The organism is Asticcacaulis aquihabitans (assembly GCF_032490435.1).
In the GTDB taxonomy this organism is placed as follows: Bacteria; Pseudomonadota; Alphaproteobacteria; order Caulobacterales; family Caulobacteraceae; genus Asticcacaulis.
The window spans coordinates 807,401-865,071 of the sequence record NZ_JAVGWM010000002.1 but is presented as its reverse complement, the minus strand read 5'-3'; the positions used below and the strand labels follow the sequence as shown (position 1 = coordinate 865,071).

At 57.4% G+C, this 57,671-nt stretch carries 47 protein-coding genes and 2 pseudogenes (2 of these 49 running past the window's edge); 23 read left to right on the top strand and 26 right to left on the bottom strand.

Annotated elements, in window-relative coordinates:
- On the bottom strand, positions 1–134 hold the 5' portion of the coding sequence (locus RCJ00_RS10360; RefSeq protein WP_316221795.1) for a hypothetical protein. It extends 61 nt beyond the left edge of the window; only the first 134 of its 195 coding nucleotides appear in the window; its start codon is at positions 132–134; its stop codon lies off the left edge, out of view.
- Between the two features lie 227 nt (positions 135–361).
- Between RCJ00_RS10360 and RCJ00_RS10355 the strand changes: the two genes are divergently transcribed.
- Positions 362–1,978 carry a family 43 glycosylhydrolase gene (locus RCJ00_RS10355; protein WP_316221794.1) on the top strand — a complete coding sequence of 539 codons (1,617 nt, stop codon included), beginning with the start codon at positions 362–364 and terminating at the stop codon, positions 1,976–1,978.
- 63 nt (positions 1,979–2,041) lie between these two features.
- Here the strand turns inward: RCJ00_RS10355 and RCJ00_RS10350 are convergent, their stop codons facing one another.
- From RCJ00_RS10350 to RCJ00_RS10335, 4 genes are all read right to left on the bottom strand, one after another.
- The gene (locus RCJ00_RS10350) at positions 2,042–2,287 is read right to left on the bottom strand and encodes a hypothetical protein (protein WP_316221793.1); all 246 of its coding nucleotides are present in this window, start codon (positions 2,285–2,287) and stop codon (positions 2,042–2,044) included.
- A gap of 86 nt (positions 2,288–2,373) precedes the next feature.
- Positions 2,374–2,778 carry a helix-turn-helix domain-containing protein gene (locus RCJ00_RS10345; RefSeq protein WP_316221792.1) on the bottom strand — a complete coding sequence of 135 codons (405 nt, stop codon included), beginning with the start codon at positions 2,776–2,778 and terminating at the stop codon, positions 2,374–2,376.
- Between the two features lie 343 nt (positions 2,779–3,121).
- Positions 3,122–3,952 carry a universal stress protein gene (locus RCJ00_RS10340; protein WP_316221791.1) on the bottom strand — a complete coding sequence of 277 codons (831 nt, stop codon included), beginning with the start codon at positions 3,950–3,952 and terminating at the stop codon, positions 3,122–3,124.
- Between the two features lie 198 nt (positions 3,953–4,150).
- The gene (locus RCJ00_RS10335) at positions 4,151–4,906 is read right to left on the bottom strand and encodes a Crp/Fnr family transcriptional regulator (RefSeq protein WP_316221790.1); all 756 of its coding nucleotides are present in this window, start codon (positions 4,904–4,906) and stop codon (positions 4,151–4,153) included.
- A gap of 249 nt (positions 4,907–5,155) precedes the next feature.
- Here RCJ00_RS10335 and RCJ00_RS10330 point away from each other — a divergent pair, with 249 nt between their 5' ends.
- Complete coding sequence (locus RCJ00_RS10330) at positions 5,156–5,335, top strand: hypothetical protein (RefSeq protein ID WP_316221789.1); 180 nt, start codon at positions 5,156–5,158, stop codon at positions 5,333–5,335.
- Positions 5,336–5,920: 585 nt separating this feature from the next.
- Here RCJ00_RS10330 and RCJ00_RS10325 read toward each other — a convergent pair.
- Positions 5,921–6,676, bottom strand: coding sequence for an SDR family oxidoreductase (locus RCJ00_RS10325; RefSeq protein ID WP_316221788.1), 756 nt, complete (start codon positions 6,674–6,676; stop codon positions 5,921–5,923).
- A 406-nt stretch (positions 6,677–7,082) separates the two neighbouring features.
- Here RCJ00_RS10325 and RCJ00_RS10320 point away from each other — a divergent pair, with 406 nt between their 5' ends.
- The gene (locus RCJ00_RS10320) at positions 7,083–8,630 is read left to right on the top strand and encodes a tetratricopeptide repeat protein (protein ID WP_316221787.1); all 1,548 of its coding nucleotides are present in this window, start codon (positions 7,083–7,085) and stop codon (positions 8,628–8,630) included.
- A 188-nt stretch (positions 8,631–8,818) separates the two neighbouring features.
- On the opposite strand, the gene RCJ00_RS10315 is transcribed toward RCJ00_RS10320, so the two are convergent.
- The 4 genes from RCJ00_RS10315 to RCJ00_RS10300 form a co-directional block, all read right to left on the bottom strand.
- Entirely contained in the window at positions 8,819–9,463 is a 645-nt protein-coding gene (locus tag RCJ00_RS10315; protein ID WP_316221786.1) for a hypothetical protein, read from the bottom strand.
- An 843-nt stretch (positions 9,464–10,306) separates the two neighbouring features.
- Positions 10,307–10,510 carry a helix-turn-helix domain-containing protein gene (locus tag RCJ00_RS10310; RefSeq protein WP_316221785.1) on the bottom strand — a complete coding sequence of 68 codons (204 nt, stop codon included), beginning with the start codon at positions 10,508–10,510 and terminating at the stop codon, positions 10,307–10,309.
- A 158-nt stretch (positions 10,511–10,668) separates the two neighbouring features.
- On the bottom strand, positions 10,669–10,935 hold the full coding sequence (locus RCJ00_RS10305; protein ID WP_316221784.1) for a hypothetical protein: 267 nt from the start codon (positions 10,933–10,935) through the stop codon (positions 10,669–10,671).
- Positions 10,936–10,952: 17 nt separating this feature from the next.
- Positions 10,953–11,903, bottom strand: a complete 951-nt coding sequence (locus RCJ00_RS10300) for an AraC family transcriptional regulator (RefSeq protein WP_316221783.1) — start codon at positions 11,901–11,903, stop codon at positions 10,953–10,955.
- 184 nt (positions 11,904–12,087) lie between these two features.
- Here RCJ00_RS10300 and RCJ00_RS10295 point away from each other — a divergent pair, with 184 nt between their 5' ends.
- On the top strand, positions 12,088–13,287 hold the full coding sequence (locus RCJ00_RS10295; protein ID WP_316221782.1) for a PLL family lectin: 1,200 nt from the start codon (positions 12,088–12,090) through the stop codon (positions 13,285–13,287).
- A 247-nt stretch (positions 13,288–13,534) separates the two neighbouring features.
- Here the strand turns inward: RCJ00_RS10295 and RCJ00_RS10290 are convergent, their stop codons facing one another.
- Positions 13,535–13,774, bottom strand: a complete 240-nt coding sequence (locus RCJ00_RS10290) for a hypothetical protein (protein WP_316221781.1) — start codon at positions 13,772–13,774, stop codon at positions 13,535–13,537.
- Positions 13,775–13,785: 11 nt separating this feature from the next.
- Positions 13,786–14,034, bottom strand: a complete 249-nt coding sequence (locus RCJ00_RS10285; RefSeq protein WP_316221780.1) for a hypothetical protein — start codon at positions 14,032–14,034, stop codon at positions 13,786–13,788.
- Positions 14,035–14,265: 231 nt separating this feature from the next.
- Between RCJ00_RS10285 and RCJ00_RS10280 the strand changes: the two genes are divergently transcribed.
- The 9 genes from RCJ00_RS10280 to RCJ00_RS10240 all read left to right on the top strand — a co-directional run bounded on the left by RCJ00_RS10280 (position 14,266) and on the right by RCJ00_RS10240 (position 25,815).
- The gene (locus RCJ00_RS10280; protein WP_316221779.1) at positions 14,266–14,853 is read left to right on the top strand and encodes an ANTAR domain-containing response regulator; all 588 of its coding nucleotides are present in this window, start codon (positions 14,266–14,268) and stop codon (positions 14,851–14,853) included.
- Entirely contained in the window at positions 14,854–15,996 is a 1,143-nt protein-coding gene (locus RCJ00_RS10275) for an ABC transporter substrate-binding protein (protein ID WP_316221777.1), read from the top strand.
- Between the two features lie 336 nt (positions 15,997–16,332).
- A complete protein-coding gene (locus RCJ00_RS10270; protein ID WP_316221776.1) occupies positions 16,333–17,547 on the top strand; it encodes a nitrate/nitrite transporter in 1,215 nt (404 codons plus the stop codon).
- A gap of 217 nt (positions 17,548–17,764) precedes the next feature.
- The gene (gene nirB / locus RCJ00_RS10265; RefSeq protein ID WP_316221775.1) at positions 17,765–20,242 is read left to right on the top strand and encodes a nitrite reductase large subunit NirB; all 2,478 of its coding nucleotides are present in this window, start codon (positions 17,765–17,767) and stop codon (positions 20,240–20,242) included.
- Positions 20,239–20,574: a nitrite reductase small subunit NirD gene (nirD, locus tag RCJ00_RS10260; RefSeq protein ID WP_316221774.1), complete on the top strand. Its 336-nt coding sequence runs from the start codon at positions 20,239–20,241 to the stop codon at positions 20,572–20,574. Before nirB ends, nirD begins: the two co-directional genes overlap by 4 nt.
- A gap of 16 nt (positions 20,575–20,590) precedes the next feature.
- The gene (locus RCJ00_RS10255; RefSeq protein ID WP_316221773.1) at positions 20,591–23,278 is read left to right on the top strand and encodes a nitrate reductase; all 2,688 of its coding nucleotides are present in this window, start codon (positions 20,591–20,593) and stop codon (positions 23,276–23,278) included.
- The gene (cobA, locus tag RCJ00_RS10250) at positions 23,268–24,044 is read left to right on the top strand and encodes a uroporphyrinogen-III C-methyltransferase (protein ID WP_316221771.1); all 777 of its coding nucleotides are present in this window, start codon (positions 23,268–23,270) and stop codon (positions 24,042–24,044) included. The genes RCJ00_RS10255 and cobA overlap by 11 nt, the downstream gene beginning before the upstream one ends.
- Positions 24,041–24,610, top strand: coding sequence for a molybdenum cofactor guanylyltransferase (gene mobA, locus RCJ00_RS10245; RefSeq protein ID WP_316221769.1), 570 nt, complete (start codon positions 24,041–24,043; stop codon positions 24,608–24,610). The genes cobA and mobA overlap by 4 nt, the downstream gene beginning before the upstream one ends.
- Positions 24,607–25,815: a molybdopterin molybdotransferase MoeA gene (locus RCJ00_RS10240; RefSeq protein WP_316221768.1), complete on the top strand. Its 1,209-nt coding sequence runs from the start codon at positions 24,607–24,609 to the stop codon at positions 25,813–25,815. Before mobA ends, RCJ00_RS10240 begins: the two co-directional genes overlap by 4 nt.
- Before the next feature lie 108 nt (positions 25,816–25,923).
- Here RCJ00_RS10240 and RCJ00_RS10235 read toward each other — a convergent pair whose 3' ends face one another.
- Positions 25,924–26,517, bottom strand: coding sequence for an N-acyl homoserine lactonase family protein (locus RCJ00_RS10235; protein ID WP_316221767.1), 594 nt, complete (start codon positions 26,515–26,517; stop codon positions 25,924–25,926).
- A 14-nt stretch (positions 26,518–26,531) separates the two neighbouring features.
- On the opposite strand from RCJ00_RS10235, the pseudogene RCJ00_RS10230 reads away from it, so the two are divergent.
- Both RCJ00_RS10230 and RCJ00_RS10225 read left to right on the top strand, forming a co-directional pair.
- Positions 26,532–26,689, top strand: a pseudogene (locus tag RCJ00_RS10230) (IS3 family transposase); the annotation flags it as partial.
- A gap of 145 nt (positions 26,690–26,834) precedes the next feature.
- On the top strand, positions 26,835–28,379 hold the full coding sequence (locus RCJ00_RS10225; RefSeq protein WP_411267532.1) for a carboxylesterase/lipase family protein: 1,545 nt from the start codon (positions 26,835–26,837) through the stop codon (positions 28,377–28,379).
- Between the two features lie 43 nt (positions 28,380–28,422).
- On the opposite strand, the gene RCJ00_RS10220 is transcribed toward RCJ00_RS10225, so the two are convergent.
- The 3 genes and pseudogenes from RCJ00_RS10220 to RCJ00_RS10210 form a co-directional block, all read right to left on the bottom strand.
- Entirely contained in the window at positions 28,423–29,028 is a 606-nt protein-coding gene (locus RCJ00_RS10220) for a serine hydrolase (RefSeq protein ID WP_316221898.1), read from the bottom strand.
- A gap of 1,258 nt (positions 29,029–30,286) precedes the next feature.
- Positions 30,287–30,478, bottom strand: a pseudogene (locus tag RCJ00_RS10215) (IS3 family transposase); the annotation flags it as partial.
- Positions 30,462–30,683 (bottom strand): hypothetical protein, encoded by a 222-nt coding sequence (locus RCJ00_RS10210; RefSeq protein ID WP_316221764.1) that lies wholly within the window; start codon positions 30,681–30,683, stop codon positions 30,462–30,464. The gene RCJ00_RS10210 and the pseudogene RCJ00_RS10215, both read right to left, overlap by 17 nt.
- A gap of 307 nt (positions 30,684–30,990) precedes the next feature.
- Between RCJ00_RS10210 and RCJ00_RS10205 the strand changes: the two genes are divergently transcribed.
- Positions 30,991–32,661, top strand: a complete 1,671-nt coding sequence (locus RCJ00_RS10205; RefSeq protein WP_316221763.1) for a methyl-accepting chemotaxis protein — start codon at positions 30,991–30,993, stop codon at positions 32,659–32,661.
- A gap of 36 nt (positions 32,662–32,697) precedes the next feature.
- Here RCJ00_RS10205 and RCJ00_RS10200 read toward each other — a convergent pair whose 3' ends face one another.
- The 10 genes from RCJ00_RS10200 to RCJ00_RS10155 all read right to left on the bottom strand — a co-directional run bounded on the left by RCJ00_RS10200 (position 32,698) and on the right by RCJ00_RS10155 (position 44,703).
- The gene (locus RCJ00_RS10200; RefSeq protein WP_316221762.1) at positions 32,698–33,087 is read right to left on the bottom strand and encodes a carbohydrate porin; all 390 of its coding nucleotides are present in this window, start codon (positions 33,085–33,087) and stop codon (positions 32,698–32,700) included.
- On the bottom strand, positions 33,062–33,559 hold the full coding sequence (locus RCJ00_RS10195; RefSeq protein WP_316221761.1) for a carbohydrate porin: 498 nt from the start codon (positions 33,557–33,559) through the stop codon (positions 33,062–33,064). The genes RCJ00_RS10200 and RCJ00_RS10195 overlap by 26 nt, the downstream gene beginning before the upstream one ends.
- 9 nt (positions 33,560–33,568) lie before the next feature.
- Positions 33,569–33,721, bottom strand: coding sequence for a hypothetical protein (locus RCJ00_RS10190; protein ID WP_316221760.1), 153 nt, complete (start codon positions 33,719–33,721; stop codon positions 33,569–33,571).
- Between the two features lie 35 nt (positions 33,722–33,756).
- Complete coding sequence (gene galA, locus RCJ00_RS10185) at positions 33,757–36,603, bottom strand: beta-galactosidase GalA (protein WP_316221758.1); 2,847 nt, start codon at positions 36,601–36,603, stop codon at positions 33,757–33,759.
- Positions 36,604–36,656: 53 nt separating this feature from the next.
- A complete protein-coding gene (locus tag RCJ00_RS10180) occupies positions 36,657–38,153 on the bottom strand; it encodes a CoA-acylating methylmalonate-semialdehyde dehydrogenase (RefSeq protein WP_316221757.1) in 1,497 nt (498 codons plus the stop codon).
- A 4-nt stretch (positions 38,154–38,157) separates the two neighbouring features.
- The gene (iolB, locus tag RCJ00_RS10175) at positions 38,158–38,955 is read right to left on the bottom strand and encodes a 5-deoxy-glucuronate isomerase (RefSeq protein ID WP_316221756.1); all 798 of its coding nucleotides are present in this window, start codon (positions 38,953–38,955) and stop codon (positions 38,158–38,160) included.
- Positions 38,952–39,872 (bottom strand): myo-inosose-2 dehydratase, encoded by a 921-nt coding sequence (gene iolE, locus RCJ00_RS10170; RefSeq protein ID WP_316221755.1) that lies wholly within the window; start codon positions 39,870–39,872, stop codon positions 38,952–38,954. The genes iolB and iolE overlap by 4 nt, the downstream gene beginning before the upstream one ends.
- Positions 39,869–41,695, bottom strand: a complete 1,827-nt coding sequence (iolD, locus tag RCJ00_RS10165) for a 3D-(3,5/4)-trihydroxycyclohexane-1,2-dione acylhydrolase (decyclizing) (RefSeq protein WP_316221897.1) — start codon at positions 41,693–41,695, stop codon at positions 39,869–39,871. The genes iolE and iolD overlap by 4 nt, the downstream gene beginning before the upstream one ends.
- A gap of 14 nt (positions 41,696–41,709) precedes the next feature.
- Positions 41,710–43,689: a bifunctional 5-dehydro-2-deoxygluconokinase/5-dehydro-2-deoxyphosphogluconate aldolase gene (locus RCJ00_RS10160; RefSeq protein ID WP_316221753.1), complete on the bottom strand. Its 1,980-nt coding sequence runs from the start codon at positions 43,687–43,689 to the stop codon at positions 41,710–41,712.
- Positions 43,690–43,857: 168 nt separating this feature from the next.
- Complete coding sequence (locus RCJ00_RS10155; RefSeq protein WP_316221752.1) at positions 43,858–44,703, bottom strand: MurR/RpiR family transcriptional regulator; 846 nt, start codon at positions 44,701–44,703, stop codon at positions 43,858–43,860.
- 190 nt (positions 44,704–44,893) lie between these two features.
- On the opposite strand from RCJ00_RS10155, the gene iolG reads away from it, so the two are divergent.
- The 7 genes from iolG to RCJ00_RS10120 all read left to right on the top strand — a co-directional run.
- On the top strand, positions 44,894–45,877 hold the full coding sequence (iolG, locus tag RCJ00_RS10150) for an inositol 2-dehydrogenase (protein WP_316221751.1): 984 nt from the start codon (positions 44,894–44,896) through the stop codon (positions 45,875–45,877).
- A 6-nt stretch (positions 45,878–45,883) separates the two neighbouring features.
- A complete protein-coding gene (locus tag RCJ00_RS10145; protein ID WP_316221750.1) occupies positions 45,884–47,263 on the top strand; it encodes an APC family permease in 1,380 nt (459 codons plus the stop codon).
- On the top strand, positions 47,260–48,183 hold the full coding sequence (locus tag RCJ00_RS10140) for a carbohydrate kinase family protein (protein WP_316221749.1): 924 nt from the start codon (positions 47,260–47,262) through the stop codon (positions 48,181–48,183). Before RCJ00_RS10145 ends, RCJ00_RS10140 begins: the two co-directional genes overlap by 4 nt.
- Positions 48,180–49,577 (top strand): family 4 glycosyl hydrolase, encoded by a 1,398-nt coding sequence (locus tag RCJ00_RS10135; RefSeq protein ID WP_316221748.1) that lies wholly within the window; start codon positions 48,180–48,182, stop codon positions 49,575–49,577. The genes RCJ00_RS10140 and RCJ00_RS10135 overlap by 4 nt, the downstream gene beginning before the upstream one ends.
- Before the next feature lie 429 nt (positions 49,578–50,006).
- Positions 50,007–53,096, top strand: a complete 3,090-nt coding sequence (locus RCJ00_RS10130) for a TonB-dependent receptor (RefSeq protein WP_316221747.1) — start codon at positions 50,007–50,009, stop codon at positions 53,094–53,096.
- A 189-nt stretch (positions 53,097–53,285) separates the two neighbouring features.
- Positions 53,286–55,604, top strand: coding sequence for a GH92 family glycosyl hydrolase (locus RCJ00_RS10125; protein WP_316221746.1), 2,319 nt, complete (start codon positions 53,286–53,288; stop codon positions 55,602–55,604).
- 432 nt (positions 55,605–56,036) lie between these two features.
- A protein-coding gene (locus RCJ00_RS10120) for a methyl-accepting chemotaxis protein (protein WP_316221745.1) crosses the window boundary here: on the top strand, positions 56,037–57,671 show its 5' portion. Its footprint extends 51 nt past the window's final position; only the first 1,635 of its 1,686 coding nucleotides appear in the window; the start codon lies at positions 56,037–56,039; its stop codon lies beyond the right edge, outside the window.

Below are 57,671 nucleotides of genomic sequence, written 5' to 3'. Positions count from 1 at the left end.
ATCAGGAGTATCGAATACATGGTCCCCAGTACTGGCCGGCCGCCACGGAAGTTGTGCACAATACCCGCTACGAGCGGTCCGCTGATTGGTCCGAGCAGAAAATAGGGGGCGAGACGCTTGATACGGGCCAGCACGGACGAACTCCTGAATACGCCTCCATGTAATCAGAATTCCGAACGACCGGCAACAATTATTAACAAAAGATTAAACATAATATGATGTTACGAATATGGTGAGCCGTGGTATCAAATCCAGCGTTCTAGTTTGACCGTTTCTTGGCCGTAGCGGCTTTGGTTACTCTGCGGGCGAATGAACCTGTACACGTGCGTCTTTTTGTTGAATCGCTTTGCCGGAAAAGAATATGAGTAACTCAAATCGTCGCGATGCCATTAAGTCCATGAGCTTGGGCGCCTTGCTATTGGGAGGACCGGCGAAGGCGTGGGCAGCACCGGACGCAGCGACAGAAGCGGCGCCCATAACATGGGCGAAAGGTGTTGAGGGCCAGCGCAGGGCGGACTTAGGCAATGGTACCTTCCTGAACCCGATCATGGCCGGCGACCACCCGGATCCATCCATCCTGAAGGACGGGGACGACTACTATATGACGTTTTCCACCTTCGACGCCTATCCTGGCCTGATCATTTGGCATTCGACCGATCTGGTAAACTGGCAGCCGATAGGCCCCGCGCTCACACAGAATATCGGATCGGTCTGGGCACCGGAACTGTGTAAGCACAAGGGGCGGTTCTTTCTCTATATTCCAACCAAGAAAACCAGCGCGGCGGGCAGCAAGACAACTTCATGGGTCATTTGGGCCGACGATATCAAGGGGCCGTGGTCGATGCCCATCGATCTCGACTTGCCAAACCACATCGATCCAGGCCACGCCGTCGGGGAAGACGGATCGCGCTGGCTGTTCCTGTCCGGTGGCGACAGGGTGCGCCTGTCCGAAGACGGATTGCGACGCGTCAGCGAACCCGAACATGTCTATGACCCTTGGCATTATCCCGAAGACTGGGATGTCGAAGGATTTTCACCTGAAGGGCCAAAGGTCACGCGCCACGGCAACTATTTTTATCTGATCCTGGCCGTCGGGGGTACCGCCGGACCACCGACCGGGCATATGGTTATCGCCGCCCGCTCACCGTCTATCAACGGCCCTTGGGAGCAACACCCCCGCAATCCCCTTGTCCGGACCACCTCCATCAAGGAAAAATGGTGGTCGCGCGGTCACGCCACCCTGGTCGAAGGGCCGGCGGGAGACTGGTGGGGTATCTATCACGGGTATGAAAACGGCTATTGGACGCTCGGCCGCCAAACCCTTCTGGCGCCGGTGACCTGGTCAAAAGATGGCTGGTTCGATTTTGGCGGCGGCGACCTCTCACTGCCGATCCGAAAGCCCAAGGCGGGCCCGCCACAGCCGCACGGCTTAGCCCTATCCGATGACTTCAAGACCGACAAATACGGCACACAGTGGAACTTCTTCAATCCGACGCCGACCGAATCAGGCCGTGTCCGACGCCAAGACGGCGTTATGCATCTGGCGGCGGCGGGGGAGGCGCCCAGCAGCGGCGCGCCGCTCGTCTTCGTGACCGGCGATCAGGCCTACGAAATTGAATGTGAGATCGACATTGATCCGGACGCGCGGGCGGGACTGCTTCTGTTCTACGACCAGCAGTTATATTGCGGCCTGGGCTTTGGTGAAAAAGCGTTTGTCACGCACCAGTACGGTATAGAGCGGGGCCGTCCCGCCAACCCGTATGGACGACGGATGCATATGCGGCTGAGAAACGATCACCATATTGTCAGTTTTCATACCTCCGCCGACGGTCAGGTCTGGAAGCGATTCGACCGAGGCATGGAAGTGTCCGGCTACCATCACAATGTGCGTGGCGGATTTCTGATGCTCAAACCGGGGCTATATGCGGCAGGTCAGGGCGAAGCGCGGTTTAAGAACTTCAAATACCGGGCACTCTGATGAGCGGGCGCACGCGACCCAACTGACCTGTACGGCGCCGGAACAGCCTAACGGCCCGGCCACCTACAGATGGATCGCCGCCGGGGCCGAATATTGCGTTGACAGGCCCAATGCGCGGGCTTCCTGCATGCTGAGCAGGTGCACGATATCAGGAACCGGTTCCGAGATGAAGAACGCGCGGCCGTCAATGTCATAACTATGGCCGCCGACATGAAACACGGCCGGATTGACGCGATCCTTGCGAACTTGCTGGGGCGCGTCGAGTTCGCGGAGCATAACCCACGCACTGTCATATAATCTTATACCCATGGCAGGTTTATACTCCCAAAGTCATCGCATCGTCTACCCGTTTAACCGCACAAGATGCCAAATGATAGCCCCGTCGCCATCAGACCCTAGTCTTCGCCCGCCAGGGATTTGATCAGTTCCACAATCTTGCGCCGGTGTCGCGGGGAGCGGATGCGAGGAAAGGCTTCGGCGAGTTCAATCCCTTCTTCCGTCGCCAAAAACCCTTGTCCTGCCGGCTCAAAGGCTGGACCTTGCCCGCCGCTGCCGGCATTTGTGTCAGAGTATCCGTCGAAAAACGATATAATGGGGACATGCAGGACATGCGCAATTTGATAAAGCTTGGATGCGCTGATCCGGTTTGTTCCGCGTTCGTATTTTTGAATTTGCTGGAACGTCAGATTGATTTGTTTAGCAAGATCGCCCTGACTCATACCGAGAAACTTGCGGCGGACACGGATATAGGTACCAACATGCACATCGACAGGGTTGGGCTGCTTATCGTCGAAAGCCATTTACTCACTTTACTCCAAATTTAACAGGCCTGTGTGCGCGTGAAGCGTGTTACAGGCCATAGCCAATACAGTCATAACGCGCATTCATGTTTCGCTTGTGGCAGTCGCTAAACCATATGTGACGGCCCTGAAATATGCGCGGAGTCCGACCGTTCATTGCCGGACACATGGGCATGACACCGCGGACGAATTACAATCGTAAGTATTACATCATAGGTTCAGTGCGACGATATCGCAGGCCTTGCCGCAGGTCAGGCGGCACGCCGGTCGGTGGTTAAAATTTTGTCTTCAGGTGGCTTTAAGACTAGATGGGGACAGGTGATCCGCGCCCCAGAATGTCCTGCTAATGCGATAGCAAAATGGGCATAGCGCTATGCTTGAGAATCTGGTTCGTCGCACCGCCCAGAAGCATTTGACCAATGTGACTGTGGCCATACGCTCCCATAACAATATATTCTGCCTGAAAGGCCAGGGCCTTGCGCAGTATCGTTTCCGGTACGCTTTCTGCATCGGATTCGATACGCGCGACGTGCGCGGGCAGGCTATGAAGGTCTAACCAGTGTGCGATATCGTCGAAACGGTTGAAATCCGACGACGCCTTTGGGTTGCGAATACATATGACCTGAATTTGCTTAGCGTTGCGAAGAAGCGGCAGGGCATTGTAGAGGGCACGAGTCGCCGGCAAACTGCCGTCCCAAGCGATCACTGCCCCTGCCTCGTAAGTTGGCGTAGCCACGACCCCGTCCTGCTCAGGAACAACCAAAACGGGACGGGCCGTATCGAAAAGTCCACAAAGTATGCCGCTCAGGTCGGCGTGCGCGTCGGCCCGTTCTCGGGCAATCACAATCAGATCGGCTAGGCGGCCTGCGGCGGGAATGCAATCTTTTGCCCGAGCCGTGACGGGGCAAAAGACTGCCTGGGCAATAGGGGCGGCTGTTCCGAGACAATCCCTTCGGCAAAAGGGGATTCCATGTGCTTTAGCGGCGGCCATGACTTCGTCTTGAGCCAAATTGCGCCGAGCGTCATTACCTTGAGCTATCGATTCCCCTACATCCATATCGCCTGAGATGGCCAGCCCGTAGAGCGCCAAGCTGTAAGGTTCCGAATAGATGTCAAGGGCGGCCGAGATATGCAGAAATCGGGCTTCGGCAGTAAACTGACGGGCCAATGTCATGACAGTATTTAGCGCGTTACGCTCAAACGGCGCCCCACCATAAATGCAAAGAATGGACCTGAATGACATCAGCCTGCCTCCTGACACAATGCAGAGCGTATCACGTAACGGCGGAATGCAATTTGATTGATATCAAAGCACATCATGCGGCCATCGCACCTCACAGCCTTCATACTGGCCTATATTAGGCACAGGAGATCACTTGCGCGAAACATCACGAAAACACTCGGCCTGAGAGAGGGCGGTATGCGTCGGACAATCACCGGCGATCGAGCAGGTATCGCAGACAAAATGGCTAACCTTGTTCAAGCTTGTGAAGGAGACACGGTTGCCAACCACCAAAATACCTGCGTCTTTCAACTTATGGAGCGTCCTGGAAAATGTGGCGAGTTCCATGCGCAGGCGCGAGGCGATAAGCGTTTTGGAATAGGGCAGATCGAACCCCTTCGGATCAAAGTCATACAGCACACAAAGACCCTGAAGATAACACGCAACCATTTGCGTGGCAGACATGGTTGACTGATGTTCAGCTTCCAGACGCGCTTCATTCAGACGCTCAGCCAATCCCTGAAGGAGGCGCGGCGCAAGGCGGTGAAAGTCGTCAAGATTTTCACGTAGCCACCGGATCGGCACTTCGAGGACCAAGGCGTCGTCAACAATCCGCGCACTGGACAAATGCGTATCCCGTGGCTCCAACACCTCTTCAGCATTCACGCAGTCCCCAGCAATAAGGATGTCGATCGTGGATTCGCGGCCATCCGGCGTTTCCCGAAAAAGTTGAATGGTGCCGCGGCACAAGACCTTGAAGCTGCGTACAGGCTCGCCATGCAGGAACAGATAGGTGCCCCTGTCGCATTTGCGCAGATGACTATGCGCCGCCAACAATTCTACCTGCTGCGGCGAAAGGTCGCCGAACAGCGGCAGCGTACGCATGGCGTTTAGGTGTGCGTTCATCAATTCCTCTGGCTTCAATGCATGCCTAACCGACCAGAATATGGTTTTGGCGCATCCGTTTCATAGATCGCATGCCGGTTTGCCGTCACCCTGCAGGCGGAAAAAGACACTAAACCTCCGTTCATTTCCACCGCCTCCAACAGGATGAATTAGCGACTGTGGCAACGATTTTCAATCCAGTTGATCCAGGTCAAACGGGCACGAACCAACAAAGTGTACATAGTGCAGGTAACCGAAATGGAGATTAACATGCTGACGCCGGAACCGCGACAGTTGATTTTCGAACGGGAAGTGGGCGGGGTTGAAGGTGAGTTGACGATCATCTGCCATCCTGCCGACAAAAAGACTCAGGCCGCGCCCAAGGGCGATATGGCGCCGCCTGAACTGTCTCCCGACCAGGCGTATATCTGTGACCACGCGACGGACTGACAAGATCCGCGTCAGCTCTAAAGAGAGACCTTTGTCATGACCGCAAACCTAGCCCAAACCGAAACTTGCTATCCTGACTCATCTACGGCCTTCACCGCGCCCGAGACGCGACAGGTGCAGCCCGTCCCCATCCACATTCGCATCGAAAGGGTACGCCTAGATCTCGTACTATCGCCATCCGGCGCGGGCTTCAAAGCAAATTCCGAGAGCAAGTGGATGTGGGCGACATCCACGGTCTTGGGCACTCCCCTCGGCTTTATAACGCTAAATCAGAGAGGGGCAGGGGCGGGCGGTGAAATATATTTTGGTCCGCAACTCGAATTCGCCTGCCGCCGGGACGACGCGCACGCGCGGTTTATCCCGGAAGCAATCATCGGTCTTATCGACTGGCTTCGTGTTCACGATATATGCATGGCGTTGTACGCGGAGCACTCAAGGGCGGATGAACAGCTGGCCACATGGCTCGTAAGCGCAGGTTTCCTGTACACAGGATGCCATAGCGCCGACGGCAAGCGTCAAATGATCTGCCTGATATGATCCGTAAGCTGACGGGGCCGGCGAAAACGGAGGGGCGGTATCCTGACTTTAGCCAACGGCGGAATACCCATTGTCGACATGGATGACCTGCCCGGTAATACCGGAAGCTGCCGGTGAAACCATAAAGGCGGCGACGTTGCCGATTTGCTCGAGCGTCACAGCCTGACGCAAGGGGATACGCATCACGTCCTCCTGCATCATCTCGTCGAAACGCTGGGGATGAGGGGCAATGCGACTTCTGACAGGGCCAGGAGACAGGGCATTGACTCGGATGTCATTTGTGCCGAGCTCCCACGCAAGATAGCGAACACTGGCCTCCAAGGCGGCCTTGGCAAGACCCATGAGATTATAATGGGGCATTACCTTTTCCGCGCCGTAGTAGCTCATGGTCAACATCGCCCCCCCGTTTGGCATGAGAAGGCGGGCCCGTTTCGCAAGTCGAATGAACGAATGACAGGAGACGTCCAGCGCACTTGCGAACCCGTCCATCGAGGAGTCAGTCAAATTGCCCAGCAAATCTTTTTCTGGCGCGAATGCAATAGAATGTATGAGAAAGTCGAGGCGGCCCCACTCTTTTTGGATGCGGTCAAATACGGCCTCCATTTGCCGGTCATCGATTACGTCAAGCGTCATGAGGTGCGATGCGCCTATTTGGGCAGCCAATCGTTCCGCCGCCACCCTCTGGTCGTCCTGACATGTTATGAAGAGGTCCGCGCCGGATCGATGAATGGCCTCGGCACAGCCCCAGGCAAGGGAGCCTTCGTTGGCAACCCCGACAATAAGTCCTTTGACGCGATCGCTCATGATATTGTCCTCCTTGTAAAATATGATCGTGAAGCCCGACGCCATTTTGACGACCTTTTGGGTCGCCATGAACCTGGCTTATTGCCAGTCCACAGAAGCGCTCGCGGGCATTACTGAGCATGCCACCGGCCAGCCAATCCTCTAGGCGAGACGATCGACGGCTGGACCTACCGGTCAGGCTGGCCTGTGGGCGGGCGTCCCGTCGAAATTGCAAACCAATTCTGTCACGAGCCACCAGCTAACGATTTGACTTGGGACAATTTTCTAATTTTCTTCATGGCTTAACCGCGCTTATGCCGAAAAACGGGCCATGCATTGAAAAAACAGCCTCATGAAGAAAGCGTAACTTGTTCGATGGCGCAAAACGGATACCAGTGGTCGTGAACGAAACACTGTGATTGGACATATGCGCTTTTTTTACTTGATATTGGCCCTGTGGCTGGCCCCCTCGCTGGCGTTTGCTTCATCGAATTTTACCCGTGTGATCCCGCCGGGCCCTTATGCGGTCGGCCTTAAGGTAGTTACGCAATATGATTACAGCCGTGGGTATGGCGGTGCCAATGATCCGGTCACAGGCGTGCGCAAAACGGGCGAGCGGGCGCGTCCCATCCAGACTCTGATCTGGTATCCGGCCGAGGCGTCTGGCGCGGGGCTTACCTTGGGCGATTATTTGAAGCTGGGCGCCAGCGACGACGATTTCGAATTATCGACCGCTGATCGGACGACGGCGGAACAGGCGTTTGTGGCAGGTCGCACCTTCCGCCTGTCAAAGGAGCGCGCCCTTGCCGAATTGACCGCCCCTATGCTGGCCCATGCCGATGCCTCACCCGCATCTGGAAAATTTCCGGTGGTGGTCTATGCGCCGAGCTTCAGTGCATGGGCGTTCGAAAACGCCGACCTCTGCGAATTTTTGGCCAGCCAGGGCTATGTCGTCATTGCCAGTCCCAGTCTTGGCGCAAACACGCGCGAGATGACGACGGATGTCGAAGGCATTGAGGCGCAGGCCGCCGACATCGGCTTCTTGATCAGCTATGCACACAGCCTGCCGCAGGCGGACACAGGCCGGATCGGCGTGATCGGATATAGCTGGGGCGGGATAGCCAATGTGTTTGCCGCCGCAAAGGATGGCCGGATCAATGCCCTGGTCGCGCTTGACGGGTCGGTCCGCTACTGGCCGGATATGATAGCGCAGGCGAAATATGTCACGCCGGCTCGCGTGACCGCGCCTTTGCTTTACTTGGCGGCCCGCCCCAAGGAGACAGAGCATGTCTCAGCCGGGGTTGATGAAGCCAGCAGCTTTCTGACGAAGATGATCTATGCCGACGTCTATCGCGTCACCCTAAATCCCCTTCAGCACCCGAACTTTTCGTCGGTATTCGATCAACGTCTTGCACCAGACGATGGGGATCGTGAATACGATAAGGATGAGATGTCCGCCGCATACGGATGGCTGGAAACCTATGTCGTGCATTATCTCGACGCCTATCTGAAAGGTGATGCGACCGGACTGGCCTTCCTTCGTCGCACGCCGCGGGAAAACGGAACGCCCGCCCACATGGTAACCAGCGATTGGCATGCCGGCGCCGGTTCTCCGCCGACCCGCGAGGCGCTGGCCGTTCAGGCGGCGAAAAGCGATTTCACCACGATCGAAGCGGATTATCAGGCGCTAAAGGCGCGCGCGCCTGACTTTAGCCTGTCGGAAGGTGAGCTCAACGACTGGGGGTATCGGTTGCTGGCCATGGGCCGGGCAAGGTCAGCCGTGAGTGTGTTTAAGCTGGCCGCCAAACTCTATCCAACCAGCGGCAATGCGTTTGATAGTCTGGGAGAGGCTTACGCCAAAAACGGACAAAAGGCTGAGGCCGTCAAAGCCTATACGCAGTCGCTTCAGCTTGATCCGACCAACAGCAATGCCAAGGCGCAGTTGGAGGTCTTGGCGGGCGCAAAGACGAAATAGGCAGGTCCGGCGGCATGAACGGAAGCGTAATGCTCAAGTGTAATTCGCTGTCACCTGGCCGTTGAGAAACAGGCTGGATTAACTTGGATTTTGAGGAAGACACTACTCTGTAGGCACACGAAGTGATCCTGTATGCCTAGGCACAAAAACAATACGCGAGACACTAACGGTAGGGGAGAATTGATTGATTATCTGCCGTTAACGTCAAACGGATGCGTTGAAACGGGACAGACTTCCACTTCTTCAGTTTTGGTTGTCTTCATGTCCCCGATCCAGCATTCGTCAAGCACGGAGCAATAGCAGGTTTTGAACGATAGGTCGGTCGATATAGCTTTACTGAGTCGATTACTGATTTCCGGGGCCCCTGGGAGACGATGCACACCCAACATGATCACCGTGTCACCTGGACGCAGGATAGTCTCATCGACATAGGAAAATACGACTCCTTGTGGCAGGGCCTTGTGTGCGGCTTCCGGATCAGAAGGCAGGCCGCAGCACTGGCGCAATAAATCGAGGTTTGAGCGCATCGGTTGGCCTTTGTACGACACTTCGACCCACTTCAATTTCGCAGGGCCAACACCGCCATTGACGACGCCAAATGCGACGTCCTTGTTGGGACCATATTCGTTGGAATAGATTGCGCCAACAAAAGGCCATGTGTTTCCGGAGACCAATTCTCGTTCGATTTTGCCATGTTCTATGGCGACATAGAGTGAAATGGCCGATATGAAGATGGCTGTTAAAGCCAGGATTAAATCGAAGAGGCGGTGCCCGATTTTCCGCGGCGTCGCCTGAGTTTCACCGACGCTGCTTTCGATGGGTAGTTCACTCATGTTAGCCCCCGTCCACGTTCGCCTTTGGAGGTAACATGGGCTTTATTGCCACGCAATCGCCAAATCGAACCATTGCTTGTACTCACGGCACCACCCCATCAGTTCACATCCCCTCAAACAAAGCCATGCGTCTATTTTTTGCAAAAGGCTTATTCCTGGCGGTTATCAGGGTTGGATCGAAAAGACAGCGCAGATAGCGTATGACAGCGGATCGAACTTGCTTTCAAAATAGGTGCCAAGCCGCGTCACTCGATCAGGCCTGCGGATTCTACCTGAAGTGTGACAATGTCCGGGTTGATGATACCATTTCAGTGTCGCAGAAATAGTTCTTCATGCCGGTATTTTGGTGTAGCATTCGCCATGCCATGAACTCGCTTCCCGGTCGGACGTCACGGCCTATCGGCCACGGGCGGGAAGGGGACCTAAGCGCTCGATGATCTTGGTCATGACGTCAGCGGATTCGCTTGCCGTGTTAGCGTTTGAAGATGATCAAATCACCTTCCCAGTGTCCGAAACCTTCGCGATTAGCGATATCTTCAGATCTCTGATTTATATTACAATACAATGGTATATGCGAAACACGCGGCTTGCGGCCACCACACTTGCGTCGGCGCTTTGGATGGGAATACAAAGCCTAGTAGACTCCAAGTTTCTGGCCGGAACGAGAGTAAATGAACCGATAAATAGCCTCGCAGCAGATTATGGGAAACGATGGCATTTCCAGCTTCAGCCTGCCAGCAATCTGCTCAGGGGACCAGCCAAGCCTGAGGCGGCTGAACACGTAATCCCGCAAAGCCTTGTGGCGGATCAACCTGGCAGTTCGCCGCCGGCGTCTGCGCGCTTTCATATCGGCCGTCGACGGAGAAACCAGCCACGGAATTCGGCGTAGACGTCATTATAGTAGTTTCGGCTGATCTCGCGGTAGATCGTCGAGCGATGACGGCCTAGCATCCGTGCGATTTCGTCGATGGATAAAATCCCGGCCTTGGCCAGATCAAACAGCTTTACGCATTCCTTGAAGTCTATGCGCGAGTAGCAAGTTCCCATAGCGCTTGTCCCATGATACCCGTCGGGCATTGAAAACTAAGACAAGTCGCCTTCAAAATAGAACCCACCTATCTACAGGAAATTATCGCATAATAAAGGTTATGGGAAATTTGGTGGGTTCGGGTTTCTACGCCCAGGATTCGGACGTCAGCAACTACCTACTGCGCTAGGTTCATGCGCAGAGAGGTGCAGATCGGCTGGTTCAGATAAATAGCACACTTTAAACACTTGATCTGCCTATCCACAAAGCAGACGCTTTTACCTGTCAGGACAGCCTTCAAAAATAGCGCCGCGCCAACCATTTTCATGCTTTCCCGCCCCCATTCCCGATCGGGATAAAGCTCAGCAGATAATGCATTCCAAAAATTCGAGATTTTCTCATGATCATCGACACTCGGGAACAGATTCCCCACCAAGGCGGTCAAACCAGCTAGGTCCACAATTATTGCGCTAGTTGACGAAACTTTCCAGGCGACTGACCGTATCTGTTACCGAAGCCCTTGTAGAAGGTGGAAAGGTCGTTGAAGCCGCAGGCAAAGGCGATATCGATCAAGGTGGTCTGCCGCTTACCCGCGCTCTTCAACAAAAAAGCCGCGTGTTTCAGACGCGCCTCAGTAAGCAGATGGGTAAACGATAGCCCCTCCTCTGTCAGCACGTGCTGAAGCAGACGTCTCGACATGCCAAGGGCTTGGGCCGCACTGGTAGGTGTCAGATTTGGATCCCTGAAATGCTGGCCAACATAGTCGCGAATGACGAGCCCACGCATTTGCTGACGCGCAAGTGTCGCGGGGGCCTCGACATCTTTCAGTCCACCCAGCCAAATTCCCGCCAAATCGGCCATGTGCGTTTTGGCGATAGCCGCCGCTTCCAGCGTCAGGCCATCGGCGCGGGTCAGAAGTTCCAGGTATTGGCGCAACATCTCAAACGCGAATCCGTCGGCCGGAATGTCGCGGCTCGCCAAGTCTTCCGGCGCGAGCTTCCAGCGTCGTGTCGCCGCACGTGGCAGGGCCAGGCCGAGCAGACTGGCCCCCTTGTAAAGTCCGACAGACACCGGCTCATTGTGGACAAACAGCCCACCTGCGCCGGGGCTCAGAACATAGTCACGCCCAAGCTGCTGGCCGGCAATACCGCCGGAGCCCAGATTGAAGTGCAGAAATACACTATCGTTAAGGTCGCCGCATATATGGGTTTTTGCCCGCTCGTAATTCAGGCCAATTTGATCTGTGCGCGACAAAATCAGGTCGTCCCAAAGCGTCAGGCTCCAGGAACCCGCATAACTGTTATCCGCATCCACACAGCTCATATCGGAATGCACCGAACAACTATTGTTCATCTGGCAAAGTTGCACCGCCTCGGCAGGTGTTGACGCGCGTAAGATATGTCTATGCAGCATGACGGATCCCCGATGGCGCGACAGTCACCAAACGGGAGCAGCGTAACAAAAGGTAGAAAATGGCGCAAACGGTTTGCGCCCTTTGCCAAGACGGGTGTCGCTCGCCCGGTTACCTTGGCCTTATTACGCTCTCGCGGGTCCGCAGCGGTCCAACCTTCGGACCAATTATTACGGGGATACTTAGATGTTCAAGCCAACCTATATGGCGCTCGCCGCTTACTGCGCCCTCACCTTCTCGACGCCCGCCGGAGCGTTAGAACTCACGCCGCGCGTCACCGCCCGAGCGGCGACCGCAAAGACGTTCAAACCAGGCCCGCGTAAACAATTGCCGATTCTGGCTTTCACGCCGCCCGCACCCGAACTGAACCTGATCAAATTTGCAAGCATGGACGGGTGGACCGCCTTGACCAACACCGCAACCATCGGCGGCGCCAGCCTGTTTGAGGCCGGTGGCGCCTTCCAGATTGCCGTCACAGGAAGCGACAAGACACTTTATACAGCGGCGTTCACGCCCCTGAGCCCGGGGCCGATCCCGTCTACGACGTGGCAGAACTCTCCCGATGTCTCGTTTTGGAGCCAACCGTCGTGCATGCCAGCACGCGAACCCGTCAGTCGACCCGACTATTATATTCTTTGCGCGGGACTCGGCCAAACGGGCAATGCGCTTGCCGCTATGCTGCAACGGGATGGAGACGGTTATTACCCCACTATGGAACCCGCTGATTTGGGCGGGCAAGATGCGGGTTCAGCCCCCGCCTTCACCGGTTACAGCTGGGTGGTGCTAACGACACAAACCGCCAAAAGCTTGCCAGACCTGCATAGCTTCGATCTGCCTCTGTACGTATGGGGTGGAGCCAATGGCAAGGTCTTCAAAGGGTCTTTCCGACTCACCGCGATGGCAAGTACCATGAAGGGCGTTACGGAAGCTGGCTGGTTTTATGATGTCGCTAAGCAGCCGTGGGCCATCTTGACGACGGCACAAAAGGCCGTGCCGAGCTGTGCCCTCGATACCACCCAAGACACGGCAAAATGCGTTGTCGCAACCTATGACGGGCGCGTCCGCCTCTTTGCCGCTTATATCGACCCTAACACAGATACAAATACGCCGACGTCCCCCCCCCTCTCAGTCGGCTTAAGCGGGGAAACGGCCACGGTCCGAACGAAAGCCGGCCGGCGGGTTGTTCTTGCACGCGGGAACGACGGAAAGCTCTATCAGACAGCCTTTGACGGCAAGTCCTGGTCCGCGTGGAAGTCAGAAGGCGGATACATGATTGCGCACACCGTACCAAGTTGTGTGGCGATCAACGAAACCGCCATCTGCGCGGTCCAAGGGTCGGACGGCCGCATCTATGCGCGTCAGTTGAACAGCGCAGGAGCCTTGTAACGGCATTGCTTCTAGGGTCGGTCTGATCGTAGAAGCGGTGCGCGATTTTCATCTGGTTCGTGTCAGGTTTGGGCCATATCCGCAGCCTAATTGCCACGTCCGCCTTTTACTCTTATTGCGAGAGCGCCAATGTCACCTTAGGGCGAACTGCGGTCGAACGGCGATGTCTGCAAATGGGCAGCAACCGGCTTCTCATTTGCGCCCCGATGCCCAAAGGCTGCGCTGGCCAACCTGAATTGACGAAAAATCACTCAGCCAGTGGCCGTATCCTCTCGTTCAGTACGTCAAGCTGAGCATCCAGCATGACCTGATTGGGATCATGCCCCGTACGCCGCAATAGAATGAACGCCTTTTGCGGCGCTTGGAGTGTGTCGAAGTAAGCACGCGAAATCTTGGGCAGGGTCAGGTAGTCCGCCTCCCCTTGCAACAGGAAGATCGGCACGTCGAATTGCGTCCCCAGCGCCGGCAGATCGACCCGTGAATACATACCGTCGCCTTTCACCCGACGAACTGAAGGTAGGAATAGTCCTCGCCCGCAGTATAATTCGCCTCGGCCTGAGGCGTTGCATATTCCGGGGCCGGCTGCCACCAGTCTTTCGGCGCCGGATCGGTCGCCTGGTTTTCGTATTTGCGGTCGATGCGCCGCATGATGCCGAAACTGCGCGGATCGGTCCGCGGCAGCGCACCCAGCGCTTCCAGCTTGGCCGCGCTAACCAGATTTAGCTTGTTTGCCGCGAAAGTGGACATCTCGGCGCCACCATCTTCTCAACGGCACGAAACCGATAGCCTTCCGCCAAGTGCAGGCGCGACGCCACTTGTTGCAGCGCAGCACTTGCATCGACTAATAATTTGATCCATTCTTCTGGGGTTGCGCTTTCAATGGCGAATGTTGCAACGCAGGCAGCGCCGCCTTGGTCTTCGGATACTCTCAGAAGACTAACGGCGGTTTTTTATTGGCTATCAGGATCCAATCCATCCATGAACGTCTTGATCATCGATCCGGATGCGTCGCGCTCGGCCTTGGTTGCCGAGGGCATTCGCGCGGATTACGGCGATCAGGAAACGCAGATTCGCCAAGGGGAACATTTCGAACTGCGGATGCTGCGGGATTTCGACCCTGATATGGTCATCATTGCCTGCGAAAGCCCTGACCGGGATATGCTGGAGGCGTTGCAGGTTGCCAACGAAGCGGTACCTCGCCCAGTCATCATGTTCGTCGACCGTTCAGATGCCAATGCAACCGCAAAAGCGCTCGAAGCTGGCGTCGCCGCTTACATTGTCGATGGCTTCAATCCGCGCCGTATCTCTTCCATCCTGACCGTAGCCGCACAGCGCTTCGCACTCACGCAAAGCATGCGCGCTGACCTGAACAAGGCTAAGGCCGATCTAGCCGCGCGCAAGGTCATCGACCGCGCAAAGGGGGTATTGATGAAATCCCGCAATCTGTCGGAGGACGAGGCCTACAAAGCCCTGCGCAAACACGCTATGGATACGGGCCGCCCGATCCATGCCATCGCCACCGACATCCTGGCCATTACCGGCCTCCTCAATCCGGAGGGCCAGTAAATGACCATTCGTATCGCCTATAGCCCTCTTAATGATGCCGCCTTGATTATTCTGGCGGAAGCCTTGGGGTTTTACGACTCCGAAGGCCTGAGCGTTACCCTGACGCGTGAAGCCAACTGGTCGAACATCCGCGATAAACTGGCCTATGGACTGATCGACGCCGCCCATATTCTGGCCCCCATGCCGTTCGCCGCCGCCCTTGGCTTAGGGCCTTCGATGGGGCGGATCATCGCGCCCATGGCGTTGGGCGCCAACGGCAACTCCGTCCTCGTCTCAACGGAATTGCGCGCGCGATTGGAAACAAACGACCAAAGCTACAAGACCTTGACGGGTAGCGCGCGGATGCTGGCCAAAGAGGTCGAGCGCCGCAGGCGTGAGGGTCTGGGGCGTCTGGTGTTTGCCGTTCCCTTTACCTGGTCACCTCACCATTTCGTTCTAAGGCATTGGGTCGCTTCTGCCGGTCTCGACCCGGAACGCCAGATTCAGTGGGTCGTCCTGCCGCCATCGCGCATGGCCGATATGGTCGAGGACGGCGTCATCGATGGCTTTTGCTCCGGTTCACCCTGGCCACAAACCGCCCACATCAAAGGCCAAGGGGAAATTCTATTCTCCGATCCCGATTATTGGTCGCTGAAACCTGAGAAAATCCTGGGCGTACGTGCCGATTGGGCCGAGTCCAATCCACAGGCTGTGCTCAGCCTTTCGCGGGCGCTGATGCGCGCCGGACAATGGGCGTTCGATGCAACACACCGCGATGACCTTGTTCGCATCCTGGGGCGCAAGCTCTACGTCAACGCGCCCATTCCCGCGATCGAAATGGCGTTGGACAGCGGCGGAGCCGGCCTAAGCTTCGATCCTCAGACGGCGACCTTCCCATGGATTAGCCATGCGAAATGGTTCCTCGGGCAAATGGTCAAATGGGGCATGATTGATGCGGACCATGACTTCGATCATTTGGCACGCGCCGTTTACCGACCGGATCTGTGGGCGGACGCAGCGCTCAGCCTCGGCCTATCCCGGCCCTTGAAGGACGAAAAAGACGAAGGGGGCAAGCCCACGGCTTGGTCGCTCCCGGCAGCGCCACAGGATATTATCATGCCAGCAAACGCCCTGTTCGACGGTGGGGTTTTCCATTGCGGCTGAATCACGAATATGTGATTTCAAATGTGACCACATGAACACCGATTTCGAAATCGACGCCACAGGTCTGAAACCGCCATCAGAGACCGCATTCGTGACATTTGCGCCTCACTCCAAATTTTGCAGCGCAGCAAAATTCCATGGCCATTGACGCAGCGGTGCTTCTGAATAAGGCTGGATTTGCGGTCAATGGAGACTGCGTTACCGGTTCCTTCCGCGCCAATGGCGGCTGTGGAAGCCCTCTTACAGACAATGACGTCTCAGGACAGGCTTCTGCGCGCACGCGCCGATGGGCCATGACCTGGGACGTTTTTTTTCGCCTCCAGTCAGGACGCCATCATGATCAGCAAGGACTTTCTTAAGTCGGGGCATACCCCCACCCTCTTCTCTTCATTTCTCTATTTCGACATGAGCTTCATGGTCTGGGTACTTCTGGGCGCCCTGGGCGTCCAAATCGCCAAGACCCTCGGCCTCACTCCGGCTGAAAAAGGCTTCATGGTCGCCGTGCCCATCTTATCCGGAGCGGTCTTGCGCCTCGTCAACGGCTTTCTGGTCGATCGGATCGGCCCTAAAAAGACGGGGACTATCGGCCAGTTGATCGTCATTGCTGGCCTTCTTATCGCTTACCTCCTGCACATCAACACCTATGGCAGCGTGCTGGCGCTGGGTGTCGTCCTGGGTATGGCAGGCGCCTCGTTCGCTGTGGCCCTGCCTTTGGCCTCGCGGTGGTATCCGCCCAAATATCAGGGTATTGCCTTGGGTATCGCCGGCGCGGGTAATTCGGGTACCGTCTTTGCCTCCCTGTTCGCGCCGACACTCGCCAAAACCTACGGCTGGACCTCGGTTTTCGGTCTTGTCGCCATCCCGCTGATCCTCACCTTCTTCATCTATCTGGTACTGGCCAAGGATTCGCCGGACCAACCGCCAGCCAAGACCGGCACGCAATATCTCAACATCTTCAAGCAGTCCGACGCCTGGTGGTTCATGTTCTTTTATGGCGTCACCTTTGGCGGGTTCGTCGGCCTGTCATCGTCTCTGAACATCTATTTCAATTCGGAATATGGCATCGATCCAATTCATGCCGGTTTCTTTACCGCCGCCTGCGTGTTCGCGGGTTCGCTCGTGCGGCCCGTAGGCGGCGCCCTCGCCGACCGTATTGGTGGTATCCGTACGCTCAGCGTCATGTATAGTGTGGCAGCGACAGCCTTGATCGTCCTGAGTTTTGGCATGCCGACGGCCTGGACCGCCCTTGGCGTCTTGATCGTCGGCATGGGTGCCATGGGCATGGGCAATGGCGCGATCTTCCAACTCGTTCCCCAACGTTTCCGCAACGAGATGGGGGTGATGACCGGGCTGGTCGGCATGTGCGGCGGCATCGGCGGCTTCTATCTGGCCGCCTCCCTGGGCATGGCCAAACAGATCACCGGCAGCTACCAGATTGGCTTGATCGGCTTTGCGGCGCTGGCTCTCATTGCCTTGGGCGGCCTAACCTATGTCAAGAAGCGCTGGCGTACCACCTGGACGGCGTTCGGTGCCGCTGACGTGCGACTTTAACGCGCTGCACAATACCAAACGCCCTTACATTCGGTGTTGACAATCGCCGGAAACGGCATAACCTTAAAGACCTGATCACTGTCGATCACTCACATTCGCGCTTCTGAAACCAATGGCGGTTTCGGCAGTGCATCATCCGGACAATGGAGTCCCGAACCAGCCCCAACACCAAGGGGGCGTGGTTCGGGGCTCTTTTTTTTGCTCAAAGGTTCGCATAATGACCACACAGAAAGAGCGTATCGTTGTTATCGGCGCCGGCATGGCTGGCGGCCGTATCGTCGAAGAAATACTCAAGCGCGATGATACGCGGTTCGAAATTTCGATTATCGGCGCAGAGGCATGCGCCACCTATGACCGCATTCAGCTGTCGCCCGTTCTCGCCGGCGAGAAGACCTTCGACCAGATCGTCACCCACTCCCAGGACTGGTACGACAGCAACGGCGTAAAGACCCATGTCGGGTGTTGGGTCCGGTCAATTGAGACCGCCGCCAAGCAGGTTGTTCTGCACGACGGCCAGACCATTGCCTACGACAAGCTCATTCTCGCGATGGGCTCGGACCCGATCCGATTGCCTTTGCCGGGATCTGACCTGCAAGGGGTTGTCGCGTTCCGCGATCTGCACGACGTGGCCGCCATGACCGAAGCGGCGGACCGTGGGGGCCAGGCGGTGGTTATCGGCGGCGGTCTGCTGGGGCTCGAAGCCGCCTACGGCCTGGCCAAGCGTGGCATGAAATCGACCGTTATCCACATCGTTGATGTCCTGATGGAACGCCAGCTCGATGAAGCCGCCGGGCGCCTCCTTGAAAAAGCCTTGCTGGACCGCGGAGTCATCTCCGTCCTCAACGCCAGCTCGGAAGCCATTGTCGGCGAAACCCACGTCGAAGGCCTGAAGCTGAAGGACGGCCGCCTCATCCCGGCATCGTTGGTGGTCATGGCAGTCGGTATTCGCCCCCATGTCGAGCCTGCGAAATCCTCCGGCCTGGTGGTTGAACGCGGCATCGTGGTTGACGACCAAATGCGCACCTCCGATCCGTCGATCTTTGCCATCGGCGAATGCGCTCAGCATCGCGGTCAATGTTACGGTCTGGTGGCGCCCATCTGGGAAATGTGCCGAACGCTCGCCGACGTTCTGACCGAGAAAAACGTAAATAGCGCTTACGCCGGCTCGCAAATGGCCACACGGCTTAAGGTGTCGGGCGTAGACCTCTTCTCGGCCGGACAGTTCGGCGGCGGCGACGGGTGTGAAGACATTGTGTTCCGTGACCCTTCCCGCGGCGTCTATAAGCGCATTGTCATCAAGGATGACCAGTTGGTCGGTACCGTACTCTTCGGCGAAGCGGCCGACGGAGGCTGGTACTTCGATATGATCAAGAAGGGCGACAATGTCGCCGACATTCGTGACACCCTGATCTTCGGGCAGGCAGTGACCAACGCCCTGGCCGGCCAGGACCCTTCTAACGCCGTTGCAGCATGGCCCGACGACACCGAAGTGTGCGGCTGCAACGGCGTAAGCAAGGGACAGGTCGTGGCGTCCATCGCCGCGGGCAATGATACACTCGACAAGGTGCGCGGCCATTGCAAGGCTTCGGCCTCATGCGGCTCATGTACAGGCATTGTCGAAAGCCTGCTGAAGGTCACTTTAGGTGACGGCTTCAAGGCCCAAACGGGTCCGAAGCCGGTATGCAAGTGCACCGAGCATGGCCACCAATACGTGCGGCAGGCGATTGTTGATCAACGCCTGCAAAGCCTGCCCGACGTGATGCAGGCGCTCAAGTGGACAACACCCGACGGGTGCTCATCCTGCCGCCCGGCGCTGAACTACTATCTTTTGTGCGCCTGGCCGCGCGAATACAAGGACGATCCGCGCTCTCGCTTCGTAAATGAACGCAATCACGCCAACATTCAGAAGGACGGCACCTACTCCGTCGTGCCTCGGATGTGGGGCGGACTGACCTCGGCCAAGGAATTACGCGCGATCGCAGACGTCGTCGACAAGTTTGACGTACCCATGGTCAAGGTAACGGGCGGTCAACGCCTCGATCTTTTCGGCATTAAAAAGCAAGACCTGCCCGCCGTCTGGGCTGATCTCAATGCCGCCGGCATGGTCTCTGGCCATGCCTATGCCAAGGCTCTGCGCACGGTGAAAACCTGCGTTGGTTCGGAATGGTGCCGCTTCGGCACGCAGGACTCGACGGGGCTCGGGGTCAAGCTCGAGCGCGCAACCTGGGGCAGCTACATGCCGCACAAGTTCAAGATGGCGGTCTCGGGCTGCCCCCGGAACTGCGCGGAAGCCACCATCAAGGATTTCGGAGTCGTCTGCGTGGACAGCGGCTACGAACTCCATGTCGGGGGCAATGCCGGCATCCATGTCCGGGTGACCGACCTGCTGACCAAGGTCGCGACTGAGGCGGAAGCGATCGAATGGTCGACGGCCTTCGTTCAGCTTTACCGGGAAGACGGCTGGTATCTCGAGCGCACCGCGCCATGGATCGAACGGGTCGGGCTGCAATTCGTCAAGGACCGCCTCGCGGAACAGGAAGCGCGCGCGGCGCTGATCGCCCGTTTCCTGGACAGTCAGGCCATTTATCAGACCGATCCGTGGGCTGAGATTGCACCGGCATCCGAGCCCGCCAAGGTCTTCTCTCCCCTTGCCGACCTGCGGGACGGCGCCATCCAGCCGGAGCCCGCCGGATGAATGCCAACGTGACTATAAACTGGACCGATGTCGGCGCCGCCATCGAAGTTGCCACACAAAGCGCGCGGCGCGTTGAGACGACGCTCGGTCCGATTGCCGTTTTTCGCACGGTGGCCGACGAATACTACGCCGTTTTCGACAGGTGTCCGCACAAGGGCGGCCCCCTCTCGGAAGGTATTGTTCACGGCCGGGCGATCGCCTGTCCCCTACACAACTGGTCGATTTCTCTGGAAAGCGGCGAAGCGCTCGGCGCCGATGCCGGCAAGGGCTGCACGCCAACCGTTCCGTTGAAAATCGACAATGGTCGCATACTGCTTGGCCTGACTGCTTAAAAGGTATCTGAGTTCGATGTTCGAATCTGCCGCCACTGTCACAACGCGTACCACCTGCCCTTATTGCGGGGTGGGCTGCGGCGTGAAGGCAAATCTGAACGGCGAACGGACGTTGAAAGTAAAGGGCGACGATCAGCATCCGGCCAACGCCGGCCGTTTGTGTTCAAAAGGCACAGCCCTTGGCAACACGTTCGGCCTGGAAGGACGGCTGCTGACCCCAAAGCGGCGAACGAATGGGCAACTGGAATCGATTTGCTGGGACGACGCCCTCGATACGGTTGCCCACGGCTTCAACCGGATCATCAGTGAACACGGCCCTGACGCGGTCGCGTTCTACGTTTCCGGCCAGTTGCTGACAGAGGACTATTACGCCGTCAACAAGCTCGCCAAGGGCTATATCGGCACGGCAAACATCGATACCAATTCGCGCCTGTGCATGTCGTCCGCAGTGGCCGCGCATAAGCACGCCTTCGGCGCCGACCTCGTGCCTGGCACCTATGAAGACCTTGAACTGGCCGATCTCCTCGTGTTCTCCGGTCACAATGCCGCCTGGACCCATCCGGTCCTCTATCGCCGTATTGAAGCCCGGGAAGGTCAGATGCGGGTCTGCATAGACCCCAAGCGAACGGATACGGCCAAGGCGGCCGACCTGCATCTGATGATCAAACCTCAGACCGATATTCGCTTATGGAACGGGTTATGCGCCCACCTGATTGCCCGCAACGCGGTCGATCACGACTTCATCGATCAACATACCAACGGGTTTTCGCGGTTGATGGCGAGCTTGAGCGAAGAGGACCAAAGCCTGGACGCCATCGCCCTCGATTGCGCCTTGTCGCCCGCCGACGTGAAAACCTTTTACGATGCGTTCCTGCACACCGAAAAGACGGTCAGCCTCTTCTCAATGGGCTCCAACCAGTCGAGCCAGGGGGTTCATAAGGGACTGGCCCTGATCAACGCGCACCTCTTGTCCGGCAAGATTGGCAAGCCGGGCGCCTGCCCCTTTTCCATCACCGGCCAGCCCAATGCAATGGGCGGGCGGGAAGTCGGCGGCCTGGCCAATATGCTAGCCGCCCATATGGATTTCGACGATGTGTCGAAGGCGCGTGTCCAGCGCTATTGGAACTCACCGACCATCGCACCCAAGCCAGGGCTTAAAGCCGTTGACATGTTCGAGGCGATCCGCGCGGGCAAGATCAAGGCGATCTGGATCATGGCGACCAATCCGATGGTTTCCATGCCCGACGCCAACAAGATTCACGAGGCTTTGTCGCGGTGCGAGTTGGTCGTCGTGTCCGACGTCATCGCGCGCACCGATACGCTGGACATGGCCCATATCCAGCTGCCGGCCGCCGCTTGGGGCGAGAAGGATGGCACGGTCACCAATTCCGAACGCGTAATATCACGGCAGCGGCGGGTGAGCGCCTTACCCGGCGAAGTCCGTCCCGATTGGGTAATCATCGCCGAGGTCGCGCGCCGTATGAACAGTTCATGGGACGCGGCTTTTTCCTGGAAGGGCCCGCATGAGGTGTTTGCGGAGCATGCCGGTCTGACGGCCTTTGAGAACACGGGACAGCCTGAAACGGGCGGCCGCTTCCTGAACCTCGACGGTCTGACCCGGATGAGCCGGGACGCCTATAATAACCTGGCCCCAACGCGGTGGCCGATCACCAAGGCCGGCAGCACCCACCGCCTGTTTGCCAATGGACAGTTTGCCACGCCGAACCGGCGGGCCCGCTTGATTGCCCCCAAAGCCACCGGCCCGGCGAACCCGCTCACGCCGGCGTTTCCGTTTAGCCTGAACAGCGCGCGCGTCCGCGATCACTGGCATACGATGACGCGGACCGCCCTGGCGCCGGAACTGAACCGGCATATCGCTGAGCCGCTCGTCGATATCCATCCGAAAGATGCCAAACGCATCGGCATCAAGGACGGACGGCTGGCCTGTATCACCACGGCCTATGGCGAAGCGATCCTTAAGGCGCGGGTGACCGACGATGTGCGCGAGGGCAGTCTGAGCGTGCCTATGCACTGGACCAAGCAGTTCGCGCCATTTGGCCGGGCAAACACCTTGATCAATCCGGCCGTCGATCCGATCTCGGGTCAGCCGGAATTCAAGCACACCCCGGCCACTGTGCGCGCCTATGCAGAAACGTGGCACGGCTTCATCCTGACACCACGCGATTTCGACGGCGAACTGCCCGACTTTGGCGACGCCGTCTGGCGCCGGTCGAGCCACGCCTACGCCGATTGCTTCGAACTCGCAGGGATCACAACGTTCGATGTCTCTACGATCGAAGTCACCCAGAGTCTCGATGATCTGAAAACAGGCCTGACACGGCGCGTGCGCATTGAGGATGGCCGCCTGACGCGGGTTATTTTTATCGCGCCGATCCATAAGCGCCTGCCACCACGTGACTGGCTGCTGGAACGTTTTGGTGATTTGGTCGTTGATGCCAAGGACCGGGCCGCATTGCTGATCGGCCGCCTGCCCGGTGTTCAGGATGCGGGCCGCATCATCTGTGCCTGCCGTAGCGTGGGCGAAAAGACAATTCTGGCTGCCATTGGCGACGGCGCCCTCACCGTGGAGGCCATTGGCGAGGCCACGACAGCCGGCACGGCATGCGGCTCGTGTAGGGGCGAGCTCAAGCAATGCCTGCTGCATCACACATCCAGTAAAAAGGAGTCTTCTCATGCTGCGTAACGTCTTTTTCCCAAAGGGTTTCGTTACCCTGGTCGGTGCCGGCCCGGGCGATGTCGATCATATGACGTTAGGTGCGCTTAAGGCGCTGCAAACAGCACAAGCCTTGCTGTATGATGCGTTGGTCAGCGAAGACATTCTGGCGTTGGCGCCGGCTCGCTGTGTCAAGATTTGCGTCGGCAAGCGGGGTGACCGCCTGAGCATCAGCCAGTCCAACACCAATGCCTTGATGGTTAAGCTCGTTGAGCGCGGCCTGCATGTGGTTCGCCTCAAAGGCGGCGATCCGTCGGTCTTCGGACGGGTAGAGGAGGAACGCCAATACCTGGAGGCCCACGGTATCCGGCATAAGACCCTGCCGGGTGTCACTGCGGCCTCGGCCGCTGCTGCACAATTCCAATTTCCCCTTACACACCGCGGCGAAGCCCGGGCCCTGACCTTTCTGACCGGACGGACAAAGGATGGCGACATCGACCTGCGCGCGGAGGGCGTTTCGGATCCCATGACGTCGCTCGTCTTCTATATGTCCTCACACAATGTGGCGCACATCGCCGAGACGCTTACGAACGCCGGGCGCACGGCCGACACCCCTGTCGCCATTGTCGAAAATGCTGGACGCCCCCAAGCCCAGCTGCGGACGGGCCGATTGGCCGAATTGGCCCTTCTTGTGAAAGCCGCAGCATTTGCGGGGCCCGTTCTCCTTGGCGTTGGGGCCGCCTTTGCTTATGCCCGCGATATCGATCTGACCGTTTCAACAGTCCGTTACGCATGACGACCATTGTTGTTCTAGCAGGCGGAAGGGGATCTCGGCTGGGCGGCAACAAACCGCTGCATCCTTGGGCCGGCAGCACCTTGATTGAGGCAACAATTGACCGTCTTAGGCCGCAGGCTGACGCATTGCTTATCAATGCCAGCGAGCAATATACACCGCTTTCAGAGCGCTTGGCGAAATTGGGCTTTCCGCTTCTCTTTGATAAACCGGAGACACGTAACCGTGGGCCGCTCAGTGGCGTTCTGACAGCGCTCGGCTGGGCAGACATCCAACATCTGCAAACCGTCATTACCAGTCCATGCGACATGCCTCATTTGCCGAGCGACATAGTCGAGAGGTTGGACAAGGCGGCAGATTTCGATGCGGTGTTCTTTTCAGGCAGGCGCGACTACCCGCTCTGCGCGCGCTGGCATACCCGCTTACTGTCCAAGCTAGCTCCGACGCTCTCGGCCGCCCACTCGGGTGTCCCCGTCATGCGTTTTTTAGACGATTGCACGGTGCTCAGATTGCCTGTCGAAGACGATGCCGCCTTCGCCAATATCAATACTCCAGCGGACGTCGAATGACAAAACTCACAGTCGATGAAGCTTTGGCTGCTATTCGCGCCGCACCCACCCGGTCCGAACCGGTTTCCGTGCCACTCGCCGAGGCAAAAAATCGCATTCTTTTCGAATCTGTTGTCGCCGGGCGCGATCAGCCGCCGTTCGATGCGTCTGCAATGGACGGGTACGCCGTTGCGGCTACCACGCAGGTGTCGAAAACCTATAAGGTCGTTGGCGAAAGCAGCGCTGGTCGCGCCTTTCCTGGACTGGTTTCCGAGGGCGAGGCGATCAGAATTTTTACCGGTGCCCCTCTCCCCGCCGGAACCAATCGCGTGATCCTTCAAGAAGATGTTTGGCGAGATGGCACTACGATTACCCTGAAAGAAAAGCCTGATTTGGGCTCCAAACCGCATGTCAGACCATGCGCCTCTGATTTTGCCATGGGTGACATCCTGCTTACGTCGGGCGATCGCCTTGACGGCTGGAAGCTGGCACTTGTCGCGGCGGGTGGAGCTTCACATGTGAAGGTATTCAAGCGTCCCAGAGTCGTGATCGTCTGCGCAGGTGACGAGCTTGTCGGGCCGGGCGACATACCCCGGAACGATCAGATCTTTGAGACAAATTCGTTCGCACTAGCCGCGTTAGTTGAGCAATGGGGTGGAGAGGTCGTCCCAGGACGCATCAGCCAGGATAACCTCACTGACCTCACAAGGCATATGACGCTTGAAGAGGCCGATATCATTGTGACTGTCGGGGGCGCAAGCGTCGGCGACTATGATCTGGTACGCCCGGCTTTGACGCGGGCGTGTATTGCGTGGGGGTTTCAGGCGATAAACATGAAACCAGGCAAACCCACAGCCTACGGCACCCTACCCAATGGTCAGTCGGTGCTTTGTCTGCCCGGTAATCCGGGATCGGCACTTGTTAGTGCGCATTTGTTTTTGAAGCCGTTGATCAAGAAGGCTCTTGGGGAAGCCTGCAACACTCCTTTTCGCCTACTGCCATGTGCGGCTGGATTGCCCGCCAATGGTCCGCGCGAAGCTTATCTTCGCGCTTTGGTTTTAGCGGGCACAAAAGGGGGCCTCACCATTCTACCCTTCAGTTGCCAGGACAGCGGAAATATGAGGGATTTTGCTATCACGGATGGAATCATTCGGCGGTTAGCGAACGGGGCAGCCATAAATGCAGGTGAAATGTGCGAATGTCTTCTTGTAAATGACAATATATAGTCGAGTTCCCTAATCACATAATCTCAATATATACAATAAATACAATCTTTTGCGCTAACTCTATTGTAGTATGGCGAAGTTCGCGGGCTTCGCCATACTGCTTTTGACCTATTGCGCGCTAGCAGGGAAGCTTGGCAGTTTCGCGATGTCCGCCGGCTCATGTTGGATGATTAGGATTGCCTTGAGTTCCTTGGCCATGGCTTGCAAGCGGTCCATGGAAGCCGAGGTGTCGGCTCGGCTTTTATTAAAAGTCGGTACGCCGCGCTTGGCCCATTGCTCTGAGAAGTGGACAACATCACCCGACAAGAGCACGGCGCCTGTCTTCGGCAGCCGGACGAGAAGAGCCGCCTCACCCTCAGTGTGCCCCGGCGTCGCCAACATGACCACGCTTGCGTCGCCAAACACATCGTGGTCCCCGCGCACTGTCTCGGCCTTTGCCGTACCATCCACCCAAGGCTGGAGCGTAGTGGCCGAAACTGCGAAAGGCAGTGGATCGCTTTTCAAAGCCGCAAAATCCGCAGCCTCCATCAACAGGGTCGCTTTGGGGAAGCTCAAAGCTTGCCCAGTGTGGTCAAAGTGGTTGTGGCTTAGGCCAAGATATTTGATTTGGTCCAGCTTGACGCCTAATTGCGCCAGTTGCGTCGGTAGATCGACTTTGAGCGTAGGACCGAATGCCGCCGACGGATCAACCTTTGCCCCCAAAAGAGCGGCTGGCAGGCCCGTGGCGTAAATTTGAAGCTGTCGAGTTTGCCACCCTCGAGTGGGTCGCTGGTTCAATAACCGAAGGCTGCTTGAGCCTATAGGCAACATACCCACGGCTGAGGCTGAACAAATGTATTATGCCACTCTCGACACCGAAGAGATGGCAGCATAACTTTTATAAACCGGCCTCCGGCAAATCCGGGGCGGTTCAAAACCATACCTACGGCCAACTCAGAGGAGGTGACTCACCCGACGTGGTCAGTGGGCACCTCATTGGATATGTCGGAACGGTCGTCTGACGTAAGCAAGTAAGGGGAATGAGAATGTTACGATCTCGGAATTTGATCTGCGCCTTGGCCGGCCTCACGTGGCTGGCCGCACAGCCGAGCCTAGCTGAAACCTCTACCGCACCCGTCAAAGTGTCTGGGGGGCAGATCGCGGGAATAGTCTCAGACGGCCTCGAAGTCTATCTCGGCGTACCTTTTGCGGCTCCGCCGGTGGGCCGTCTGCGATGGCGCCCCCCCCAACCGGTTATCCCATGGACGGGTATCAAGCCTACTCAAAGCTTCTCACCAGCATGTGCTCCGAACGCTGACTGGTTGCCCAATGCCAAGAGCGAAGACTGCCTCTACCTAAATGTGTGGGCTCCTGAGGGCGCAACACATTTCCCGGTAATCGTATGGATCCATGGCGGTGGTTACTACGGAGGCACGGCGGGGCAATCGTTATTTGATGGTGCCCGCCTAGCGCAGCATGGCGTGATCGTCGTGTCGATGAATTACCGCCTGGGCATTTTCGGCTTCTTTTCTCATCCTGAATTGAGCGCAGAGTCACCGACCAAGACGTCCGGCAATCAAGGGATCGAGGACCAGATCGCGGCGCTGAAGTGGGTGAAGGAAAATATCACGGCCTTCGGCGGCGATCCGAAGCGAGTCACCATCATGGGAGAGTCCGCCGGAGGTGAGTCGGTGGCCATCCTCATGGCTTCACCTCAGGCAAGGGGTCTGTTCCAGCGTGCGATTGCCGAAAGCGGCAACGACGCCTTGCCGATCGATCCAAGCGAGAATGCTCAGTTTGATCGCAATACCGCGGAGCACAAAGGCGAAGCCTTTGCCCATGCGGTGGGGGCGGCGCATCTGGCTGATTTGCGGGCGACGAGTGGCGAGGATCTGAAGAAGGTTGCGTGGTCTCCCCGGACGGTCGTAGACGGTTACGTTCTACGCGAGGACCTGACCACGACCTACCTCCGCCACCGCCAATCCGACGTCCCCCTACTCGTCGGATGGAACGCCCAGGAGGGCAAGGATCTGGCGCCGGAAATCCTGGACACGCGCGACTTCACCGCGGCAAAACACAACGAACTTGTCACGAAGCTTCTCGGCTATAGTCCTTCAGAAACCCTTTTGAAAGCCTACCCCGGTAAAACGGACGACCAAGCCAAAGCGTCTCTCAATCAACTCACCAATGACTGGTGGGGCTGGAGGATGTGGTACTGGGCTGGACTCCAAGCGAAGCACGGCCAATCAAAATCCTACGTCTATTTTTTTGCGCACCTGCCAGCAGAGTTACCGAATTGCGGCTACGGTTGCGGCGTAGGCCATGGCGCTGAAATCCAATATGTGTTCGACCATCTCGATTGGGAAGCGCGTCCCTGGACTGCCGAAGACCGGCGGCTCGCCTCAAAGTTGGGGGAGACTTGGGCGAACTTTGCGAAGACGGGCAACCCCAATGCGACGGGTTTGCCGGCTTGGCCGGTATTCGATGGGTCAAACGGCACGATTCATCGGATCGGCAGTGAGGCCGATCTGAAAACCCTTGGTCAGTTGCCGGACTTCTCGCTTTTCCCTCAGCCACCCAAATAACCTGATTCAATATGGCTGGCATTTTGGCCGCCACGGCAGACATTTAGAGATCGCCCGTACCCCTAGCTTGCTTGACGACGACTCTCACCGGCATGCGACCACGAACCATTGCCTCAAGCAGACGAAAGGCGGTGGGTTCCATGTCGTCGCGGTCGATACTGACATTATTGAGCATGACGACTGTCTCGGGACTGTCCGTCAATCCATACGCCAAGGCGCGGAAGCCGAGATTGTTTCCCGATTCTGCCATGTAGGTCTTTTGGCCGCCGGCGATCAGAACCGCACGCGTACGTCCTCCCAGGGCGTAGCCTTCTTCTCCGCCCGGACCGTGGAAACGCGGGCGGAGCAATGTCTCACGACCTTTAGAGGATAGGAGCCGGTCCTTACGAACGATATCTATCACACGAAACATGCCCGCCGCGTCCATATAGAAGCCGCCAATCATGCCCATGAATGCGGGCACGCCATAGACGAAGGGGGGCTCGGATCGGTCCGCGGATTTGTAATTGGTCGCCGCAAGGGCGTCGGGCGGATTAAGACCCGAAAAAATGCCGCAATGGTCCAAACCGAACGGCGACCACAGAAGGTCGTTGGCCACGTTCCGATACGGTTTCCGCGTGACCGCCTCCACGATCGCCTGAACGATCACCCAGTTCGAGTGAGACCGGCATGAAGGCCAAATCGCCACTGGCGTACAAACGGACCGCCTGCATCTGGTCTATTTTTGGTTCTCTCAGGGTCGGCCGTCGTCTCGTAATAAAAGACGAAAAAAATGCGACAATCCCGCCGTCTGTGTATGGCCTCGTCAGACCCATTTGAAGGTATCACCCAAACTCATATACAGTGCACCTGCTGTTATTGTACAATGCACCTGCTGCTATTCTAGTCTTCCCAATTTCGTTGATCAGTTGTAGTGACCCAGGATGATCAAGTGCTTTAGCAAAAGACTCCGTACGGTACGGTTCACTTAAAAGAGACATCATCGAGGCTATGTTGGCAAGACGGCTTTGATCTAGTTGTTCAGCGGTGAGATTTTCCACCAATCTCTCTGGCGCAGGTTGATCGAGCGGGAACACGGCCGGCTTAGGGAGCGACAATCGCCCCCTCTCCTCTTTCATCTGTATGTTTCATCACGCGGCTCTTACCGTAGTCAGAAATTTGTCCATTTCATGATGAAGTCGTTCTGCCTGTTCCGTAAGTTTACTGGAAGAACTGAGGACTTGAACTACGGCAGCGCCAGTTTGCTCAGCTGCGTTGGCCACACCCGCAATGCTTGAGGTAACTTCAGTTCTGGCGGGGATTGAACCAAGGCAGGTTCGATACGGCTGAGTATCTGCGCATCGGCAAGAGTGAAAAGGAAGTCTGTATTCACGCCCCCTACAATCCGGTTCTAGACAAGCATGGTAATCCGCTCACGCGGTTGAGGGCTACTCATCCGTGGCAGTGATGTCCCCGTTTAGCTAAGGTGCCCGACGCCCTTGAACCTATAGCTCATGATCTGGCTGATCAGGTTGCGATTTGTTGGAAGCGAAGCTCATGATAACCACGGTATTCTCCCCCTAAAAATGAATGGCTTAAATCGCCTTGATCGTGGGCGGGAGACAATCCAAATTTCCTTATATCCTGCAATATCTTATCGGAAACTCTATGTCGCGATACGTACCTTTGCCGGAACGAACCCACTATATAATTAATTGTCGACTCAGCCCTTTGCGGCGGTCTAGCCGGTGCGCGCCGCATTCACTTATGCGTTTTGCCGCTAACGTGCTTGGCATAAAAATAGCCAATGACATTGGAGGCTGCGAAGACTAGGACGTCCAAAGAAACCAAGCCATAGTAGATTTTTTCATCAAGCGATGAATCGTAAAATACTTGATCGGAGTGCGCGATCTCGTGGCGAAGTACAAAGCCACGGGCATGATCAGGAAGTCGCGAGCGTAAAAGAGCTCGGCTTTCAGTCGACCAAAGAAGCCTTTGCATGCGGCGTTATCTTGTGAGCAGCCCTTGCGGGACATTGAGCGAACGAGCTTTGCGGCGCCTATCCTGGTGAGCCAACCCGGCCAGCGATAGTGGGCGCCGCGATCAGAATGAACGATGGGCCTCAACGACCGTCAACGGCAGACCTCCGACTTTCAGCTCACGCGCCAGCCAGATACCCGGCGCAGATGCCTCAATATTCACCCGTACAATCTTAGCCATATAGGCTTTCAAGGCCATGCACAGCGTCTCTGGATCGCTCGCCACACTCGTTTCCAGCACCTTACGGCCGTTCGGAAACGACCACGCATGCGCTCGTCTCGTCAAGTGAAACATCCAATCCCACATGCAGTTCCATTGTGATCTCCTCAGTCAAATACCCCTCGAGGTCATTACAACAGGCTCTCAAATTAGCGCCCTTGTGGTTTCAGATCGCTCTGGCCCGATTTCGGGAGCCATACGCCCTTCCGTACAAAAAAATAAGTCAAGTCGGCTATTATGTGCTGAGAAAACGTGTACGGCGTGCCCCTGAACTTGTAGTAAATTTACGCTCGATTAAGCAAATCACTCGTTTTTGACATCAGGTAACTGGTTAATTGGTTAGTCGGGCCGTAGTATGATCCAAGGAGCTTTCATGGCTTTTTCACTTGCACGTAAATTCGCAATTGCGTCGTTAGCTTTTGTTTTTGCCATTGCTTTCGTAGTGGGCGGCGCCTGGTTCATTTCGGAGCGGCTTGGAACCATTCAGGACGCAGGGGCCAGCGAAGTGCGCAAGGCTATGGATATGCAAAGCCTGGCTGGCAGAGGGGCGGCCATGTACCAGGTCATCGCTGATGGTGAAATCAATCACGAACTGGAACAGACGCGCACCGACTGGCAAACGGCGAAGGCAGAGACCCAAAGCTTGTTTTCCTCGGTAAAAGCTAAGCTCGCGACTGCGGAAGAACGCAAAACATTTGCCGACGCAGAGGCCAATTATTTGAGCTTTGTCGAACTGTTTGAACAAAAAATGCTGCCTGCGCTGGACGCATCAACGGAAATGACACCAGAGATTCGAGCATTAGATGGTCAGCTTGATGACGCGCGTAGCCGCATGACCGCCCCGCTTGACCGCCTGAGAGTGGCCTATGATGCCAGCGCAAAAAAATCTGACATCACCTATGATGATACCCGCAAAAGCTCAATGACTGTCGGGCTAGTGATGGCGCTGATCGTTTCCGGAATTGGCATTGCTATAAACCAGCTTATTGTGCGTGGTGTCACTAAGCCGTTGCAGGCCCTAGCCGCCCTTATCAATAAACTAGCCACGGGCGAACAGGTCAGTGCAATCCCGCATGGTGAACGCTCCGACGAAGTCGGTGACATTGCCCGTGCTATGCGTATATTCAAAGACAATCTGGCCGAAACTGAGCGTCTTCGTGAAAGCACGATCGCCGACGAACGCGCCAAAGCGGCCAGAAATGCGCGCCAACTTGAATTGTTCAAAGTCTTTCAGGAGCGCATTGCTGTTTTTGCCTCATCTTTCGTCGAGGCATCGGGTGAACTCTCCGACTCTGCCCAAAGCCTTGCAGCCACAGCTGAAGAAACGTCACGTCAGGCGCAGGTTGTTGCCGGCGCGGCCGACGAGGCCGCCAACAATGTCCAAACCGCCGCCGCCGCCACCGAAGAACTGACGGCATCCATACAGGAAATCAATTCGCAGGTGACCACGGCCACCCATGTTAGCACAGAGGCTTCCGAAGAAGCGGCCCGTACCGAGACCGATATTCGTTCGTTGTCCGAAGCAGCAAATTCGATTGGCGAAGTCGTCGGCCTTATCACCAATATCGCTTCGCAGACTAATCTGCTGGCGCTTAATGCCACGATCGAGGCGGCGCGTGCGGGCGACGCCGGGAAGGGCTTCGCCGTTGTGGCCTCTGAGGTCAAGCAACTGGCAACTCAAACCGCAAAGGCTACTCGGGACATCAACAACAAGGTGACAGAGATTCAAAATGCTACCCAACGCACGGTCAGTTCAATTGAAAAAATTGTTTCGACCATCGACAATATGCGCAATATCTCAACAAATATCTCCTCGGCTGTTGAGCAACAAGGTGCGGCAACCAACGAAATCGCTGGCAACACATCGCGTGCAGCAGACAGTACGACACAGGTCACTGAGAACATTGCCGGTGTCGGACACGCGGCGGAAATGACCGGTGCCGCATCGGCCCAGCTTATGTCGCTTTCAAGCAACCTGACTGATCAGGCTGGTGAACTACAAAATGAGGTCAAGAGCTTCGTGCAGCAGTTGCAAGCCGCATAAGGGCCGAATTGTCGTGTAAAACCCATCGGTGGACACCTATTTGAAAGCCGCAAGCCCGACCTTGAGACGCGCTCCCACCACCAAGGCGTCATCGACTTGAGGATCACCTGACGGATGACGTATATATTGCACGTCTGGCTGCACGGCCAATCCATCGCTGATCGCATAGCGATAGGTAAGTTCCAAGGTGATCTCGGGCTTTAAATCCATCCCAGCCGCCATAACATAGGGACGGCCAAAATCGGCGTGGGCGACGGCAAAACCTACCGCATCGGAGGCACGGCTAGCGGACGGTCCCGTCCACACCAACCCGCCACCCAGATAGGACTCAATGGACTGAATATCGTGATTGGCCTTGCCAGCACGAATCCAGCCAGACACGCCCCGATCGCTTTCCGGTTCAGGGCGATAGAAATCGTATTTCACCTGCGCTGTTGTTACCCGCCATACCATTGCCATAAAGGCGCTCGGACTTGGCCGTATAGGTCCCCCCCAATTTGAGGTAGCCGCGTTTAAAATCCTGTTCGACCTCAGCGACGACGTGTGTGACGTCACCGTCGTTTAGCTTCACGGCAATGAAGCTGCTATGGTGCAAGGGGTCGCCGGCGCCCCCGTCGAACCCCCCTACTCGCAGCCTTAAGGTTTCGTGGGCCCGCCATTCGCCAACCACCCCGAGAGCCGAGAAAGCAAAGATTGAGGGCCCGCTTCGCGAATAGTCTGGCCCGATGCCGTGCGACGAATTCAGAAACAGCACCCCCGCCTCCTGTACGTCGAACATGCCATTTAGATTGATCAGCCCACCTGTCATCGACCAGCGACCGCTATTCGCCGTCTTGCACACCCATGCTTCAAAGAGACGAACCCCGTGAGGCGCGTCAATATTTGACACTGTTTGCACGTCACCACTTTAACGCTGAGAAAAGCAGCCACCGGCATCGGCTAGCACATAGGCAAAGCCGTCCAAACCGTCGTTGCCCGTCCATGTCGCCGACAGGTCGAGATTAGTCGTGACGCGACCGCCCTTTTTTACGCCGCCTGAAGTTTGGCCTTCACGCGACACTTGGGCGTTGCCGGCCAGTCATATCAATAGCTTCGTCATTTCGGGCCTTTCTGGCGTACAAATACGTTCTGCTTGAAGGCAAAGGGCTTACCGGCCTCGGTCCGAAACAGTAGGTTGACGCGGCGCTCGCCCTTGCCAGGCGCTATCGGCACGGTAAGCGCGCCCTCTGCGCTATCCGTCTTACGGCCGACCAAGGTGTCCCCGTCGAAGACATCGACCGCACCGGTGATACTGGGAAAGTCGATAGCGCCGCCTTCGACCTGAACCTTGGCGTGGGGAACGTAGCGGTGCGAAATCAGGGTATAGCCGTCCTTGGGTTGCGGATCGTGCAGCCATCGCGGACCGAAATCGTCCCAGTGCGTCATGTCGGTCGCCATGTTGGCTTTCGCGGCCTCATAGCTGTTGGCCTCCGGCGCGCAATACCAATAGTCGAGAACCTGGATCGAAGGCAGCCCCGCCTGACGGGCGGGTGGCACTTTGGGCAGAACCTTGAGGGTCAGCGTGACGAATTTCAATCCGGGGGCTGTCGCGGTCAGAGTCAGTTGCTTTGACTGAGCGCCGACCTGAACAATGACCTGGGCCAGGCCGTTGAACAGCGAGCGCGTCGTCCCTTTTTCCGGCTCAAAACTGTTCGGATCGCCGTTGCCCAAGCCGATAATGTCGCCGCCCCTGATCTGGAAAGTGAGCCTGTCTTGCGCCAGCGGCACGACCCGCCCGTGCGCATCGATCGCTTCGATACGCATCGGCACCACATCCAGTCCGTCACCGAACACCGTATCGCGATCGGGTTCGATCCGCAGGCTTACCGCTGGCCCCGTTGTCTCCACCTGGGTACGGGCAATCACCTGGCCGGCGCGATACCCGACGGCCTCAAGCCGGCCTGGGCTATAGACGACGCGCCATTCGTTCATCTCATAGGGATCGGCCTTTTGTCGACCCAAGGATTGACCGTTAAGGCGTAGCTCAACCTCGTCGAGATTGGTGCACACCATGACCTTTATCGTCTGGCCCACCTTGTCGGGCCAGTTCCAATGCGGCTCAATGCGCAGGATCGGCCTGACGGCCGCCGGCACCCACTGCGCCTGATGAATCGAGGCTGCCGCCTTGTCGAAGCCGCACAGATCCATGATGCCGTACATCGACGAATTGGTCGGCCATCCCCACGGCGACGGTTCGCCATGGTAGTCAAAGGCGGTCCATACGAAACCCCCGGCGATGAAGTCGCGTTCAGCGATCATCTTCCACGATCCGCGATGTGTCGCCCAGCCTTTGGGCGGATCGTCATAGCCTGATGTCAAATGCCGGGCCTCGTCATGTTCGAAAACGCCGCGAATGCTATAGGCGCTGGTATCCTCCGACGAGGTAAGCGGATAGTCGGGATGCCGGGCGTGAAACGCATCATAGCTGTCCTGATTGTAATTGAATCCGACGACATCCACGGCCTGTGCCACATTGATATCGGCAAAAAAGCCCCCGTTCATCGCCGCGGTCACCGGACGCGAGGTGTCAAGCGTCTTGACCTCGTGAACCATGCGCTCGACCATCTTGAAGCCAGCCTCGGAGCTCTGCATCGGTTCTTCGTTGAACACCGACCACAGGATGACGGACGGATGATTCCGATCCCGCCTGACCATCCAGCGGAGTTGCTCCATATACTCCGGGGCTGGATTGAAGCGGCGATTTTCGTTCATGACCATCAGGCCGTAACGGTCGCAGAGATCGAGCACGACGCGCGTCTGTGCATTATGGGTCGCGCGAATGGCGTTGCAACCCAGCGCCTTAAGACGCCGGATGCGGAAATCCCACAGGGAGTCAGCGATCGCCGTCCCCACACCGGCATGGTCCTGATGCAGACATACGCCCTTGATCTTCAGTGGCGTGTCGTTGAGGAAAAAGCCATTCTGCGCATCGAAGCGCTGTGAGCGAAACCCGCAGGTCGTCGTCACGGCATCGAGACAGGTTTCCCCCTCCAGCAACCGCGTCTCAACGAAATAAAGGTAGGGTTCATCCGGACTCCATAGTTGCGGATCAATGACCGGCAGTTCGAGGCGCGCTATAGCCCGGTCGAATGGCCTTAGGGTCACGGCGGCGCGGCGCGAAATAACCCTCCCCCCACGGCTGTCCCTCAGAGTCACTTCGGCAGTGACAGCCTTCTCGCCCTTTTCAGCATTGGCCATAGTGACTTCGACCGGGAGGCTCCAGCCGCTGTCCACCTTGACCGGATGGGCGAAAACTCCGTCGGTAACTATATGCGCTGCGTGACGTTTAACGACACGTACCGGACGATAGAGGCCACCCCCCTCATACCACCAACCTTCCATCGCCGTCGCATCGATACTAATGGCCAGGGTATTGACTTCGGCGCCATAGGTGACAAACGGCGTCAGATCGGCATAGATTTCATTATAACCGCTCCAGTTATGGCCTATGAGATTGCCATTGAACCATATGGTGGCGTTGGTCGCCGCACCCTCGATTTGCAATTCGATATGCTTGCCATCGTCAGATTTATCGAAACGCAGCACATTGCGATACCAGACAATGCCACGGCGGCGATACCCTTCGGCACGGTTGGCGTCCTTGTCCAAGGGGCGAAAGCTGACGAAATCGTGCGGCAGTGTGACAATCGGCCATTCGCTATCGTCGAAGCTGGCAGCGGCTGCCCCCCAGGCTTTTCCGGCCTTTGCATTATCGTAGGAGTTATCCTGGCTGAGAATTTCCGGAAAGGGAATATCGCCATCGTAAAAACGCCAGCCCTGATCAAGCAGCAGGTCTTCTCGGGCTGAGGCCGCCACATCAGACGGCGTCTGAGCGTAAGAAACCGGCGCTGTGGCGGTCAGCGCCAACCCGCCGACACCTTGCAAAAGCTCCCGCCGATTCATTACCCTCTCCCTCTGGTTCTTTTAGAGCCCCTGCCCTTCGTAGCCATTGCGCTCTACAGTCTGGGAATTACCAAACTCTGATCGAACAATTCCCCTTCTGTCGGCCAACGCTGGGTGACCGTCTTGGTTTTGGTGTAGAAGCGTACCCCGTCCATGCCATACTGGTTAAGGTCACCAAAACCGGACCGTTTCCACCCGCCGAAGCTGTGGTACGCGACCGGTACCGGGATCGGCACATTAATGCCCACCATGCCCACCTCGACCGAATGGGCAAAGGCACGGGCGGCCTGACCGTTACGGGTAAAAATCGCTACGCCGTTGCCGTAAGCGTGCTGCGACGGATAGGCCATGGCCTCGTCCAGGGTTTCAGCGCGAACCATTTGCAGCACCGGGCCAAAAATCTCGTCCTGATAGCTTTTCATCTCCGGCCGGACGTGATCGAACAGGGTCGGGCCGACGAAGAAGCCATCTTCATGACCTTGCAGCGTGAACCCGCGACCGTCGACCACCAATTCGGCCCCCTCTTCCACGCCCATGGCGATGTATGAGTTTATGCGCGCCTTGTGCGCAGCGGAAACGACAGGTCCATACTGGGCCTCCGTGTCTGTGCTGACGCCGACACGCAGACCATCAATCGCCGTGATGAGACGCTCACGCAGAGCCTCCGCCGTCTTGGCGCCGACCGGCACGACGACCGGCAGCGCCATGCAGCGCTCGCCGGCGGAGCCATAGGCCGCGCCGATAATGTCCAGAACCGTCTGGTCGAGATCGGCATCCGGCAGAACAATGCCATGGTTTTTGGCGCCGCCCATGGCCTGGACCCGTTTTCCCTTGGCTGAGGCGCGGGCGTAGACGCTTTGGGCGATGTCGGAGGAGCCAACGAAGCTGATGGCCTTAACATCCGGGTGGTCGATAAGGGCATCGACCGCCAATTTGTCGCCATGCACCACATTGAGCACGCCCGCCGGCAAGCCGGCTTCCTCGAACCATTGCGCCAATTTGACCGGTACCGACGGCGCACGTTCCGAAGGCTTGAGAATAAAGGCATTACCAGAGGCAATGGCCGGCCCCATCATCCACAACGGAATCATGGCCGGGAAGTTGAACGGGGTGATGCCGGCCACAATGCCCAGCGGCTGACGCATGGAATAGACGTCGATGCCTGTCCCGGCCGCGGCGGAATATTCCCCTTTCAGCAGGTGCGGGATTCCGCAGGCGAATTCGATGACTTCCAGTCCGCGCAAGATGTCGCCGCGGGAGTCGGCTAGCACCTTGCCATGCTCGCTGGACAACAACCGCGCCAATTCATCCATGCGGTCGTCCAGAATGCGTTTGAATTCGAACAGAACGCGCGCCCGGCGCTGCGGGTTCATCGCCGCCCAGACGGGTTGGGCGGCTTTGGCGACGGCGATGGCATGTTCAACCTCGGCCTCGGAAGCCAACGCGACACGTGCCTGAACACGCCCGGTATTAGGGTCGTAGACGTCCGAATAACGGTTGGACGTCGCCTCGACAGCAGCGCCGGCGATATGGTGGGTGATGGTATGCATGCGTCTAGCCTTTACGCAGCATCCATTCGTGCTGCGGATCGTTGTGGAACATCCACCGGCGCTCAGGGCCGGCCATGACGTTGAGATAATAGAGATCGTAGCCGTGAGGGGCGCCGACAGGATGGTAACCTTTCGGCACCATGACGACATCGCCATCTTCGACACAGACGGTCTCGTCCAAACTGCGGTCATCCGTATAAACGCGCTGGAAGGCGAACCCTTGCGGCGGATTCAGGCGGTGATAATAGGTCTCCTCCAATCGCGTCTCACTATCGCGCGCCGTATCGTGCTTGTGAGGCGGATAGCTCGACCAATTGCCGCCGGGCGTCACCACTTCGACCACAAGGAGGCTATGAGCTGGCCGGTCCTCAGGCAGGATATTGCGGACATGGCGCGTATTGCTGCCCTGCCCTCTGACCTCGCGCGACATGTCGCCAGTTGGAATGACGCGGGAGACATAGTCTTTGCTACCGGGTGCCGTGCACAGAGCAATTTCCGAGGCAGTCACCGCTTCGATATGCACGGCATCGCCGACGGCGACGTAGGCAGCACCCGGGGCTGCGTCCTCGAAAACGGAGGAACGCCCGCCTATAGTACCGAAATCCACATTACCGGCGGCAAGGCGCGCCTGGCCGCTTAACACCACAACACAGGTTTCACGATCGTCGCCCGCCGCGTCATACACCTGGTCCGCGCTCAGGCGCAGCATCTTGAACCCGACATAGGTCCAACCGGCGGACTGCGGCGTGATGTCTATTACCACGCCGCTTGCTGCCTGTGGGCGGACGCGCAGCGAGCTCATGCTGCCGCCGTTTCGATCAGGCCAGCCGCAGCGGCCTCACGTTTCAGCGTCTTCAGGCCAATGTCAGCATAGGCGCGCGGATCAGCCTTGGCGGGGTCCTGTTCGGCTTCGACGATAATCCAGCCAGAATAGTCGATGCGTTTGAGATCGCGCATCAGACGGCCATAGTCGATTTCGCCGTCGCCCGGCACGGTAAACATGCCCTCCAACACCCCATTGAGGAAACTGTCGTGGTCGCCGGCCGTGCGCGCGAAGACATCGCGCCGGATGTCCTTGCAGTGCACATGATTGATACGCCCAGGTGCCGCTGCGATAACCGCAAACGGATCGATACCGCCCAGGACCGCATGACCGGTATCAAGCGTCAGACCGACAGTCTCGCCGGTATTGGCAATGAAGGCGTTCAGATCGGCTTCATCTTCGACCACGGTGCCGAGATGGTGGTGATAGGCAAATTTCAGACCCTGCCCGACAATGTAGTCGGCGACGTCGGTCAGGCGGCGGCCGTACTGCACCCAATCCGCCGCAGCCAGATGCGGGCGCGTCTTAAGCGCCGTGGACTTCTGGCCGTGGATGGCATTGCTGGTCTCGGCTATGATAAAGACCTGACTGCCCATAGCTTTGAGCAGGTCAAGATGGCCCTGCAACAGCGCGATTTCCGCTTCGGCGGTGCGCGTCAGCAATTCGGCGCTGTACCAGCCACCGACGAGTTTCAGATTGAAGCCGCCAAGCAGGGCTTTGAGCTCAGCCGGCGTCTTGGGAAAGCGGCCGCCGAGTTCTACACCCGTGAAGCCGAGTTCGGCAATATCGCGCAGCACATGGTCCAGTGGCGTATCGGCGCCCAGTTCGGGCATGTCGTCATTGATCCAGGCAATGGGGCTGACGCCGAATTCGATCGAGGGGGCTTCTGTGGTCACGCTTGGGGTTTCCTCTTGATTTCGTTGAGCTTATCATCATAGGCGGCGCGCGCGTTTCTGACTTCGGTCCGATCAGATGTTTGAGGCACCGCGACATCCCACCAGGCGCCGCCCTCAGCCGTCGACGTGGCGGGGTCGGTATCGATCACCACCACCTGGACCCCACCTTCGACCTGGGCGCGACGCACCGCAGCTTCGAGTTCCGCCAGGTCGCCCGCCTTTCCGGCCTTGGCGCCGAGGGCGCGGGCGTGCCCGCTGAAATCGATGGCCGGCAAGATATGGTGGCGCGCATCCTTGAGAAGATTGTTGAAGCCAACCCCGCCCGTCGCCCGTTGCAAGCGATCGATACAGCCAAAACCGCGATTGTCGACCACCACGATGATCAGGTCCAGGCCAAGCATGACCGCCGTCGCAATCTCGGAATTCATCATCAGATAGCTGCCGTCGCCGACAACCACACAGACAGGGCGCTGCGGCTCAGCCAGCTTGACGCCGACGCTACCAGCGATCTCGTACCCCATGCACGAAAAGCCGTATTCCAGATGGTAGGCACCGGCCTCTCGCACGCGCCACAGTTTATGCAGTTCGCCAGGCAAGCCACCGGCGGCGCAAACCATGACCGTGTCCGGATCCAGCGCACGTTCCAGAGCCCCAAGAACCTGAGCGTCCGTTGGTAACGCGTCAGATGCCGCGAACAGGCGATCGGTGGTGTCGTTCCATTGCGTCTTATAGGCCTGAGCCGTTTGCAGGGAGTCCGCAGGCGCTGTCCAATCACCGAGCGCCGCCGATAGCGCGGTCAGGGCCGCACCGGCGTCAGCCTGGACACTGATGGCGTCGAACTTGGCGGCGTCACATAGATTGGCATTAATCTGAATCAATCGCGCCTGTGGATTGAACAGCGCCGCCGAGCCCGTTGTAAAATCCTGCAACCGCGTCCCCACGCCGATGACAACATCGGCGCGACGCACCGCTTGGTTAGCCGCTTCGGTGCCGGTGACGCCGACGCCGCCCATATTATGCGAAAAGTGCCACGGGATCGCACCCTTGCCGGCCTGGGTCTCGCCAAAGACCAAGCCATGACGGGTGACAAAGTCGGCCAAGACGGCTTCGGCCCCGCTATACTTGACCCCGCCGCCAGCGATAAGCATGGGCGATTTTGCGGTCTTGAGCACCGACACCGCGTCGGCGACATCGCGCGGGTCAGGCTGGGGCGCACGCACACGCCAAACCTTGCGAGCGAAAAAGGCTTCGGGATAGTCGAAGCTTTCCGCCTGAATATCCTGGCACAAGGCCAGGGTTACCGGTCCGCATTGCGCCGGATCGAGCAGCACGTTCATGGCGGCTGGCAAAGCTTTCAGAATTTGCTCCGGACGCGTGATGCGGTCGAAATAACGTGAGACCGGCCGGAAACAGTCGTTGGCGGAAACCGTAGCATCGTCAAAGGCTTCTATTTGCTGCAAGACCGGATCGGGCCGGCGGTTGGCATAGACATCGCCCGGCAAGAACAGCACGGGCAGGCGATTTACGTGCGCCAGGGCCGCCGCCGTGACCATATTCGTGGCGCCCGGGCCGATCGAGGTTGTGCACGCCATAGCGCGACGACGCGCCGTCTGCTTGCTGAAGGCGATCGCGGCATGGGCCATAGCCTGCTCGTTGTGTGCCCGGTAGGTCGGCAAAACATCCGCCATCGGCTGGAGCGCTTCGCCCATACCAGCCACATTGCCGTGGCCGAATATGGCCCAGACCCCGGCGAAGTAAGGCACTTCCTCGCCATCAATAACGATAAACTGCTGGCTTAGGTAACGCACCAGCGCCTGAGCCATGGTCTGCCGCAGTGTCACGCCGCCCGCTCCTCTCCGCGCCGCACAAGCGTCCAGGCTTCAACCAGATTGGTGAAACGCCGAGACAGTTCCGCCACCGCCCCAGCATCGTCAAGCATATCGGCCAGCCAGGCCGCCGCGACGTCCTGAAAGATCGTACGTCCCACAGCAAAGCCCTTAATGCAATCGAATCCGGCGGCGACCTCAAAAGCCTTTATCAACTCGGATTCGGGCGCATTGAGGCCCAGGATCAGAACACCACGGCAGTTCGGATCATGGGCGTCGATCACGGCCTGCACATGTTGCCAACCGGCCTTCTCCTTTTGAGACTCCAGCTTCCACCAGTCCGGACGGATTCCCAGAGCGTAAAAACGTTCAAGCACGCGACTTATTGTGGTGTTATCCATCGGCATGTCCGCCGGTGGAATGACTTCCAGCAAAAGTTCATGATCGGTCTTGCGGCAAGCGTCCTGCAGACGCAACAACTGCTCTTCCTGAAGTCGGCGCATCGGCTCCGCGTCATCCGGATGGTAAGACACCAGGCATTTGACCACATGATTCAGCGGCCAGGTGGCAATCTCCATGCCAACATCAGGGGAGCCTTCAAATTCTATCGGGCGCGACTTGGGCAGTTCGATCGGCCGGCCGATCCAATAGGGGTAAGCAGCCGCTTCCATCAAGGCACCGCCACCCAGACGGCCATCGAGTAGGATGCCGAAACTGCCGTCGCCATCCGCCACGCTATCGACAGCTTGCAACGCCAACTGCTTGAAACGCGGAATACGCGCCGCATCTGCGCCTTGAACGTCCGCCAGCTCCTCCAGTTGGATGCGATGATCGATGGCAAGGACCTTGAGTGCTTTATAGTGTCTGGGCCGGCGCTGCGCCCAGTTGAGATTATCCAACATGAGTCGCAACGCTTCGCTGACCGGCCAAGCCCCCGCATTCATGAAAAGATCGAGTTCCGCTTCGGTCGGCATAGCCGGCGCACAGCCATGACGCGAAACGACCAGAGCGCCGGCGGCATTGCCACGACGGCCACAAGCCGCCAGATTGGCCCCGCGCAACCAGCCGCTGACGAAGCCTGCGGCAAAGGCATCGCCGGCGCCAAGCACATTAAGCACCTCGACGGCAAAGCCTGGAACATGAAGGGCCTGGCCGCGCTCGGTCGCGCCGGAATAGATGAAGCAGCCCTCCGGGCCCGCCTTGCACACGATGACCGCAGCGCTGGCCGCACGCACATTACGCAGGGCCTCCGTCAGGTCTTCGGCGCCACCAAGAATGCGAATTTCTTCTTCGGTCCCAATAATCAGATCGCACAACGGTGCGACCGTCCGCAGCTTTTCCGTGACCTCCCCGGCCAAGACAAAGCGATTCTCGCCCTGATCCTTTTTCGTCAGCCCCCACAGCACAGGGCGATAATCGATGTCGAAAATGACCTTGCCGCCGGCCGCCTTGACGGTCTCGGCCGCCAGGCATGACATGGCATAAACGTTGTCACGCGACAGATGCGTACCGTTGATCAAAACGGCCTTGGAAGAGCGCAGCCAGTCCAGGTTAATGTCTTCCGGGCCCAGCGCCATATCCGCACAGTTCTCGCGATAAAAGATCAGCGGGAACGTATCCTTGTCCAGAATACCCAAAATCACGAGCGCTGTCAGGCGTTGGGGGTCACGACGAACCGCCGAGATATCCACACCTTCGGCTTCCAGGGTCTCCAGAATGAAACGGCCCATATGGTCATCGCCAACACCGGATATCAGTCCCGTACGAAGTCCCAACCGCTGAGCGCCGATGGCGGTATTCGTCGGCGACCCACCGACATATTTGGCAAAAGACGCCATATCCTCAAGGCGGCCGCCGATTTGCTGGCCGTACAGATCGACGCTAGAGCGCCCAACGGTAATAAGATCAAGGCCCGGCATCTTGGATATCTTGCTCGATTCCAGGGACGAAGTCGTTGTTTTATCCGAATTGTGTGCGTCTGTATTGGACATAGTGCGTGTTGCCAGCGGCTGGAGGAAATGCCGTCAGACGGCTCCGACCTGGGGCCGGAGTGGAAATATTGTTCTATTTTTATATTTTTGCAATTGCCATTTCAACTTTGTGGCACAAAAAACCCGTTCTTGCGACAGAAAACGTCGCAACATATTGTAATCGTTCAATTAATTTGTTTCGCCGCCCGAAGCTAAGCGAAAAGCATAAGCAATGACGAGGCTTTGAACCAGGCACATGGCAGATGCCAAAGACCGGAAATTACGGACTTCCGCTTCGCGAACGATCAAGGACAGTTTAGCGAGCTTCGCCAACGGACTCAGAGGGGAATCGGTAATGGTGAAGACAGGCGCCCCACGTTCATTGGCCGCCTGTATGCAGCCAAGTGTTTCCTCGGCATAACTCTGATAGCTTATCGCCAGCAACAAGTCGTCGCCGTCAATGGTATTAATCGCCTGCTTCTGAAACGCGCCGACACCATCAATAAAAACAGTCTTTTTACCTGTCTGTTGCAGCGAATAGGCCAGATAGGCCGCCACAGGAAAGGTCCGGCGCACAGCCACGATATAGACGACCCTCGCGGCATCCATGCCATCGATAAACCGATCAAAGACCTCGGCCTGAAACGTATCCGTCAGATTGCTCAATGCCAAACGATCCGCTTCGGCATGTTCGCGCAAGATGTCGATACCACCGGCATATGCGCCGCTTGACCGGTCCTTAAATTGCCGGACCCGCTCACCATAGGCGAGATTGGCGTGATTGAGCAGAAGATCTTCCCGGATCAGGCGCTGCATCTGGTTGGCGCCGGAAAAGCCTAGATTCTTGGCAAACCGCACGACGGCGGACGGTTGCACGCCAGACCGCTGCGACACGACGGCCAAAGTCTCAAACGCCAGGTCATCGGGCTGATCAAGGACAAAGCGGGCGACCTGCTTCATCCGTTTGGAAAGACCATCGTAGGATTCGAGTATCTGCGAACGCAGCGCTTCGGCGGACGCGGGGGCCGTTGTCATATTGTTTTCCGTGACCAAATTTCCATTAGGCGGCATCTGCGATATCCCCCATCGGCCTAAAAATTCTAAACAAAATCCATTCTGGGTCAAACCCAAACTTGTATATTGTTCGTCTAGCACATTTTTCATATTGACACACTTTGGAATATTTGTTCCAAATTATAAAATTAAAAAGTCATGGAGATAACCGATGTTTGGCATTGCGGTTTTAGGCGCGGGGCGCATCGGACGAATACATGCTCGCAATGTTGCGTTGCACCCGCGGCTCGATCTCAAATCGATTTCAGACCCGATCAGCGATGCGGCGGCTGACGCGGCCAAGGAAAATAATTGCGCTGTTTCCGATTTTGACGCGATCATCGCCAATCCCGAGATCAAGGGCGTTGTCATCGCCTCTCCGACACCGCAACACCTGGATCAAGCCAAGGCCGCCATCGCTGCCGGTAAGGCGGTCCTGTGTGAAAAACCCCTGGACCTCGACCTTGACAAGGCTCGGGCCGCCAAGCCCTACCTGGGCGGCGACGCACCTATCATGCTGGGCTTTAACCGGCGTTTCGATCGTCACTTCGGCGCACTCAAACGCCAGATGGATGCCGGCCGCATCGGCCAACTGGAAAGTCTGCTGATCATCAGTCATGACCCCGCCCCCCCACCGATCGCCTATGTCAAGACATCCGGTGGCCTGTTCAAAGACATGGCCATCCACGATTTTGACATGGCGCGCTTTCTGCTCGGCGAAGACCCCGTCGAGGTTTATGCCAGCGCTTCCTGCCTGGTCGATCCGGCCATCGGCGAAGCGGGCGATATCGATACCGCTAAGACGACCTTGAAAACGGCTTCGGGCAAGATCTGCGTGATCAGCAATTCCCGCCGTTCGGGCTATGGCTATGATCAACGTATCGAGGCCTACGGCTCAAAAGGCGCGCTGCGCGCCGACAATGTGCTGGAATCGACCATATCGCAGTGGGGAGAGAACGGCGGTCAGTCTGACATGCTGCAAAACTTCTTCCTCGATCGTTATGCTGAAGCCTATCGCGCCGAAATCGACCATTTTGCGGCTATCGTCGCCGGCGAGGCAAAGGCATCCGTCGGCTATGAGGACGGCGTAAGGGCGCTGGAACTGGCGGAAGCCGCTGCGGCCTCGTTCAAAAGCGGCCAAGCGGTCAGGGTTTAGGCCCGGATGTCCAGTTTTTCGCCTGCTCCGCCGTCACTTCCCGATAGAGCTGTCGGATTTTGGGGTGGGCTTTCGGCCAATGTGTTGAACATGGTCGGCATCGGTCCCTTCATTACCATTCCGCTTGCTCTGACCGCGATGGGAGGGCCGCAGGCTCTGACCGGATGGGTTCTCGGAGCCGTCATATCGCTGTGCGACGGCTTCGTCTGGGCAGAACTGGGCGCAGCCATGCCCCACTCCGGAGGCTCCTACGCCTATCTTCTTCGCCTCTTTGACGAACGCAAGATGGGCCGTATGTTCGCCTTTCTGTTCCTGTGGCAGACCTTGCTGAACGGCCCGCTGAATGTCGCAGCCGGCGCCGTGGGATTTACGAACTACCTTAACTACATCTTCCCAAATCTAGGTCACTGGACGCTTGTCGCGCTTGGCGCCGTCCTGTGCTTGGCCAACACCGCCCTGCTCTATCGTAATATCCGTTCGGTGCAGTTGATTTCGCTGGTCACAACAGTGATCGTCATTGCCGCCTTCGGCTGGATCATCTTCTCAGGCGCCCTATTTTTCGATGCGCACAAGGCATTCGATTTTCCGCCCCATGCTTTCAGCCTGAATACAGGCTTTCTAGCCGGATTGGGATCAACCACACTGATCGCCGTTTATGACTACGGCGGTTACAACAATATCTGTCAGATCGGCGGCGAAGTCAAAAACCCTCAGCGTGTCATTCCGGCCGCCATCATCGGTTCGATCGTGCTGATTGCCCTGCTGTATTGCGGTCTCAATCTCTCAATCATTGGCGCCATGCCCTGGCGGGAGGTCATGAACTCCAAGGCCGTGGTCGCCGATTTCATGGGTCATATCTATGGCCGCGCCGGTGGGATCATTGTCGCTGTTCTGATTATGATTGCCGGTTGGGGGTCGATTTATGTCGTCCTGCTGGGCTACTCACGAGTGCCGTTTGCCGCCGCCAACGAAGGTCAGTTCTTCAAGGTCTTCGGTCGCCTGCACCCTAAGGGGCAGTTTCCAACCGTGTCGCTGGTTTTCATGGGCGTGTTGTCCGCCCTATGCTGCCTCGTCAAACTGGACGACCTGATCTCGGTGCTAATCGTGATCCAGACCCTGTTCCAATATTCGATGCAATGTATCGGCGTCATCATTCGGCGGCAATATCTCAAAAACCTGGGTATGCCTTACCGCATGCCGTTATTTCCCCTCCCCGCACTACTGTCCCTGGCCGGATGGATCTATATCGTGACCACCAGCAAGCTGATCTACATTCTTCTCGGCGTCGGCCTTTTCTTCGTTGGTTGCCTGATCTATCTCGTCACAGCCCGACGGACCCGATCATGGCCCTTCGCCCCCTCCCCCAGCGAACAGGTCAGCCCATGAGCAACGGTAAAAAAATCGATGTTGCTGTGGTGGGTGAAATCTACATCGACCACGTCTTTACCGGCTTCCACCGCTGGCCCGCGCCCGGCGAGGAGGTCACGACGGACGCCTATGCCCGCGAAGTCGGCGGCGGCGCCGCGACAACCGCCTGCGGCCTGGCGCGTCTGGGCCGCAAGGTCAATCTGATCGGTCTGATCGGCGACAGCGACGCTGCCTGGATCGGTCAGCGTCTCTCCGGTTTCGGTGTCGGTCTCGACGGCCTGCGTCTGACGCCTCAGGGTGCGACGGGCGTTACGGTCAGTGTGTCGACGCAGGGAGATCGCTCGTTTTTTACCCATGTCGGGGTCAATAAGGACCTATCGGGGGTGCTGATTGCCGAGGAAACTCTGTCGCACCTTACCTGCGCCCGACATGTGCATTTTGCCTTACCGCTAGAGCGCCATGTGGCCCGGGAACTCCTACCACGCCTGAAGGCGGCAGGGGTTACGACGTCGATTGATGTCGGTTTCCAGCCACAATGGCTGAACGAAGCCGCCAATAGCCTGACCCTGGCCGAAGTCGACCATTTTCTCCCTAACGAGAAGGAAGTCGAACTGTGGTGCGGTTCGACGCATGAAGACGCCTTCTTCGCCAAAGCCGCCGCCGCAGGCTTTACCGCTCCCATGTTCAAGTGCGGGCCGCGCGGCGCCATCACTACCATAGACGGTATCCGCTATGTCGGCGAACCGCCCAAGGTGGTCGCCGTCGATACGACGGGCGCAGGCGACGCCTTCGATGCCGGTTTCATAGACGCACTGCTTGATCATGAGCCACCCACCGCGCGATTGCATCGCGCCTGTATCGTCGGCGCTCTGTCGACGCGCGCCGCCGGCGCCCTGGGCGCCCTGCCCGACACTAAAGAACTCAGGAGTATTCTATGACCGCGTCCATTAAGGTTTCGCTCATCGGCGGCGGTGGCATTCGAACGCCACTGGTGATCTATGGCATGAATACCATCGCACAAAACCTCGGCATCGGCGAGATGGTGCTCTACGATCCTGACAGCGACCGAGTCAGGTTGATGGCGGAGCTCGGACGCGCGATCGTCGCCCGCGAGGGTGGCTCTCTCAAAATCACCGTGGCGGATCGCATCGAGGACGCGATCGACGGCTGTAGCTTCATTATGAACTCTATTCGGGTCGGCGGTATCCGGTCGCGCGCGGCTGACGAACTGGCCAGTATAAAGAATGGCTATACCGGACAGGAAACCACGGGGCCGGCCGGGGCTGCCATGGCCTTGCGCACCGTTCCCATCGTGCTCGAACAGGCGCGTCTGGTCGAACAGCGCAATCCCGCAGCCTGGATCGTTTCCTTTACCAATCCCGCCGGTCTGGTCACCCAGGCGATTTCCACCCATACTCGCGCCAAGATCGTCGGCATCTGCGATACGCCGACTGAGTTGATCCACAACCTGACCCACGCCCTTGGCGCCGACGCCGCGGATGTACATTGCGAATATGTCGGCCTCAATCATCTCGGCTGGATTCGCAAGGTCACTCTCAAGGGCGAAGACATCACCCAACGCGTGCTTAACGACGATGCCTTGCTGGCCAAGGCCTATTCGGTGCCCCTGTTCGATCCGGCGATGATCCGCGAACTCGGCCTGATACCAACCGAATATCTCTATTTCTATTATTGCCGTCGCAAGGCCCTGGACAATCAGCGCACTCACGGCGGCAGCCGTGGGGCCGAAGTCGAAAAGCTCAATGACGAGTTGCTGAAGACGCTGGACGGCCATCTACGTGCGGGCGAAGGTCTGAAGGCGGTAGAGGCATATGCCGCTTATCTCAATCGTCGTTCCGGGTCCTATATGCGGCTGGAAGGGAATGGCGGCTCTGCCTTCGATGCCGATGCCACCTTCAATATCGATCCTTTCCGCGTTGCCAGCGGCTATCATGTCATCGCCATGGATGTCATCAAGGCGCTGAGCTCCGATACCCCCTCTCGCATCATCGTCAATACGCGCAACAATGGGACCCTTGTCGATCTAGCTGACGAAGACATTATCGAGACCGCCTGCCAGATAAGCCGCGCCGGTATCAGTCCCGAACCCCTCGGCCATTTGCCGGATGAGACGCGCGGGCTGGTCACGGCTATCAAGGCCTATGAGCGCGCTGCCATCAAGGCTGCCATGACGGCGCCGGCCGAACCAACTCACCCGCTGGCACGCCTAACAGCCCGTAAAGCCTTCCTGCTGCACCCCGCGATTCTCGATTGGGAAGCGTCGGATCCCTTGCTCCGCGATCTACTCGATCCAACCTGCATGCATTGTTAAAAGACTTTCGGTCGTTGCCGAAATGCAACGTTCATACCCACCCGACGGCGCCCTGGTTCAGACCAGGGCGCCGTTTTTCATTTCGATGTCAAAGAGAGGAAAACCGTCAATAAGATACTGAAATATTTAACTTTCAATCAGAGTAACGCCCACAATCCTTAGGCGTATATGCTCTTTGCGAGCGGGAATAATTTTCCCTAAACCCCAATTTTGACACGTTATGAAAAATTGATGTCATTAATTGACATAATGAAATATTTTTTCTAAATTCATGACAGATCCATTTCGATGCCCGTATACCAGCTTTTTAAATAGGCTTAAAAAATGGGTTGCAATACAAATAGTTAAGGCAAATGGCTTGCTGCGTCGCGCAGGGAATCCGGGACGCGCAATACTCAGAACTAACGGCAACAAAAGGGAACGAGAATCATGACGCGCGGCAAGCGATTTCGGACACTTCTAAGCGCGACGGCGCTGTCCACTCTGGGTATGGGACTTTTGGCGACGACCGCATTAGCGGGCGACATTTCCGGGTCGGTTATCGATGCCGCGACGAAAAAGCCGATTGCAGGCGCGAACATCGCCATTACAGGTACCGCGTTTACCGCGACGACGGATGCGAGCGGTGCCTATGTCCTGAAGGACGTACCAGCCGGCCAGTACAAGATCGAAGCCAACGCGGCGGATTACCAAATCGGCGTTGCGACCCAAGTCGTACCGGCAAGCGGTGATGCGACGTTGAATTTCAGTGGTTACAAGGCCGACAGCACTCAGGTCGTTATCGTCGCCAACCGTTTTTCAGCGAAGACCATGCAAATCAAGTCGGACAACTCGATTTCGGTTCTCTCGGCCGCTGATCTGCAACACACCGCCGTACACAATGCCGCTGAAGTTCTGGGCCTGATGCCATCGGTCAACGTGATGATGACCGGCAACTCCTTCATCGGCGGGATTGACGGCGCGTCACGCGGCGAAGGCCAATATGTGTCGATCCGCTCGATGAATTCCGAGTACAATGTCAACCTGATCAACGGCGTCGAAGTGGCAACGGCGCAACCGTATTCGCGCGGTGTGCAGTTGAACCTGATCCCGCCGGGCGGCCTGCAAACCGTTGTGCTCAATAAGTCATCGATGGCCAATATGGACGGCGACGCGATCGGCGGAACCATTGACTTCCGGACACCAACGGCCTTCGATTACCACGGTAAGCAAAGCGGCTCAGTTTCGGTCAGCGGCAATTACGAGAGCCAGGCCCATGATCTGCACGCAAAAGGGGACGGCTACGCCGCCGCCGCCGATTTCCAGCGCAAATTCGGCGCGGATGAAAACTTCGGCGTCTATGCCAGCGCCTATTACAGCCTGCGCAATTACGCCAATTCTGAATTTGGCGGCGTGATGGAAGCCTCCGGCGGGGACCGAGCCTATGATTATGCCTATGTGGACGCGAACGGTAATATTCCTGCCGGCATGGATGCGACCAAAGACCTGCAATTGACGGGCTTTAACGTCGGCGTCTCCAGCGGCCGCACAGAATTGGTCGGCGGCACCCTGTCGCTTGACTGGCGTCCGGATATCGACACCACCTATTATGTGCACGGCACCTTCGCCCATGATCAGACAACGCAGAATTCCAGCCTGAATCAGGTCGTCGGTGAGCAGAACATCAATCAATTGGGCGTATCACCTTTCAACACAGACGGCTCACTGAAGGCGAACTATATCGCCGTCGGCTCCGGCAGCAGCACCATCTACCAGACAAAGATTCCGGCTGTTTCCAATCGTTTATGGTACGAAACCAATCCGGAACGCGCCAGCTTGAGCACCCTGTCCATCGGCATGCGCAAGCAATTGGGCGCCTGGCATATCGAACCCAGCATCTTCTATTCCTATGGCCGTAACGACCGTCCGAACCACATGGAATTGTGGACAACCTCTATCCCGGTCGGCGGCACCATCAGCGGCGCCGCCCCCTTTGGAGGAACGTCCCTGGTTACCTATGGTTCCGACAATTTTGCCGTACCTCATCTGACACCGGGCATGGAATATACGGCTCTCAACCCCGGCACCATGCCTGCGCCGTGCTGTTATGAGCTGACCTCCGGTCTCAGTGATCAGACCAAGGAAGGCGCACGGATCGATGTGAGCTACGACTTCGACCGGACGTGGCTGCAATCGATCTCGTTCGGCGCGAAGTATGTGGGCAGCAAGCGCGACGTCTCCAATCGCGACTGGACCGTTTCCGAGCCCAATCCGGCCGCCAGCCTGGGTCAAGACACCGAGATCCTGAAGGGTTACTATCCAGGCTTCCCCGGCAAGTTCGCTTATCTGGTCCCGGAAGTGAACCACTCCGTATTGCGCAATCGCTTCAACACCTTGACCAACACTCAGGCGCTTCGCGATGCGGCCAGCGACATCTGCACCTCCGGCAGCACAGCCCTGGGCGTCTACATCAATAACAATTGTAACACCCTGAGCGGCACGGAAGATGTCTCGTCGGCCTACGTCATGGCCAAGTTCGCACATGACGATATAGAGATCGTTCCGGGCCTGCGATATGAATCGACGGACATCAAGAACACCTATTTTGTTCGCAATTTTGCCACGGATTCCCAGGGCAACACGACTGAGAATACAAGCACTGACGGCTTCCAGTCGAACACGGCGCATTTCTCTAAAGTCCTGCCCAGCATCTTCATCAACTATCGTCCAGCCTCCGGCGCTGTTTATCGTGCGTCGATCTGGACCTCCTATACCCGTCCCCCGCTGTTCCAACTGGGCGGCTCGTCCAGCACCACCTTTGATGCCTCGACCAACACCACAACGGTGGTCAAGGGCAATCCTGACCTGAAAGCGATCGATGCCGTCAACTTCGATGCCAGCGGCACCTGGCGTAACAACACAGGTGGGTATCTGAGCCTCGGCCTGTTCTACAAGAAGCTGCAGCACTACATCTATGACAGCGGCTCCGGCTATGTCGCCAACAGCGACACCAGCACCTCAGGTGCCACTTTGATTTCACAACCGCGCAACGGCGGTAACGCCACCGTTAGCGGCATCGAAATCGATGCTCAACAAAAGCTCGACACCCTGCCCGCGCCGCTCGACGGCTTCTCTCTGGGCGGCAACCTAACACTGCAGAACTCCAAGGCCGATATCGGCACCAGTTGGGGCCATAAGGAGCGTATGCAAAACGCGCCTAACATTACCGGCAATTTCGGCGTCTACTATGCCAAAAACGCCCTGTCGGTCGACGTGACCTATCACTATTCAGGCGAATACATCTCCAATTACGATATGCTGGGCAAGGGTGCGACCTACGACGATCTGTGGGTACGCCCGGTTCAAACCCTCAACCTCCATGCGGGCTATGATTTCGGCAAGGTCAAACTCGATATGTCGGTCGCCAACCTGCTCAAGGACTATTCTTACTGGTCGCATATCGGCCACCACTCGCTGGCGATCTCCGACATTATCCAGTCGGGCCGCACAGCCCTGGTTACTTTAAAGTACGACTTCTAAAGATCACCCCCTGAACGGCCCTGACTGAATAGCTTTGGTCGGGGCCGCTTTTTTTGGGCGACAGTTTGTAGGGGGCAACATGCCCCTCACATTCGTCCCTTGATCTGGCCCGTGCGTTTGGTGACCGTATAATCGTTTGTTGCACGATCACCCGCATCTCTTGACCTTGTGCGTTTCCCGGAGTTTCACATGTTTTCCCGTCGCACAATGCTTGCCTCAATGGCTGCCAGTGGTTTGGTTTCCGGCCTCGGCGCGAGGAACGCCGTCGCCCAGCCGGCGGCAACGCCGCGACGGGGCAGTTTTGTTGATCCGATGATCGGGACCGGCGGTCACGGCCACGTCTATCCCGGCCCCAGTCGCCCATTCGGCATGATCCAACTGAGTCCTGACACCGACAATGCACGTTGGGACGCGTGTTCGGGCTATTACATCGCCGACGAGACCCTGCTCGGCTTTTCTCATACGCATCTGTCGGGAACCGGGGCCATAGATTTAATGGATCTGCTGGTCGTACCTCGCGTCGGCGAGGTACGACTGTCGGCCGGTACGCTGACGCATCCGGAGGGCAGTTATCGCACCCGGATGAGCCATGAACACGAGGAGGCCGTCCCGGGCTATTACAGCGTCGTTCTGCCGGAACATGGTATCCGCGCGGAATTGACAGCCACCACTTTAGCCGGCCTTCATCGTTACACCTTTTCGGCCGGTCAGGATGTCCATATCCTGCTCGACTGGCAGCACGGCGCCAGGGATGACGACTTCACCCGGTCGGCCGTCTATATGGCGCATATCGAACAGCGTGGCCCTGATACGCTCGTCGGCACGCGAATGGTCGGCGCCTGGGCCGATGGGCGTATCATCCACTTTGCCTTGAAAGTCTCCAGACCGTTTACTGGCTTGCAGCTGTATAGCAACGATCAGCCCGTGACCGGAGCGAATCGCGTCGACGGTGATGTGCTGAAGGCGGCATTGCACTACGGCACGACGCTTAATGAGCCTCTGATGATCAAGGTCGCGGTGTCGGCGGTCGATATCGACGGCGCGCTCAACAATCTTGAAACGGATCTGCCCGGCTGGGATTTCGAAGGCGTGCGCCGCGACGCCACGGCCGCCTGGGAAACGGAACTCAGCCGTATCCATGTGACCACGCCGTCCGACGCGGACCGCAAGACCTTTTATACGTCGCTTTATCACGCCCATCTCGCGCCGACCCTGTTCACGGACGCCGATGGCCGGTACCGCGGCATGGATTCCGCCGTGCATACCGCCATGCCCGGCTATAAAAACTACAGCACTTACAGCCTCTGGGATGTTTATCGCACCTGGTACCCGCTGATGACGCTGATTGCGCCTGATCGGGCTGCTGCCTTTGCCCAGAACCTGATAGACCAGGGAGCGGAAAGTCCTTACGGACCAGTGATCTGGCCTCTGCAAGGCCGCGAAACCCACTGCATGATCGGTTGGCACAGCGACTCCATCATCGCCGAAGCCTTAAGCAAACACCTTACGGGTGTCGATGCCAAAAAGGCGTGGGCCGTCTATAAAAAGCTAGCCTTTGAGACCGAGAGCTTGTCGCTAAACGACTATCGCAGCCTGGGCTATGTTTCGGCGGACAAATCCGATCAATCGGTCAGCCGGACATTAGAATATTGCCATGACGACTGGTCGATGGCTCGGATCGCCGAACTGGCCGGTGACAGCGATAGCGCCGCCCGGCTGCGTGCTCGATCGAAAAACTATAAGAATGTGATGGATATGAAGAGCCAGTTCGCGCGTCCGCGCCTGGCTGACGGCTCATGGGCCGAACCATTCGTACCGAATGCCATGGGGCATAATTCGCTGAAATGGTGGGACTTCACCGAAAGCAATTCGTGGCAGGCCACCTTCCTCAACCAGCACGACATTTATAACTTTATCGCTCTGTTCGGCGGAGACGCTGGCTTTGAGGCCAAGCTCGACGCCCTGTTCACCGCGCCGTCTGATCTGCCGCCCGATGCGCCGCCCGATATGAGCGGCCTGATCGGTCAATATGTCCATGGCAATGAACCGTCGCACCATATCGCTTATCTTTACGCCTACTGCGGCGCTCATCACAAAACCCAGGCGCGCGTGCGCATGTTGTTGAAAACACAGTATCGCCCACTGCCGGACGGACTGTCCGGTAACGAAGACTGCGGTCAGATGAGTGCCTGGTATATCATGTCGGCCCTGGGCTTTTATCCCGTCGATCCGGTCAGCCTTGTCTATGTCTTCGGATCGCCCCTATTCTCCAAGGTGGAAATTCCACTGGCGGACGGTAAAATGCTGCACATTCTGGCGCCCAAGGTCAACGACAGCAATATCTATATCCAGAGCATCACCTGGAACGGCCGCCTCTACAGCAAGAGTTGGATATCGCACCACGACCTGATCAAGGGCGGTGAGCTTGTCTTCAACATGGGCCCAGCGCCCAATCTTTCCTTCGGCGCGGCTCCGGCAGATCGCCCCCCCTCCTTCGTGACCTTGTAGGCAGCGGGCGGCTGGACACTTTTCTACCTCCCATGGCACGAACCCAAAGGCAGATGAGATTAACGGCTGCAGGAAATTTAGAATGGCATCGAAAAATTTACCGACGCTCCGAGTACTTAACTGGGCAGCGCTGACAAACAACGGTCCTTTTGCTTAGACCATTGAACTCCCGCTGATCCCGACGACGAAATCGCCTTGTTCCGATTTGGAATGATGGATCGCGGTAAGGTTGCTTTTTGTGTAAAGGATATCTTCACCGTATTGGATGAGCCTGTTTTCTGGCTGTTTTCGGTGATTCGGTCCTGCTCTTGCCTATTAGCGCCGCTTTATAACGAGCAAGCTCCCTCACCGTATCCGCATCAGCCCAATGCCGTTTCCGATTATCTAACGCATGGACAGGGCACATTTAAGCGCGCTTCCAAGGAGTTTTTGATGCTTTCCAAATTCGCTTCCCTCAAGATTGGCGCAAAGATTATTTCGCTCATCCTGTTTGTCATTCTGATTGGCTCTGGCGTTTCGATTTACATAGCCTCAAGTCTGAAGACGATAGATACGGCCTATAGCAATCTGATAGATGAGCAGGCGAAGGCAGTCAGTACGGTAAAGGTGCTTGATGGGCAGACATCGGACATTGCCTATTTTCTATATCGGATGATCGCTGAATCCGATCAGGCCAGCATGCAGGCAACCAAAGGGGATCTTGATCAAGCTTTCAAGGCGGCTAACAACAGCCTCGATGACCTGAAAACACTGGCGCCCGATCACGCAGCCGATATCGAGGCGCTAAGGCAAAAGCTTAATGGGACCATGAAAGACGCCGCCGATCGTGTGAGCACAGCGACCTTGGCTAACGATAATCAAAAGAGCATGAGCCTTGCGGCTTCTGAATTTGGCCCCGCTTATAACGCCACTCAGAAGCAGACGGATGTTCTTGTCACCGCCATGCAGGCGGCCCTCGATGCAGGCAATACGGCCACTACGGCCCTCACTAATTCGACAATCATGATCGCCTATATCGCCATCGCTGTGGGTGCGCTTATCTCGATTGGGCTTGCGCTCTTCCTGACAAACCGACAGTTGGTGAGACCTGTTGTTTCCCTGACAACGGCTATGGAAGCCGTCGCACGGGGTGAGGACAACGTGACGGTGCCCGGTGCCGAGCGTAAGGACGAAATTGGCGCTATGTCGCGGGCTTTTGAGAACAACGCGAAACGGGTGGCTGATCTGGCCATGCGCCAACGCGAACAGGAGGCCATTGCCTTGCGTCAACGCAAGGACGATATGCTGAAAATGGCCGACGATTTTGAACGCTCGGTTGGCGGCATTGTCACCCTGGTATCGTCGGCGGCAACAGAAATGCAGGCCGCCGCCGCGCAACTGACCTCTACGGCGCAGGAAGCCTCCGCCCAATCGGTCGCCGTGTCCGCCGCTGCCGAAGAAGCGGGAACCAATGTGACCTCGGTGGCCGGATCGGCGGAAGAACTGGGCGCGTCGGTATCTGAAATCGGCCGTCAGGTCGAGACATCGGCGCAGATATCTGCATCAGCTGTCAATGAGGCCCGCCAGGCCATGCAGGTGGTGTCGGAACTCAACGACGTTGCCAGCAGCATCACAGGCGTTGTCGACATGATTTCGGGCCTTGCCAGCCAGACAAATCTTCTGGCACTGAATGCAACGATTGAATCGGCCAGAGCCGGAGAGGCGGGCAAGGGCTTCGCGGTTGTCGCTTCTGAAGTAAAGGCGCTGGCCGGACAGACGGCCAAGGCGACGACGGAAATTTCTGCCAAGATCGAACAGATTCAGGAAGCGACCGTACGCGCGGTCGGCGTGATCCAGGGGATCACGGGTACCATCCAGGAGATCAACAGCGCTTCAACCGCGATCGCCTCAGCAGTAGAACAACAAAATGCAGCGACACAGGAAATCGTGCAGGCGGTAAACCAGGCGTCTGTTGGTACGAGCGAAGTCACCGCGAACATAACCGGGGTGGCCCAAGCGGCCGAGCAGACCGGGGCTGCGGCATCGCAGGTTCTAAGCTCATCGGGCGAACTGGCGGAACAAGCCGAA

Excerpts from the sequence above, each read along its gene's own strand:
- RCJ00_RS10355 (WP_316221794.1), top strand. The coding sequence starts at position 362 with ATGAGTAACTCAAATCGTCGCGATGCCATTAAGTCCATGAGCTTGGGC.
- RCJ00_RS10350 (WP_316221793.1), bottom strand. The coding sequence starts at position 2,287 with ATGGGTATAAGATTATATGACAGTGCGTGGGTTATGCTCCGCGAACTC.
- RCJ00_RS10345 (WP_316221792.1), bottom strand. The coding sequence starts at position 2,778 with ATGGCTTTCGACGATAAGCAGCCCAACCCTGTCGATGTGCATGTTGGT.
- RCJ00_RS10340 (WP_316221791.1), bottom strand. The coding sequence starts at position 3,952 with ATGACATTGGCCCGTCAGTTTACTGCCGAAGCCCGATTTCTGCATATC.
- RCJ00_RS10335 (WP_316221790.1), bottom strand. The coding sequence starts at position 4,906 with ATGAACGCACACCTAAACGCCATGCGTACGCTGCCGCTGTTCGGCGAC.
- RCJ00_RS10330 (WP_316221789.1), top strand. The coding sequence starts at position 5,156 with ATGCTGACGCCGGAACCGCGACAGTTGATTTTCGAACGGGAAGTGGGC.
- RCJ00_RS10325 (WP_316221788.1), bottom strand. The coding sequence starts at position 6,676 with ATGAGCGATCGCGTCAAAGGACTTATTGTCGGGGTTGCCAACGAAGGC.
- RCJ00_RS10320 (WP_316221787.1), top strand. The coding sequence starts at position 7,083 with ATGCGCTTTTTTTACTTGATATTGGCCCTGTGGCTGGCCCCCTCGCTG.
- RCJ00_RS10315 (WP_316221786.1), bottom strand. The coding sequence starts at position 9,463 with ATGAGTGAACTACCCATCGAAAGCAGCGTCGGTGAAACTCAGGCGACG.
- RCJ00_RS10310 (WP_316221785.1), bottom strand. The coding sequence starts at position 10,510 with ATGGGAACTTGCTACTCGCGCATAGACTTCAAGGAATGCGTAAAGCTG.
- RCJ00_RS10300 (WP_316221783.1), bottom strand. The coding sequence starts at position 11,903 with ATGCTGCATAGACATATCTTACGCGCGTCAACACCTGCCGAGGCGGTG.
- RCJ00_RS10295 (WP_316221782.1), top strand. The coding sequence starts at position 12,088 with ATGTTCAAGCCAACCTATATGGCGCTCGCCGCTTACTGCGCCCTCACC.
- RCJ00_RS10290 (WP_316221781.1), bottom strand. The coding sequence starts at position 13,774 with ATGTATTCACGGGTCGATCTGCCGGCGCTGGGGACGCAATTCGACGTG.
- RCJ00_RS10285 (WP_316221780.1), bottom strand. The coding sequence starts at position 14,034 with ATGTCCACTTTCGCGGCAAACAAGCTAAATCTGGTTAGCGCGGCCAAG.
- RCJ00_RS10280 (WP_316221779.1), top strand. The coding sequence starts at position 14,266 with ATGAACGTCTTGATCATCGATCCGGATGCGTCGCGCTCGGCCTTGGTT.
- RCJ00_RS10275 (WP_316221777.1), top strand. The coding sequence starts at position 14,854 with ATGACCATTCGTATCGCCTATAGCCCTCTTAATGATGCCGCCTTGATT.
- RCJ00_RS10270 (WP_316221776.1), top strand. The coding sequence starts at position 16,333 with ATGATCAGCAAGGACTTTCTTAAGTCGGGGCATACCCCCACCCTCTTC.
- nirB (WP_316221775.1), top strand. The coding sequence starts at position 17,765 with ATGACCACACAGAAAGAGCGTATCGTTGTTATCGGCGCCGGCATGGCT.
- nirD (WP_316221774.1), top strand. The coding sequence starts at position 20,239 with ATGAATGCCAACGTGACTATAAACTGGACCGATGTCGGCGCCGCCATC.
- RCJ00_RS10255 (WP_316221773.1), top strand. The coding sequence starts at position 20,591 with ATGTTCGAATCTGCCGCCACTGTCACAACGCGTACCACCTGCCCTTAT.
- cobA (WP_316221771.1), top strand. The coding sequence starts at position 23,268 with ATGCTGCGTAACGTCTTTTTCCCAAAGGGTTTCGTTACCCTGGTCGGT.
- mobA (WP_316221769.1), top strand. The coding sequence starts at position 24,041 with ATGACGACCATTGTTGTTCTAGCAGGCGGAAGGGGATCTCGGCTGGGC.
- RCJ00_RS10240 (WP_316221768.1), top strand. The coding sequence starts at position 24,607 with ATGACAAAACTCACAGTCGATGAAGCTTTGGCTGCTATTCGCGCCGCA.
- RCJ00_RS10225 (WP_411267532.1), top strand. The coding sequence starts at position 26,835 with ATGAGAATGTTACGATCTCGGAATTTGATCTGCGCCTTGGCCGGCCTC.
- RCJ00_RS10205 (WP_316221763.1), top strand. The coding sequence starts at position 30,991 with ATGGCTTTTTCACTTGCACGTAAATTCGCAATTGCGTCGTTAGCTTTT.
- galA (WP_316221758.1), bottom strand. The coding sequence starts at position 36,603 with ATGAATCGGCGGGAGCTTTTGCAAGGTGTCGGCGGGTTGGCGCTGACC.
- RCJ00_RS10180 (WP_316221757.1), bottom strand. The coding sequence starts at position 38,153 with ATGCATACCATCACCCACCATATCGCCGGCGCTGCTGTCGAGGCGACG.
- iolB (WP_316221756.1), bottom strand. The coding sequence starts at position 38,955 with ATGAGCTCGCTGCGCGTCCGCCCACAGGCAGCAAGCGGCGTGGTAATA.
- iolD (WP_316221897.1), bottom strand. The coding sequence starts at position 41,695 with ATGGCTCAGGCGCTGGTGCGTTACCTAAGCCAGCAGTTTATCGTTATT.
- RCJ00_RS10160 (WP_316221753.1), bottom strand. The coding sequence starts at position 43,689 with ATGTCCAATACAGACGCACACAATTCGGATAAAACAACGACTTCGTCC.
- RCJ00_RS10155 (WP_316221752.1), bottom strand. The coding sequence starts at position 44,703 with ATGACAACGGCCCCCGCGTCCGCCGAAGCGCTGCGTTCGCAGATACTC.
- iolG (WP_316221751.1), top strand. The coding sequence starts at position 44,894 with ATGTTTGGCATTGCGGTTTTAGGCGCGGGGCGCATCGGACGAATACAT.
- RCJ00_RS10145 (WP_316221750.1), top strand. The coding sequence starts at position 45,884 with ATGTCCAGTTTTTCGCCTGCTCCGCCGTCACTTCCCGATAGAGCTGTC.
- RCJ00_RS10140 (WP_316221749.1), top strand. The coding sequence starts at position 47,260 with ATGAGCAACGGTAAAAAAATCGATGTTGCTGTGGTGGGTGAAATCTAC.
- RCJ00_RS10135 (WP_316221748.1), top strand. The coding sequence starts at position 48,180 with ATGACCGCGTCCATTAAGGTTTCGCTCATCGGCGGCGGTGGCATTCGA.
- RCJ00_RS10130 (WP_316221747.1), top strand. The coding sequence starts at position 50,007 with ATGACGCGCGGCAAGCGATTTCGGACACTTCTAAGCGCGACGGCGCTG.
- RCJ00_RS10125 (WP_316221746.1), top strand. The coding sequence starts at position 53,286 with ATGTTTTCCCGTCGCACAATGCTTGCCTCAATGGCTGCCAGTGGTTTG.